At 60.6% G+C, this 43,651-nt stretch carries 45 protein-coding genes and 3 pseudogenes; 28 read left to right on the top strand and 20 right to left on the bottom strand.

All coding sequences use genetic code 11. The features are described 5' to 3' along the window. The 11 genes from AC19YR_RS21705 to AC19YR_RS21655 form a co-directional block, all read left to right on the top strand. The coding region (locus AC19YR_RS21705; RefSeq protein WP_169836660.1) for an IS3 family transposase at positions 1 to 100 on the top strand (100 nt) is incomplete at its 5' end. A gap of 70 nt (positions 101 to 170) precedes the next feature. Continuing rightward, positions 171 to 1,172 carry an AraC-like transcriptional regulator QhpR gene (gene qhpR / locus AC19YR_RS21700; RefSeq protein WP_037015371.1) on the top strand — a complete coding sequence of 334 codons (1,002 nt, stop codon included), beginning with the start codon at positions 171 to 173 and terminating at the stop codon, positions 1,170 to 1,172. A gap of 179 nt (positions 1,173 to 1,351) precedes the next feature. Next, complete coding sequence (locus tag AC19YR_RS21695) at positions 1,352 to 2,824, top strand: flavin monoamine oxidase family protein (RefSeq protein WP_234451941.1); 1,473 nt, start codon at positions 1,352 to 1,354, stop codon at positions 2,822 to 2,824. Continuing rightward, on the top strand, positions 2,821 to 3,192 hold the full coding sequence (locus tag AC19YR_RS21690) for a c-type cytochrome (RefSeq protein WP_023082850.1): 372 nt from the start codon (positions 2,821 to 2,823) through the stop codon (positions 3,190 to 3,192). Before AC19YR_RS21695 ends, AC19YR_RS21690 begins: the two co-directional genes overlap by 4 nt. Positions 3,193 to 3,194: 2 nt before the next feature. Further along, positions 3,195 to 3,590, top strand: a complete 396-nt coding sequence (locus AC19YR_RS21685; RefSeq protein ID WP_023082849.1) for a hypothetical protein — start codon at positions 3,195 to 3,197, stop codon at positions 3,588 to 3,590. A gap of 130 nt (positions 3,591 to 3,720) precedes the next feature. After that, positions 3,721 to 5,079, top strand: a complete 1,359-nt coding sequence (locus tag AC19YR_RS21680; RefSeq protein WP_500600072.1) for a DUF1329 domain-containing protein — start codon at positions 3,721 to 3,723, stop codon at positions 5,077 to 5,079. A 56-nt stretch (positions 5,080 to 5,135) separates the two neighbouring features. After that, positions 5,136 to 6,989 (top strand): DUF1302 domain-containing protein, encoded by a 1,854-nt coding sequence (locus AC19YR_RS21675; RefSeq protein ID WP_500600070.1) that lies wholly within the window; start codon positions 5,136 to 5,138, stop codon positions 6,987 to 6,989. Positions 6,990 to 7,044: 55 nt separating this feature from the next. Then, positions 7,045 to 9,405, top strand: a complete 2,361-nt coding sequence (locus AC19YR_RS21670; protein ID WP_487382935.1) for an efflux RND transporter permease subunit — start codon at positions 7,045 to 7,047, stop codon at positions 9,403 to 9,405. Positions 9,406 to 9,420: 15 nt separating this feature from the next. Further along, positions 9,421 to 10,389: a WD40/YVTN/BNR-like repeat-containing protein gene (locus AC19YR_RS21665; protein WP_487382934.1), complete on the top strand. Its 969-nt coding sequence runs from the start codon at positions 9,421 to 9,423 to the stop codon at positions 10,387 to 10,389. Positions 10,390 to 10,482: 93 nt separating this feature from the next. Further along, the gene (locus AC19YR_RS21660) at positions 10,483 to 11,238 is read left to right on the top strand and encodes a class II aldolase/adducin family protein (protein WP_487382933.1); all 756 of its coding nucleotides are present in this window, start codon (positions 10,483 to 10,485) and stop codon (positions 11,236 to 11,238) included. Between the two features lie 219 nt (positions 11,239 to 11,457). After that, on the top strand, positions 11,458 to 12,834 hold the full coding sequence (locus tag AC19YR_RS21655; protein ID WP_487382932.1) for an NAD-dependent succinate-semialdehyde dehydrogenase: 1,377 nt from the start codon (positions 11,458 to 11,460) through the stop codon (positions 12,832 to 12,834). A 147-nt stretch (positions 12,835 to 12,981) separates the two neighbouring features. Here AC19YR_RS21655 and AC19YR_RS21650 read toward each other — a convergent pair. Continuing rightward, a pseudogene (locus tag AC19YR_RS21650) lies at positions 12,982 to 13,335 on the bottom strand (outer membrane protein transport protein); the annotation flags it as partial. A gap of 134 nt (positions 13,336 to 13,469) precedes the next feature. Here AC19YR_RS21650 and AC19YR_RS21645 point away from each other — a divergent pair. Both AC19YR_RS21645 and AC19YR_RS21640 read left to right on the top strand, forming a co-directional pair. Continuing rightward, positions 13,470 to 14,003, top strand: coding sequence for a hypothetical protein (locus tag AC19YR_RS21645; protein WP_487382931.1), 534 nt, complete (start codon positions 13,470 to 13,472; stop codon positions 14,001 to 14,003). A gap of 108 nt (positions 14,004 to 14,111) precedes the next feature. Beyond that, a complete protein-coding gene (locus AC19YR_RS21640; protein WP_487382930.1) occupies positions 14,112 to 15,089 on the top strand; it encodes an AAA family ATPase in 978 nt (325 codons plus the stop codon). A 58-nt stretch (positions 15,090 to 15,147) separates the two neighbouring features. Here the strand turns inward: AC19YR_RS21640 and tnpC are convergent, their stop codons facing one another. From tnpC to AC19YR_RS21595, 9 genes are all read right to left on the bottom strand, one after another. Continuing rightward, positions 15,148 to 15,510, bottom strand: coding sequence for a Tn3 family transposase post-transcriptional regulator TnpC (gene tnpC / locus AC19YR_RS21635; RefSeq protein ID WP_487382929.1), 363 nt, complete (start codon positions 15,508 to 15,510; stop codon positions 15,148 to 15,150). Further along, positions 15,507 to 18,524, bottom strand: coding sequence for a Tn3 family transposase (locus AC19YR_RS21630; protein WP_487382928.1), 3,018 nt, complete (start codon positions 18,522 to 18,524; stop codon positions 15,507 to 15,509). Before AC19YR_RS21630 ends, tnpC begins: the two co-directional genes overlap by 4 nt. A 329-nt stretch (positions 18,525 to 18,853) precedes the next feature. Next, a complete protein-coding gene (locus tag AC19YR_RS21625; protein WP_004118524.1) occupies positions 18,854 to 19,411 on the bottom strand; it encodes a recombinase family protein in 558 nt (185 codons plus the stop codon). Then, a complete protein-coding gene (locus AC19YR_RS21620; RefSeq protein ID WP_003100853.1) occupies positions 19,405 to 19,776 on the bottom strand; it encodes a hypothetical protein in 372 nt (123 codons plus the stop codon). Before AC19YR_RS21620 ends, AC19YR_RS21625 begins: the two co-directional genes overlap by 7 nt. Continuing rightward, entirely contained in the window at positions 19,773 to 20,273 is a 501-nt protein-coding gene (locus tag AC19YR_RS21615; protein WP_003100856.1) for a hypothetical protein, read from the bottom strand. The genes AC19YR_RS21620 and AC19YR_RS21615 overlap by 4 nt, the downstream gene beginning before the upstream one ends. Then, positions 20,270 to 20,596, bottom strand: a complete 327-nt coding sequence (locus AC19YR_RS21610; protein ID WP_003100858.1) for a hypothetical protein — start codon at positions 20,594 to 20,596, stop codon at positions 20,270 to 20,272. The genes AC19YR_RS21615 and AC19YR_RS21610 overlap by 4 nt, the downstream gene beginning before the upstream one ends. 254 nt (positions 20,597 to 20,850) lie before the next feature. After that, on the bottom strand, positions 20,851 to 21,207 hold the full coding sequence (locus tag AC19YR_RS21605; protein WP_003465043.1) for a cupin domain-containing protein: 357 nt from the start codon (positions 21,205 to 21,207) through the stop codon (positions 20,851 to 20,853). A 236-nt stretch (positions 21,208 to 21,443) separates the two neighbouring features. After that, positions 21,444 to 21,830 carry a HepT-like ribonuclease domain-containing protein gene (locus tag AC19YR_RS21600; protein WP_003100872.1) on the bottom strand — a complete coding sequence of 129 codons (387 nt, stop codon included), beginning with the start codon at positions 21,828 to 21,830 and terminating at the stop codon, positions 21,444 to 21,446. Beyond that, positions 21,827 to 22,117, bottom strand: coding sequence for a nucleotidyltransferase family protein (locus tag AC19YR_RS21595; RefSeq protein WP_001247892.1), 291 nt, complete (start codon positions 22,115 to 22,117; stop codon positions 21,827 to 21,829). The genes AC19YR_RS21600 and AC19YR_RS21595 overlap by 4 nt, the downstream gene beginning before the upstream one ends. Positions 22,118 to 22,465: 348 nt before the next feature. Here AC19YR_RS21595 and AC19YR_RS21590 point away from each other — a divergent pair, with 348 nt between their 5' ends. Beyond that, a complete protein-coding gene (locus AC19YR_RS21590) occupies positions 22,466 to 22,942 on the top strand; it encodes a ProQ/FinO family protein (RefSeq protein WP_054572007.1) in 477 nt (158 codons plus the stop codon). A 63-nt stretch (positions 22,943 to 23,005) separates the two neighbouring features. On the opposite strand, the pseudogene AC19YR_RS21585 reads toward AC19YR_RS21590, so the two are convergent. Further along, positions 23,006 to 23,178 (bottom strand): annotated as a pseudogene (locus AC19YR_RS21585) (histidine ABC transporter substrate-binding protein); the annotation flags it as partial. Positions 23,179 to 23,792: 614 nt separating this feature from the next. On the opposite strand from AC19YR_RS21585, the gene AC19YR_RS21580 reads away from it, so the two are divergent. Continuing rightward, complete coding sequence (locus AC19YR_RS21580) at positions 23,793 to 25,346, top strand: amidase (RefSeq protein WP_055986243.1); 1,554 nt, start codon at positions 23,793 to 23,795, stop codon at positions 25,344 to 25,346. An 809-nt stretch (positions 25,347 to 26,155) separates the two neighbouring features. Here the strand turns inward: AC19YR_RS21580 and AC19YR_RS21575 are convergent. Continuing rightward, positions 26,156 to 26,332 (bottom strand): annotated as a pseudogene (locus tag AC19YR_RS21575) (transposase); the annotation flags it as partial. A 176-nt stretch (positions 26,333 to 26,508) separates the two neighbouring features. Here AC19YR_RS21575 and AC19YR_RS21570 point away from each other — a divergent pair. From AC19YR_RS21570 to AC19YR_RS21520, 11 genes are all read left to right on the top strand, one after another. Further along, positions 26,509 to 26,922, top strand: a complete 414-nt coding sequence (locus AC19YR_RS21570) for a hypothetical protein (RefSeq protein WP_498336076.1) — start codon at positions 26,509 to 26,511, stop codon at positions 26,920 to 26,922. Next, complete coding sequence (locus tag AC19YR_RS21565) at positions 26,922 to 27,995, top strand: IS3 family transposase (protein ID WP_128665393.1); 1,074 nt, start codon at positions 26,922 to 26,924, stop codon at positions 27,993 to 27,995. Before AC19YR_RS21570 ends, AC19YR_RS21565 begins: the two co-directional genes overlap by 1 nt. Before the next feature lie 541 nt (positions 27,996 to 28,536). Continuing rightward, positions 28,537 to 29,220: a nitrile hydratase subunit beta gene (gene nthB, locus AC19YR_RS21560; protein ID WP_054572005.1), complete on the top strand. Its 684-nt coding sequence runs from the start codon at positions 28,537 to 28,539 to the stop codon at positions 29,218 to 29,220. Between the two features lie 52 nt (positions 29,221 to 29,272). Then, complete coding sequence (gene nthA, locus AC19YR_RS21555) at positions 29,273 to 29,938, top strand: nitrile hydratase subunit alpha (RefSeq protein ID WP_052199004.1); 666 nt, start codon at positions 29,273 to 29,275, stop codon at positions 29,936 to 29,938. Between the two features lie 2 nt (positions 29,939 to 29,940). Next, positions 29,941 to 30,291: a nitrile hydratase accessory protein gene (locus tag AC19YR_RS21550; RefSeq protein WP_052199003.1), complete on the top strand. Its 351-nt coding sequence runs from the start codon at positions 29,941 to 29,943 to the stop codon at positions 30,289 to 30,291. 70 nt (positions 30,292 to 30,361) lie between these two features. Next, on the top strand, positions 30,362 to 30,556 hold the full coding sequence (locus tag AC19YR_RS21545) for a CbtB domain-containing protein (protein ID WP_034139340.1): 195 nt from the start codon (positions 30,362 to 30,364) through the stop codon (positions 30,554 to 30,556). Between the two features lie 13 nt (positions 30,557 to 30,569). Beyond that, complete coding sequence (locus tag AC19YR_RS21540; protein WP_054572004.1) at positions 30,570 to 31,286, top strand: CbtA family protein; 717 nt, start codon at positions 30,570 to 30,572, stop codon at positions 31,284 to 31,286. Next, positions 31,286 to 31,816 carry a DUF1097 domain-containing protein gene (locus AC19YR_RS21535; RefSeq protein WP_034139338.1) on the top strand — a complete coding sequence of 177 codons (531 nt, stop codon included), beginning with the start codon at positions 31,286 to 31,288 and terminating at the stop codon, positions 31,814 to 31,816. The genes AC19YR_RS21540 and AC19YR_RS21535 overlap by 1 nt, the downstream gene beginning before the upstream one ends. Before the next feature lie 9 nt (positions 31,817 to 31,825). Further along, on the top strand, positions 31,826 to 33,019 hold the full coding sequence (locus tag AC19YR_RS21530) for a transporter substrate-binding domain-containing protein (RefSeq protein ID WP_073665354.1): 1,194 nt from the start codon (positions 31,826 to 31,828) through the stop codon (positions 33,017 to 33,019). Beyond that, the gene (locus AC19YR_RS21525) at positions 33,016 to 33,630 is read left to right on the top strand and encodes an ANTAR domain-containing response regulator (RefSeq protein ID WP_052199002.1); all 615 of its coding nucleotides are present in this window, start codon (positions 33,016 to 33,018) and stop codon (positions 33,628 to 33,630) included. The genes AC19YR_RS21530 and AC19YR_RS21525 overlap by 4 nt, the downstream gene beginning before the upstream one ends. A gap of 119 nt (positions 33,631 to 33,749) precedes the next feature. Then, a complete protein-coding gene (locus AC19YR_RS21520; protein ID WP_034139337.1) occupies positions 33,750 to 34,733 on the top strand; it encodes an acetamidase/formamidase family protein in 984 nt (327 codons plus the stop codon). 215 nt (positions 34,734 to 34,948) lie between these two features. Here AC19YR_RS21520 and AC19YR_RS21515 read toward each other — a convergent pair whose 3' ends face one another. The 7 genes from AC19YR_RS21515 to AC19YR_RS21485 all read right to left on the bottom strand — a co-directional run bounded on the left by AC19YR_RS21515 (position 34,949) and on the right by AC19YR_RS21485 (position 40,944). Continuing rightward, on the bottom strand, positions 34,949 to 35,134 hold the full coding sequence (locus AC19YR_RS21515) for an IS3 family transposase (protein WP_079867808.1): 186 nt from the start codon (positions 35,132 to 35,134) through the stop codon (positions 34,949 to 34,951). After that, the gene (locus AC19YR_RS21510) at positions 35,110 to 35,814 is read right to left on the bottom strand and encodes an IS3 family transposase (RefSeq protein WP_123085909.1); all 705 of its coding nucleotides are present in this window, start codon (positions 35,812 to 35,814) and stop codon (positions 35,110 to 35,112) included. Before AC19YR_RS21510 ends, AC19YR_RS21515 begins: the two co-directional genes overlap by 25 nt. After that, complete coding sequence (locus AC19YR_RS21505; protein WP_054572002.1) at positions 35,811 to 36,104, bottom strand: IS3 family transposase; 294 nt, start codon at positions 36,102 to 36,104, stop codon at positions 35,811 to 35,813. Before AC19YR_RS21505 ends, AC19YR_RS21510 begins: the two co-directional genes overlap by 4 nt. Positions 36,105 to 36,730: 626 nt before the next feature. Further along, on the bottom strand, positions 36,731 to 37,345 hold the full coding sequence (locus tag AC19YR_RS21500; protein ID WP_054572000.1) for a recombinase family protein: 615 nt from the start codon (positions 37,343 to 37,345) through the stop codon (positions 36,731 to 36,733). Positions 37,346 to 37,406: 61 nt separating this feature from the next. Continuing rightward, on the bottom strand, positions 37,407 to 38,624 hold the full coding sequence (locus AC19YR_RS21495; protein WP_003465063.1) for a TniQ family protein: 1,218 nt from the start codon (positions 38,622 to 38,624) through the stop codon (positions 37,407 to 37,409). Continuing rightward, positions 38,621 to 39,529 (bottom strand): TniB family NTP-binding protein, encoded by a 909-nt coding sequence (locus AC19YR_RS21490; RefSeq protein WP_003465065.1) that lies wholly within the window; start codon positions 39,527 to 39,529, stop codon positions 38,621 to 38,623. Before AC19YR_RS21490 ends, AC19YR_RS21495 begins: the two co-directional genes overlap by 4 nt. Before the next feature lie 2 nt (positions 39,530 to 39,531). Next, positions 39,532 to 40,944 (bottom strand): TnsB C-terminal domain-containing protein, encoded by a 1,413-nt coding sequence (locus tag AC19YR_RS21485; RefSeq protein WP_016851621.1) that lies wholly within the window; start codon positions 40,942 to 40,944, stop codon positions 39,532 to 39,534. Between the two features lie 116 nt (positions 40,945 to 41,060). Between AC19YR_RS21485 and istA the strand changes: the two genes are divergently transcribed. Together istA and istB are read left to right on the top strand one after the other, a co-directional pair. Further along, positions 41,061 to 42,560, top strand: coding sequence for an IS21-like element ISPst3 family transposase (gene istA, locus AC19YR_RS21480; RefSeq protein ID WP_152889715.1), 1,500 nt, complete (start codon positions 41,061 to 41,063; stop codon positions 42,558 to 42,560). Continuing rightward, on the top strand, positions 42,553 to 43,356 hold the full coding sequence (gene istB / locus AC19YR_RS21475; RefSeq protein WP_003459721.1) for an IS21-like element ISPst3 family helper ATPase IstB: 804 nt from the start codon (positions 42,553 to 42,555) through the stop codon (positions 43,354 to 43,356). The genes istA and istB overlap by 8 nt, the downstream gene beginning before the upstream one ends. Positions 43,357 to 43,551: 195 nt before the next feature. Here the strand turns inward: istB and AC19YR_RS21470 are convergent. After that, a partial coding sequence (locus tag AC19YR_RS21470) for an IS3 family transposase (RefSeq protein WP_169836660.1) occupies positions 43,552 to 43,651 on the bottom strand: 100 nt, incomplete at its 5' end.

Below are 43,651 nucleotides of genomic sequence, written 5' to 3'. Positions count from 1 at the left end.
GGATTCATACATTCGCTGGTACAACGAAAAACGTATAAAGATTTCCCTCGGCGCGCTCAGTCCCATTGAGTATCGTGAAAGCCTGGGCTTAGCGGCATAACCAGTCCAAGTTTTTGTCCGCATCCCCGGTGGGTCAATTTTCCATCAGCACCAACATCCCAGGGCGTTCAATGCCGTCGTCTAGCTGCCATACCGTCCTTGCCGAAAGCTTCTTCCGTCGCAACGCAGAGTTGTTTCGCCCGCACCTCGCTGCTGTCGGACTGCGCGAGCAGATTCTCAGCGCACCGGAATCAGAAATTCCAGTGACAAAGTACGTCGCCCTCTGGGAGGTGCTTGGTAGCGAGGTTTCACCGACCATTGGCCTGGAGGTGGCCATGCGCACTGAGAGCAGTGAGTTCGGTGCCTATGGCCATGCCATACGCTGTGCCCCTTCCATGCAATTGGTACTGCGGAGCCTGAGCCGCTTCATGGTGGTGTTGACCCAGGCCACGCAACTGGACTTCGAGGACAACGGCAAGCGGATTAGCCTGGCCTATCGGGTCACCGACGCGTCCATCGTGCAGCGTCGCCAGGATGCGGAATTCACCATTTGCACCATCCTCAACCTGCTTCGTGAGGTGACCCGGAATCCGCAGCTGTCACCTGTTCGAGTGGATTTCGAGCATCGGGCCCCCAGCGACCTGGCCTCCCACCGCGAGGTATTTGGGTGTCCCATTCGCTTCGAGCAGCCGGACAATCGGCTGTACTTCTCACGCGAGTTGCTGGACATGCCAATCCGCACCGCCGATCAGCGCCTGTTCCAGGCCCTCGAGCCCTTCCTTGAACAGCAGCGGCAAAGCCGGGCGGCGTCGACAGACGTGCTCAGCCAGGTCGCCCACCACATTGCCAGCAGCCTGAGCAGTGGCTGTGCCAGCCTGGAGCAGGTGGCCAGCGACCTGAAGATTGGCGTTCGTACATTGCAGAGGCGTTTGGCCGAGCAGAACGTCGGGTTCAGCCAGTTGGTGGAGGATGTGCGCCGCTCCCTGGCCGAGAGCTATGTGATGCAATCCGACTACAGCCTGACGGAGATCGCACTGCTGCTCGGTTACTCCGAAGCCAGTTCCTTCTGCCGAGCCTTCCGCCGCTGGACCCAACTGACTCCCCAGCAGTTCCGCCAACGCGGCCGATCCTGAATCGAGCCGCCCACCTTCCGAGCGGATTGTCATCCGCTGCCAACGATTTTGTCATGAGCTGCCAAGCCTGCGCCTGGGGGCGTCGCATAGCTTATCCCCGCAGATGGGCGTGACTTCAGGCTGACGTACATCGCTCAGCTGGCAGCTTCTTGCGCCCTTCACTTCAAGAACAATGACAAATGAGGTGTGGGTCGATGGCCGATGAAAAAGACGACGCCAAGGGCGTCAGTCGTCGTGGTTTCCTGCGTGGCGCCGGGGCTGGCGCGGTTGTGGTGGCAGGCGCAGGGGTCATGGCAAATGCCATGGGCGCTGAACAGAAAGGCTGCAAGACCGCGGGTTGCGATTACGACGTGGTGGTGATCGGCGGCGGCTTCGCCGGTGTCACCGCCGCCCGTGACTGTCGCAAGAATGGCTACAAGACGCTGGTGCTGGAGGCGCGCAATCGCCTTGGCGGTCGCACCTTCAGCACCGAGTTCGCCGGCCACAAGGTGGAGCTGGGCGGAACCTGGATTCACTGGACCCAGCCCTTCGTCTGGGCCGAGACCCAGCGCTATGGCCTGAAGGTCATCGAATCCCCGGAACGCGCTGAATCGTCACTGGAAACCATGGTGATCCTGGCGGAAGGCAAGCGGACGCAACTTGCTGGCGAAGAGCTGCTGCCGGTGCTGCAAGCGTTCGATACCTACTTCGCGGACGCTCGCGACATCTGGGAACGTCCCTACGACTCCCGCTTCCGCTGGAACAAGCTCATGGCGCAGGACAGCCTGAGTGCCCGTGATCGCCTCGACCAGTTGAAGCTCAACCCTGTGCATCGCGCTGCCGTGGACTCGTATCTGGTGGGTATGTCCCATTGCCCCTCTGACCAGGTTTCCTACAACGAGATGGCACGTTGGTGGGCCCTGCCGGGTTACAACCTGTCGGTCCTCAACGACTCGCTCACTCGCTACACCTTCAAGGACGGCACCATCAGCTTGATCAACGCGATGATCGAAGACGGCAAGCCCGAAGTGCGGCTGTCTACGCCGGTGAAGAAGGTCGAGGACAAGGGCGACCACGTGGTCGTCACCACCCAGAAGGGTGAGCGCATTGTGGCGGGCAGCGTGGTCCTGGCGCTGCCGATGAACGTGCTGCCCAACATCGAGTTCTCTCCGGCGCTGGACCCCAAGCTGATCGAGGCCGCTCACGAACGGCACGCCGGCACCGGAGTCAAGGCGGTCATCAAGGTCAAGGGCAAGGTCGGTGGGGAAGGCAAGCTGTATGGTCTGGCCGACTCGGATCATCCCCTCAATGTGGTGTTCACCTACGCCAAGGCCGAGGACCACACGCTGTTCATCGGCTTTGGCGACGATCCCGCCAAGCTCGACGTCCTGGATCGGGACGCCGTGCAGCAGGTCATGCAGTCCTTCTTCCCGGAAATGGAAGTGGAAGACTGCTTCGGTTACGACTGGAACCTCGACCCCTACAGCCGGGGAACCTGGGCCAGCTACCGACCCGGCTGGTACGGCAAGTATGCCGATCACTTCGGCAAGGCTCCGGGTAGCCGCATGTTCTTCGCCCAGGGCGACCACGGCGAGGGTTGGCGCGGATTCATCGACGGCGCCATCGGCGGGGGCGGCAAGGCGGCCCTGCTCGTCAAGGAGCTGCTGGGATGAAGCAGCTTGGTTTCCTTCTCGCCCTTGGCCTCTGCGCCATCTCCGGCACGGCCGCGGCGGCTTGCGATGCCGCGGCCGGCCAAAAGCTGTTCGAGTCCAAGTGCACCGCCTGCCATTCGCTGGCGGAGCACAAGGTCGGTCCGCGTCTGCATGACGTGTATGGCCGCAAGGTCGGTACGGCGCAGGGCTTTGGCTACACGCCGACCCTGGAGCAGGCCGGCTTCACCTGGAACGCGGAAAAGCTCGATGCCTTCCTGAGCGGCCCGATGAATTTCCTGCCGGGTACCGCGATGGCGTTTGGCGGCCTGCGCAAGCAGGACGATCGGCAAAACATCATCTGCTTCCTCGAACAGCAGAACAGGAGCTAGTCATGAACATCACTCTCTTCACTCGCCCCAAGAGCGTGCTGACTGTCGGTCTGGCCCTGCTGCTGGCTTTCGACCCCAACCTGATCTTCCAGTGGACGGGATTGGTGCTGGGTGACGCCGGCACGTTGCTGGGCCGCATTCTGGGCCTGGTCTACCTGGGGATCGCCATCGAGCTGTGGTTCGTCCGCAGCAACTCAGACCTGCCGGCGCGCAACGCGCTGCTTCTGACCGCAGTCGACTGTTCCGTCGTGGCCTTGCTGGTCCAGGTGCAACTGGCCGGGCTGATGAATGTGCTCGGTTGGGGGCTGATTGCCGTGTACCTCGGCTCCGGCCTGGGATTCCTCTGGTGCGCCATGCAAGTCGCCAGGAATGGCGCCGTACGCGAAAGCCTTTCCTGATCCAAGCGATTTGCACTTTTTTGATATCACCGGATTCCAGCCCCTTCGTACCTTCTGCCCTGCTCGTCGCCACCGGCGCACGGGGCAGACTCATCCTCAGCACAACAAGAATCTCCTGTAGGAGAACGTAATGAACATCTTCAAGCTATCCCTGTTGAACTGTGCGGTATCCCTGGCGCTGCTATCCGCTGGGGCGCAGGCCGCCACTGTCGATGTGAGCAAGCTCGGCACCGAGCTGACTCCCTTCGGCGCCGAGAAGGCCGGCAATGCCGATGGCTCCATTCCGGCCTGGACGGGTGGCCTGACGAAGGCGCCGGAAGGCTGGGCGCCTGGTCATGGCGATCCCTACGCCGGCGACAAGCCGCTCTACAGCATCGATGCCGGCAATCTTGCCCAACATGAAGCCGAGCTGCCGCCAGGCCAGGTCCAGTTGATCAAGACCTATCCCGGCTACCGCATGGACGTCTACCCGACCCACCGTAGTTGCACCTTCCCGGACCAACTCGCCCAGCGTACCCGCGAGTTTGCCGGGCAGAGTCGGATCGCCGCCGATGGCTGGCAACTGGAGCAGGCGCCCGGCTTGGCGATCCCCTTCCCGATGCCGCAAAGCGGCGTCGAGGTGATGTGGAACTACAAGCTGCGCTACATGGGCAAGGGCCGCCGCGTGCAGGCATCGCTGCTGCTGAGGGAGAAGAGCGGGACGCTGTCGGAATTCAAGCAGTGGGACTATGAGTACTACCCCTACAACGACCCGGCAGTGAAATCGCCGGCGGATGCCGGGGGCTACGAGGCCAAGCTGCTCTATGACGTGCTGTCGCCGTCTTCCCGCGCCGGCGAGATGTATCTGGTGCACGGCTACCTGGATAAGCCGCAGGACTCCTGGATCTACTTCCCGGGTCAGCGTCGCGTGCGCCGCGCGCCGTCGTTCGCGTATGACAACCCGATCGCCGGGAGCGACAGCCTGTTCTTCGTCGATCAGATGAACATGTTCACCGGTGCCCTCGACCGATACGACTTCAAGTTGATCGGCAAGCGCGAGATGGTGGTGCCGTACAACTCCTACAAGCTGGTCGACAAGTCCAACAAGTACGCCGACCTGGTTGGGCCGGATTACCTCAACCGCGATGTGCAGCGCTACGAGAAGCACCGCGTCTGGGTGGTGGAAGGCACGGTCAAGGCCGATAAGCGTCACTCCTTCGCCAAGCGTGTGTTCTTCATCGACGAAGACAGCTGGGCACTGCTGCACGTGGACATGTACGACGCCAAGGGCAATCTCTGGCGCGTGCAGGAAGGCACGCTGTGGGCCGATCCGCAACTGCAGGCCTGTACCAACTTCGAGTACACCAGCTACGACCTGATCGCCCGGCGCTACATCGCTGACTACTTCACCCAGGAAGGCGAGGTGTTGGACCTGACCGCCGCGCAGGACGGGCGAGTCAGCGACAAGATGTTCAATCCCAACGAGTTGCGTCGCCGCGGCGAACGTTAAGAGTCCCTCCACGCTCGCGAGCGTGGAGCGGCTTTACGACTGTTAGAGGAATCTCCATGCATAACAACAATAAGGGCGCGGCCTTCGCCGCGCCGGGCTTCCCGCGCGCCAAAAACAGCCTCGCCCTGGCGGTGATGGCTGCATCCAGTCTGCTCTGGATGGAGCCCAGCCATGCGTTTCGTTTCGGCTCGGAGGAGGGCATCTCCGGCAGCTTCGACTCCACGCTGTCCTACGGTTTCGCCCAGCGGCTGGAGTCGCGCGACTGCCACATCCTTGGCGGCGATAGCGGCGGCTGTAACGAAGGCACCAACACGGAACTGGGGCAGTTCTACAACCTGGGCAGGGGCAACGGTTACGTCAACAAGGACAACAACTTCTCCAACGCTGACGACGGCGACCTCAACTACGACAAGCACGATGTCTTTTCCCATGTGATCAAGGGCACCCATGAGCTGAGCCTGAAGTTCGGCGATGGCTGGAGTGCCCTGGGGCGCTTTGCCTGGGCGAAAGACTTCAAGATGGACGACACCCGCCGCACCGAACTGGATGACCAGGCCGAGCGCGACGCCACCGAACGCCTGGACCTGCTGGACCTGTGGGTGGCCAAGAGCTTCGACATTGGCGACATGCCGGCCAAGGTGAAGGTGGGCAACCAGGTCATCAGCTGGGGTGAGGAAATCTTCGTCACCGGCGGCATCAACCAGATCAATGCCCTCAGCCTGCCCAAGAACCACACCCCTGGCACCCAGCTGAAAGAGGTGTTCATCCCCGCGCCGATGGCCTCGTTCAACGTGGGCCTGACCGACACCCTGAACCTCGAGGCCTACTACCAGTTCAAGTGGAACGCCTACGGACTCGATCCGGTGGGTACCTACTACTCCAACACCGACGTGGTGGGTGAGGGGAGGCAGCCGATCTTCTACTCCACGAGCTACATCGATGGTCTGCTGGGGGCAGGAACCTGCGCGGCCAGTACGCCCACCGGGCATTGCGGTGATCCGCTGATCAGCGGCCTGGACGAGGCAACGCTGGTGGCCGCAGGGCTGGCGGCGCCCTATGGCGGTGAACGCGCGGCGAAGAACAGCGGCCAGTACGGCATAGCGCTGCGCTGGACCGTCGAGGAAATCGAAACGGAGTTCGGCTTCTTCTACGAGCGCTATCACGACAAGCTGCCCTTCGTTGGCTACACCGCGCGCACAAATCCCGATGCGCTGGTGATCGACAACTTCTTCATCAACTACGGCGAAGACAAGGACCTCTTCGGCCTGTCCATGAACACCATGGTCGGTCCGGTCGCGGTCGCCGGAGAACTGTCCTATCGCCCCAACGACAGCGTCGGCATCGACCCGACCGTTGCGTTCGGCCGGGGCTTCACCGGCACGTTCAACAAGTTCAGCGTGTTCGATACTGGCGAGCACCCAGGCTTCGTCGAAGAGAAGAAATGGCAGGCAGACGTCAATGCCATCTACACCTTCTCCGCTAGCGACCCGCTTGGCTTCATTCCCAGCAGTCTCGGTGCGTCCGACGGCTTCCTGATGGCGGAGGCGGTGGTGGCCCACTATCCGGACCTTGATACCTCCGGCGAGACGCCGTACTTCCTGCCGGACTATTCGCTGCCGGACAAGACCTCCTGGGGCTATGTGACTGAGCTCGGTATCAACTACCCGAACCTGTTCGATAGCGGGATCACCGTCACGCCGCAGCTGGACTTCGCCCACGACGTCAATGGCACCACGCCCAACGCGCTGCCCTTCATCGAAGGTCGCAAGTCGCTCACCACATCCTTGCTGTTCAACTACCGCGGCCGCTGGAAGGGCGGTCTGCAGTGGGTACAGTACTGGGGCGGTGGGGACAACAACCTGATGACCGACCGCGACTTCCTCAGCGGCAACATCTCCTACTCGTTCTGAACCTGGGGCCCCTCCGCGAGAGGGGCCTGTCTCCGTTTTTCAGGAAGGCACTCTCATGCTCTCTTCGTTGGTGCTCGGGCTCGAGCGCATGTTGTTCCGCCATCGTCTGGCGACTCTCGCTGCGCTTGGGGTCGTTACCCTGTTCATGGCGTTGTTCGCCACGCGCCTGGAAATGTCTGCCGGTTTCGACAAGCAGTTGCCCCAGGAACACGCATTCATCAAGACCTTCAACCAGTACCGCGATGTGCTGTTTGGCGCCAACCGCATCATCGTGGTGCTGCACGCCAGGCACGGCGATATCTGGAATAAGGAAGCGCTGACCAAGCTCTACGACCTGACCCAGACCCTGTTCTTCATGCCTGGCGTTGACCGCCGCAGCGTGACCTCCTTGTGGACGCCGAATACCCGCGCGGTGCAGATCACCGAAGAGGGGATGAAGGCCGAAGACGTGGTAGGCGGCGATGTCACCGTTGGCAACCTCAATGAAGGGGCCATCTCGGGTATCCGTGAACGCACCATCATCGGCGGATTCGTCGGCAGCCTGGTGGCCAACGATCATGCCGGGGCGATGGTGGTCGCCGAGCTGGCCGATCCGGACCCCGCGACGGGACAGCGCCTGAACTACCTGGAGTTCAGCCAGCGACTCGAAGACGAGCTGCGCACCCGCTACAGCGATGCCGACTTCGATGTGCAGATCATCGGGTTCGCGAAGCAGATGGGCGACATCGGTGCCGGTGCGAAGAGCGTCGTGGCCTTCTTTGCGCTGGCATTCGTCCTGACCCTGCTCGCGGTCTACTGGTACACCCGCTCCTGGGTGCTGACCTTCCTGCCGTTGTTCTGCTCGCTGGTGTCAGTGGTCTGGCAGTTCGGCACCATCACCTTGCTCGGCTTCGGCCTCGATCCGCTGGCGATCCTGGTGCCGTTCCTGGTCTTCGCCATCGGGGTTTCCCACGGGGTGCAGCAGGTCAACTTCATTTCCAAGGAAGTCTGTGCCGGCGCCGACGCCATGACCGCCGCGCGGCGCAGCTTCGTTGGCTTGCTGATACCCGGCAGCCTGGCGCTGATCACTGCCTTCGTCGGCTTCGCCACGCTGGTACTGGTGCCCATTCCGATGATTCGCGAACTGGCCATCACCGCTTCGGTTGGCGTGCTCTACAAGATCGTCACCAACCTGATCATGCTGCCGGTACTGGCGAGCTACTTCCGTTTCGATGCCGCCTACGTCGCCCGCATCGAGCGACTGCGCGAGAAGCGGGACGCGGCCATGCAGCGGCTCGGTCGCATTGCCGAACCGCGCAACGCGGCAATAGGCGGTGTGTTGTGCCTGTGCCTGATGGCGCTCGCCGTGTGGCAGAGCCAGGGGCGTCATATCGGCCACGTACTGCCGGGGGCGCCGGAGTTGCATGCCGACTCCCGCTACAACCAGGACGTGGAAAGCATCGTCAGTCACTTCTCACTCGGGCTGGACTTGTTCACCGTGGCGGTGGAAACGCCCCAGGGTGGCTGCTACCAAAATCAGGTGATGAGGTACGTCGACCGCCTGACCTGGTACCTCGGCAACGTGCCGGGCGTGTTGTCGGCGCAGTCCCTCCCGGCGCTGACCAAGCTGTCGGCATCGGGCGTCAATGAGGGCAATCCCAAGTGGGCGGAGTTGCCGGCTGATGAGTCGTCCCTCGCCGAGGCGGTCCGTCAGGTGCCTGAGGCGCTGCGCCTGTACAACGCCGAGTGCACGTTGTTGCCGATCAACCTGTACCTGGCCGATCACAAGGCCAGCACCTTGAAGCAGGTGGTCGCGGCAATCGAGCAGTATCGGAGCGAGCATCCCCTGGAGGGCGTGACGGTACGCCTGGCAAGCGGCAATGCCGGGGTCCAGGCGGCCACCAATGAAGTGGTGGAAACCTCCGAGCTGCCGATGATGCTCTACGTCTACCTGACCATCGTGCTGCTGGTGTTCCTGGTCTATCGCGATTGGCGGGCGATGGTTGCCTGCTGCCTGCCGCTGACCCTGGCGACCTTCCTCGGTTACTGGTTCATGAAGGAGCTGGACATCGGCCTCACCGTTGCCACCTTGCCGGTGATGGTGCTCGCGGTCGGCATTGGCGTGGACTACGCGTTCTACATCTACAACCGCCTGCAGCTGCACCTGGCGGAGGGCATGGACATCGTCGGCGCCTTCCAGCTGGCCCTGCGGGAGGTTGGCGTCGCCACGGTGTTCACGGCGCTCACCCTGTCGGTCGGGGTCGCTACCTGGTCTTTCTCGGCGCTGAAGTTCCAGGCCGATATGGGCCTGCTGCTCACCTTCATGTTCATGATCAACATGCTGATGGCCATCACCCTGCTGCCGGCCATCGCGGTGTTGCTCGACCTGCGAATTCCGCGACGGAGCCCGGTACGGGCGCCCCTGATCGCCCACTGACAGAGGAAACTCCAGATGCCCAAGAATGAAACGAAGCGTCTGCTGGCGACCCTGTTGCTGGCGATGGCCGCCGGCACCAGTGTCGCCGCCGAATCGCCAGCCATGCGCCTGGACCGGCCGCAGGAAGCACCGCTGGTTGCCGTGGTCGCTGCTGGAAATCGATTGGTCGCCCTGGGCGACCATGGCGTGGTGGCGCTCTCCGACGATGGCCTGAATTGGACCCAGTCCGACAAGGTGCCGGTGGACACACTGCTCACCGCGCTGAGCTTTGCCGATGCACAGAACGGCTGGGCCGTCGGCCATGGCGGTGTACTGCTGAGAACCACGAACGGTGGCCAGACCTGGACACTTCAACAGCGGCTGGAGGATGCGCCGGTGCTGCTCTCGGTGTGGTTCGAGAACGCACAGCACGGGATCGTGGTGGGGGCCTATGGCTATGCCAGCGAAACCCGCGACGGCGGCACTACCTGGAATCGCCTGACGGTCAGCCCGGAAGGTGACGACTACCACCTCAACCAGATATTCCCAGGCGCGAACCACAGTCTGTTCATCGCGGCCGAGGGCGGAAACGCCTACCGCTCCCTTGATAACGGACAGACCTGGCAGGCAATGGACACGGGTGCGAGTGGTTCGCTCTGGTGCGGCACCGCCTTGCGTGATGGTCGAGTGTTGCTGGCGGGCATGAGTGGCCGCGTGCTGCTCAGCGACGACCTGGGCGACAGCTGGCGTGAAATCGACACCGGAAGCACCAACGCGATCACCGACATCCGTGCGCTGGCAGATGGACGAGTGGCGCTGGTGGGCAACGGTGGTCTGGTTGCGATCGCCGATAGCGACCTTGCCGGATTCACCACAGCCATGCGTCCGGATCGACAGAACCTGGCTGCCCTGGCACCGCTGCACAATGGCGAGCTGCTGATGCTGGGAGAGTCCGGCGTGATTCCCGAGTCAGCCACACAGGCGCCGGGGAAGTCAGCCCAGTAGTCCGGTAACCGTCCCCGCTGAAGAGCACCCACTATTTCGCCGCAGGGAGCCGTCACTTGGCCTCCCTGGGGCTACTCGTCAAAAGGAATACCCATGAACAAGCCTGAAATTATGAGTACCGTCGAATGGCAGGCTCGCTGCGACTTGGCCGCGCTGTATCGATTGATCGCGCACTTTCGCATGACCGACCTGATCGACACCCACCTGACCCTGCGCGTGCCGGGGCCAGAGCACCACTTTCTGATCAACCGTTATGGGGTGCTGTTCAACAGGATGAAGGCGTCCGATCTGGTCTTGATCGACCAGCACGGCAAGGTGGTCGATAGCAGGGGGACAGACCTTCGGGTCAACGCGGCCGGCTTTGTCATTCACTCGGCCGTGCACATGGCCAGGCCAGACCTGATGTGCGTGATCCATACGCACACAGCGGCCGGGATAGCCGTAGCTGCCCAGGAGCAGGGGCTGTTGCCGATCAGCCAGCATGCGCTGAAGTTCTACGGCAAGGTGGCCTATCACACCTATGAGGGCATCGCCTTTTCGTGTGATGAGCGCGAACGACTGATTGCCGATCTCGGGACGCACAAGGCCATGATCCTGCGCAACCACGGCCTGTTGGTGGGGGGCGGCAGCGTGGCCAAGGCGTTCCACGAAATCCATTTTCTGGAGCGTGCTTGCCAGGCGCAGATCCAGGCACTGGCCGGCAGTAGCAAGCTGGTCTACCCGACGAAGGAAGTGTGCGAACACACGGCGCGGCAGTTCGAAGGGGAGAATATCGACAGCATTATCGACATGGCCTGGGAAGCGGCCTTGACGCTGATTGAAGACCAGCGCGAGTCGTATTGTTCGTAAGGGAAAATCCTGACTACCGATGAATTGGTCAGTTCGATCAAGGCATCAGCAGCAGCCTCTGCAGTGTGAAGGCAATCCTTAATCAAGTTTGAGTCAGGTCTTGCAAAGGATTTGGAGGCAGCCCTTAGGGGAGGGGCTCATACAGAAGTAACGCCTTCGAATCTAACCGCCCTGAACGAAAACGGCCTAATTGAAATGCTATAAGAACGGAGTTTGACAATGATCTTCCAGACGCTTAATCCCGCAACCGGTGAACTCATCAAAACCTTTGATTTTCAGTCTGATTCGCAGGTCTCGGCGGCGCTGAACGTTGCCGATGAAACCTATCAGCAAGACTGGAAACTTCGGTCTGTTGCTGACCGGGCTCAAATCGTAAAGCGCGCAGCTGCCATCCTTCGCAAGAACGCCAAAGAGTACGCGGGCTACCTGACCCTGGAGATGGGGAAGCTGATCGCCGAAGCTGAGTATGAGGTAGAGTTGTCGGCGGCGATCCTCGACTATTACGCGGATAACGCTGAAGAGTTCCTGAAGCCGCAGCAGCTGCCAGGTGCATCCGAATCGCTAGTTGTCACTGAACCGATCGGTGTTCTGGTGGGGATTGAGCCCTGGAATTTCCCCTACTACCAGCTCGCTCGAGTTGCTGGCCCTCAACTGGTTGCAGGCAACGTCTTGCTCATGAAGCATGCTCCCAGCGTCCCTCAATGTGCATTGGCCTTTGCGCGTCTGTTCGAGGAAGCTGGCGCACCGGAAGGAGTGTACACGAACCTTTTCTGCACTGTTGATCAGATTGGTCATGTGATCGACGACTTTCGTGTTCGCGGCGTAATGTTGACTGGCAGTGAGCGTGCGGGGGCAGCAGTTGCGGAGCGTGCAGGGCGAGCACTCAAGAAGGTCATTCTCGAGCTCGGCGGCAGCGATCCAATGATCGTGCTGGAAGACTCTCCGCTCGATTCTGTCATCGCAGCGGCTGCTGGCAGCCGCCTGCTCAACATGGGCCAAGCCTGCGCGGCTACCAAGCGGCTCATCGTTGTAGGTCAGGAGCGTGGTGGGCAGGTTCTCGACGGCCTTGTAAAGGTCTTCAACAGCATGAAGGCAGGCGACCCCGCCGATCCGACTACCACCATCGGTCCGCTTTTCTCAGAAGCAGCCCTAGACAATCTGCTTCGACAAATTGACGGTGCCGTCAAAGCCGGAGCTACTCTCGTTACGGGCGGTAAACGCATTGATCGTCCAGGTTTCTACCTCGAGCCGACGATCATTACCGGTATCAGCAAAACGAACCCGCTCCACAAGGAGGAGGCATTCGGCCCGGTCCTGACTGTATACATCGTCGAGACCGAGGAAGAAGCCATTGCCGTAGCCAACGACACGCCATACGGGTTGGGATCTTCTGTAATGACAGCTGACCTAGAGCGTGCAAAACGCGTAGCAGCACGGATTGAAGCTGGCATGGTGTTCATCAACTCTGGTGTTTATACCGGACCGGAAACTCCATTTGGAGGCGTGAAAAACTCCGGCTTTGGCCGCGAACTGGGTGCGGCAGGTATTGCTGAGTTCGTCAATCGCAAGCTGATCCGAGTCGCCAGCGCAGGATAGTGGAGCGCTGAGTGCAAGTGACCCTCCATCAAGGGTCACTTGCACTTTATCCCCTTCGACTGAAGTCTCTTGAAGGCGGTCTGATAGCTCGTTGGTTCTTTGCCTGGGACTTCTAGAGACAGGTGCCTGTCAACGAGGAGCCTTAGATCAGAAGCGCCACGTCGCGCCGCCACCGATGATGTGCAGCGCAACGTTGTGGTAACTGCCGGAAAGGGTAGTGCCGAACCGGCTCTAGGTCTGTTCGTTGTCCATGTCACCGAGCCAGGCGAGGGTATAGGCCAAGTGCACGTCGAGGCCTTCTTCAAGCTGATAGTTGACCCCCGTGGCCAGGCGCCAGGTTTCGCCCATGGAGTTGTCCACGGTGCGGTCCTTGTCGTCGACCGCCGAGCTGTCATAGCACAGGCCCATGTTCCAGTGCAGCTGTGGATTAATCTGATACTGGGCGCCTACCGAGGCGTGCCAAGTGTCCTTGTATTGGCGGTCGACGGTACGGTGTCTACCAGTAAGGGACAAGCAGGCGCCTGCAAGTTGGCAGTGCCAGCGCTTGCGGTTGCTTTGTCTCGCTCAGCTGCATCACCTCAATCTCATGGTGCAGCTCAACCAGGAGAATAATCCAGTAATCCTGGGGGACAGCTATGTTGCTGGAGGGGACGGGCAACGCGCTGTGGCAAACGATGTATCGGGCGGCTGAAGCCTTTTCGCGGCAGGCCGCCTATCCCGCCCACCCGTTCCCGCACCTGGAGTCGGACGCACACTGTGTGCTTTGCCAGCAACCCTACGCAGCGGACGCGGCCGAGCGCATGCGTCGCTTCGCAGCCTTCGTGGCCGATAGCGCCACTGCGGACGCCCAAGCCGCCAACGTTGCGCGCCTGGAGGCGCTCGAGAAGGTAAAGGCGGTCGATCGCAGCGTTCTGGACGCGCCCACGCTGGCTGAGGTGGCTGAGCGTCTGCCTGATCTGCATGTCGCCATAACGGCAGCGGAGTCCGTCTGGGCCGCCCGGCACGCCAGGGTCACCCAAACCTTGGAAGCCGGGAAATGGCCCCGGAGTCAGCGCCGCTTCCGCCGGAAGCGAACCTGGATGGTGTCTTCGCCGCCAAGACCGCCTCGCTGCGCGCGGACGCCAAGACCCTGCGTGACTCCGCTGATCCCGCCGTACGGTTGGCCCTGACCCGGGAGCTGGCGGAGCTGGAGGCTCGACAACGCCTGTCCGGCCATCGCGCTGCAGTTGAGCGTTTTATCCAGGACAGCCAGGTGCATGACAACCTGAGCTGCTGTCATGGCGCGCTCAACCCACAGGCGGTGTCACGCAAAACTGACGGCCCTGGCCGCGACGCATGTGACCGAGGCCTTGGCCACCACCATGAATGCCGAGTTGAAGGCCCTGGGCTACAAGCGCCGGGTACAACCGGACCTGACCGGGCGTACCGATCTCGGCGTGACCAAGGTGACGCTGCGCCTGAAGGACATCAGCGCAAAAGCCTCCAAGGTGCTGTCGGAAGGTGAACAGCGCGCCTTGGGGTTGGCCATGTTCCTGGCTGAACTCGAATCGCTGCCGCACACGTCAACGGTGGTGTTCGACGATCCTTCCACCTCCTTGGACCATGTGTTTCGCCAGGCCATCGCCCGACGCTTAGTGACCTTGTCCGAAACACGGCAGGTACTAGTGCTCACCCATGACGCCGTGTTCCTGACCGAATTGGCCATGGCGCTTCAGCGTGCGGGAAGCTCGGCTAATTACAAGACCATCGGTTGGGATGACTCGCCAGGGTTGGTGAGCGAGGGGCTGACCTGGACCACGATGGACACTAAGGCCCGCCTGGCTGATCTGCGCGAGCGAGTGAAAGCCCTGAACACCATCGACGGCAGTTATCCGGATGATGAACTCGAACGGCAAATTGCGGCGGGCTACTCCAGCCTCAGAGGCCCCGTCGAACGGGCCATCCGCGAGATCTTCCTGAACAACACGGTCCAGCCGTTCAGCGACGTGGTCAGCGTGGAAGCGTTTGGCGCCGTGGTCGGCCATCCCGCGGAGGAGTGGGAACAGCTGCAGGATGTTTATTCCCGGGCATGTGAAGCTACGGAGGCCCATGACACTCCCGGCGAACGCCAACTGCCTCTACCCACGCGCGAGGAGATGCTCGGCGACATCGCCCTGGTCCTGGAGCTGGTCCAACGTGCTGCCACGCGCCGAACCGCCTACGAGAACCAGCGCCGGGAACGGACTGCGCAACGCAAGAAAGTCTTCGGCGGCTAGCCTGCCACGATCAGGCCAGGCCCAGCTCAAGGCTCGGCTAAATCGTGGCATGGCTGGGCTACTGCTCGTGGTCGGGCACAAGATTGACCAAGGGCGTAAGGCATGCCTGCGCCGAGCGAACCCATGCGGCCAGCGCCTCAAGGTCCAGTTGCACGGATTCTGCTTCGGCCCAGATACAGGCTCCCTCGGTGGGCACTGCCGGGGCGGCACCCTCGACCAGGGTCAGCGCCATCGCGTGGAGCCTCAGCAGTTCATCGCGCAGCGCGATGACGCCGCCCATGTCAGCGAGACAGGCATCCAGACCGTCCACCAGGCCCAGCAGCCGGGAGGTGTCGAAGCCATCCCGGACCTGTTCCAGTACGGTTGCATCCACCTCACCATAGGGCGTGACACGAAACGACGCGGGAGGGATGTCGATCATTGGGTTTCCTCCGCCGAAGCCTGGCTGGGGGTACCGCTCCGGAGCGAACCGGCCGCCTGCTGGAAGACGGAGTCCTTGATCCAAGGCTCCGGCGGGCGGTTCAGCTTGAGGTTGAACTCACCGAAACGCTTGACGTTGCTGGTCAGGTAGGGACTGAGGAAGGACACGTCCTCATCACTGAACTGCCAGCCCTCGCGTGCCAGTTTCTGCAGGATACGCATCATGTCCACGGTGTTCTGCAGGATCACCGACGAGGCCACCATGTCGTTGTAGCGCAACCGCTTCTGCTGCTCGTCCGGGTCGTTCTCGGCGATCACGTCGCCGCCGAATGACAACCACTTGGAGAATCCGTTGTAGGACTCGATCTTGTTGGTGTTAGCGGTGACTTCCTGGCGTAGCTCGCGGCTGCCGATCCAGTTGAGCAGGAAGATCGTCCGAATTACGCTGCCAAGCGCCTGCGCCGCGTGGTAAAGCTTGTTGCGCCGGCTGTAGGAACCGAGTTTACGCAGTAGCATTGGCGAGGAAATCTTGCCGGCCTGGATCGACAGCGCCACCTGCATCAGATCCTGCCAATGGGTTTCAATCAGCTGCCAGTCGGCGGTGTCGGTGAACAGGCGATTGATGTGCTTATAGGAGACGCCGCGATCTGGTCGGCACATGATCAGGTCGCGCCAGTTACGGATACGCGGCATCAGGTTGATGCCGAGCAGGTGGGTAAAGGCGAATACCGTGGCTGACTGTCCCTGGGTGTCGGAATACACAGTGTCGGCTTCCACGGTGAGGTCGGCCTTAAGCAGACCCTCAATTACGTAGATCGCCTCCCAGATCCCCGGCGGGATGAAGTGCTGGAACACCGCGATGTAGTTATTGGCCACGTGCCGATAGGCCACCGCCCCCATCTTGCGATAGCGGAAGTGGTAGCCGGCCAGCAGGTTGTCGTCGTAGAAGTCGAATTGGGTGCCGTCCGCCGCCACCGCCTTGCCGTCGCCCCACACCTTGGGTAGATCGAGTTGCAGGTAGAGCTCCACCAGCTCCCGGTTGGCCTTGTCCAGTTTCTCCAGCGAAAGATGGCGGCGATTGGTGTAGGAGAGCATGTGCGGCGTGACATTCCCCGCGAGGTGCCGGGCCGCCTGGTTGGGCCCCAAGTTGCAGCCCATGGCGAAGATGGTCATCAAATAGCGCTCGGCAGGCTCTTTGAGTTTCGGGTCACCACCGGACACCGGCCCGAAGTGCCGCGTGAACTGAATCCAATGCTCGATGTTGGCCATGATGTCGAGCACGTGCCGGGCAGGCATGCGTTGAACGATCGCCGTTTGCAAGGAGATGGCGGACGGAGGGATATCCCGGGCCATCACCCGTCGCAAGACCGGTTCACCGGTATCATTGATCGAGACATCCCCACGGCAGGAGGGGAACTTGTCGTCCAGATGCTGGGCGGTTTCTTCCAGCTTCGCTTTCAACGTCGAGACAAACTCCTTGGCATTGCTTGGCAACCCCATCTGGTCACAATAGGCCGGCAGTCGCTTGAGACAGTCCTCCCACGAAAGCAGTTGCTGGCGGTAATCGGCAAAGGACTCTGACCCCAGCACGCAGAGATCACCCGAGCGTAGTTCGCTGGCCAGATAAGAAAAGACGCAGACTTCCAGGTAACGTCGATTGGTCGGTGGGCCTTCGCTGGCCGCACGCCCCACGACCTTGCCCCAACGCTCCGAGGCAAATGACAGATCGACATACTCATCGATCCACTCCCGATGCAGATTCTCATTGTCCTGGATGAGCTGGAGGGCCTGGATCAGTGAACGGTCCTGGGTGGTCGGCTCCAGCTGCAGAAGATGGCTCAAGCGAAACAGCAGTGAGCGATGAGATTTGAAGTGCTTCCAGATCAGGGGGAAGTAGTTATTGCCGCCGGTGGCCTGTACTTCGGCACAGGATTCCCGCAGCCGATCGAGATTGCCGTCGGGGCAGAGGTACTCCCGAATCAGACTGCCTGCCTCTTCGTCATTCGGCTCCTGGATCAGAATTTGCAGCACCCCGTCGAGGGTGGCCACCAACTGTTCCAGCCTCTGACGTTGTCGAGCCTGGATTTGCTCCAGCTCCTCCTTGGCGCGCTTATGGATGGTCGAAATCCGCCGGATGAACATCTCGGCAATATGATCCCGTGCCCGCACCCGCATCCGATAGATCAATGCCAACATCAGTGTGTATCGCTTCGGTAACGAACACTCCTTCAACTCCGCGACATCCGCCGCGGCGGCCTGCGCGGCAAAATGTCGGATCTTGGTATCGACAATGCCCTCAAAGATCATATCCAAGTCACCGAACGCCTCCAGCCAGGAGAGGTGTTCAATCAACACCTCAAGGTGTTTGCGGGACGGCTTCTTGGGTGACTGCTTCAGCGCATTGTAGTCACTCTGCCGCCGGCCAAATTCCGTATCCAAAAGATCCTTTAACTGATGGATGACATCAATCGGCGTCCGGGTTACGACAAGGTTGAAGAGCCGCTCCTGAATAGCAACCTGGGCATCTTCTGCGGCGTCATTCAGCGTGGAATAGGCTGGAAGTTCGTAACCGCGCTGCAGCAACTCACCGATAAGCAGGTTGATGATATCCACGCGCTGATCGAGGACTTCGGCAGCGTCCTGCGCTACTCGGAGAGTGATGCCTAGCGCCTCACTCCCATAGAAGGCCTTGACCTGTAGAAACTCTCGAATTGCAGCTTGATGCCGATATAGTGTTCGTGGATTCGCGTACCGCGGGATGATACGAGGGCCAAAACCGAGCGCTTCTCTAATATGGCCGGTAATTTCTGAAGGAATTTCCTCGAGGGACGGAAAGTAATGGAGCTCCTGGAAAACCTTTAAGTGAACTGCCAGGCCAAGGGAAAGAGCAGAGCTCCGGGCCATCTTCGCGATCCACTCAAGCTCCACCTGGGAAAGCGAGTAGCTGCGATGTAAGTCCTTGCCCCTGAGGTTGGTTGGTAGCCGTGGATATGCGGTCCGTTCCAAAGCAGCCATCGATCGGTCCCCCAATCATGCAAAGCTACAAGCGTAGACGCCGGGGGGAGGCGTGCCCGGGTTGATTTTGACCAAAAAATAATCCTATCTATATCAAAGCTTTACGTTCCCTATGTCCTAATTTTCCTTTATCTCGGCATGGCCCCTGAACCGTCCCCGATCATGACACTTGAGGGATTTCACAGAATGAGGCTTTGCCTGTTGACACTTTGCAGATAGTCACGCGGCGCGGTGTTCTTGGATGGCCACCCATCACGCCGCCGACACTCCCCTGGCGTAAAACCTTGGGCATATCAGGGGTCGTCTCAGAAAACGGAAAATAAAGCACGCTAAGCGTGCGTGGAGGCTGGCACCCAGCGGTACAGCGTCGGAATGGACACGCCGAGGTTCTTGGCCACGTCCTTGGGCGGCACCCCGCTGGCCAGCAGCTTCTTGGCCGACTCGATCTTGCTGTCGGTCATCTTCGGCTTGCGGCCGCCTTTGCGGCCGAGCTGCTTGGCGACTTCCAGCCCGGCGCGGGTGCGCTCGACGGTCAGCTCGCGCTCCATTTCGGCAAGGCTCGCCATGACGTGGAAGAAGAACCGCCCGGATGGTGTGCCGGTGTCGATGGAGTCGGTGAGGCTCCTGAACTGGACACCGTGCTTGTGCAGCTCGCCGACCAGATCGACCAGTTGCTTGACCGACCGGCCCAGCCGGTCGAGCTTCCAGACGACCAAAGTATCGCCTTCGCGCAGCATTTCGAGCGTCTTGGCCAAGCCAGGCCGGTCTGCCCGCGTGCCACTCACCTTGTCCTCGAAGACCTTTTTACATCCGGCCTTGCTCAAGGCTTCGCGTTGCAGCTCCAGGTTCTGATCCTGCGTCGAGACGCGCGCATAGCCAATCAACATGGCTTGTCTCGCGCCCGGTCGATGCGTTCCTGCATCGCCTGCATCACTTCTTCGTGGGTGTACGATCTGGCGTTGGCGTCGGTGGCTTGCCGCAGGGCTTCCTCAACCTCGCGCGTCATCCGCTCGTAATCCTCCGGCCACAGCGCTTGCTCCATGCGCAGCGACGCCTGACCCAGCAGGTGCAGCAGGCTGAACAGCCGCATGTCGTTGGTGGCGACGATGCGCTCCCGAATCTGCTCCTGAATAGCTTCGCTAGCCCGATGCGCTTGTGGTGTGGCAGTCCCCTCGTAGTCAGCGGGGAATTCCGCTTCCTCGGCAATCCTTGCCCAGGCGCTGGCCAGCGCCTCGATGGTTGACGTGCTCATTTCCGCCGCTCCTGTGCTCTTTGGCGAATCAACCGGCCAAGGGGCCTCGACGCGAAAACCAGCAGCATCACGCCTATCGGATACCAGGTCGAGAAGACCACCAAGGCATCGAAGGCTGGCCGTCCGGTGTTGGTAGGCAGTACGGCGGTCACAGCCATCAACCCGCCGACCGTCCAGATGATGCGCCACACGTAGGGCATCACGCGGGGCACGTAGCCGTCATCGAAAGCGGTCTGGTAGTAGCGGCGCAGGCCGCGCTCGGCAAGCGCCTGGCGCTGCCGCTCCGACAGCGCATCCGTCCGGCCATACCAGCGCCGGAATGGTGGACAGCGCAGCAGCAAAGGGGTGAAGAGGATCATCACCGCCACGATCGCGACACCCCACGCCATGACGGCGCCGGCATCGGGCCGCTTGGCGTTCTCGATCACGGGCGCGAAGACGCCCGGAGCACCGATCATCCAGAACAGCGCAATGTGCTGATGGAAGGAGAGCTTCATTTGCTCATCCACTTGCGCAGCAGGCGCTTTTTCAGGGAGGCGCGTTCTTGCGGGTTGCGTCCCTTGTGATTGGCGATGCGATCCGCCGTGGCGGCCTGGCGCTTGACGGGCCAGTAGGAGCGGCCATCCTTGCCCATCGACCAGACGCTGCTGGCCTGGTTTTCCAGCAGGGGCAGATGGGCGCTCAGGGCTTCGGGCGACGCGCTGGTCAGCGCCGTGCGCTCACGGGTGCGCCAGCGCTGATGCCAGAGCTTCTTGTCCTCGCGCTCGCTGCCGCAGGTCGTGTGCCCGACGATGGGTGTTTTGCGGCGGCTGCGGCTCATAACGTAGTGGTCTCCAAGAACATTCAGGACTGATCCCAGGCGTCGATGGTCAAGACCTGATCGGCAGGACAGGCGGCTACGCGGTCGGGAACTGGATGGTGTTCAGTCTCATGCCGACCCCATTCGATTGATCGCGTCGCTTGCGGCACGCTGCGACGCAAGGAGGTTTGCGACCTGGTTTAGCAGCCGTGTCCGCTGCATGTCTGTTACCTATCTCCCCGACCGCTCATTGGACCAACTCCAGAGATTGGGCTCTATCGCTCAGCCAATACGAAACCGGCATTGGCTGATGCCACAACCGAGACGAACACAAATGGCTCGGTACCTGTATTTCGCGCCCCGTGCACTTGGCCCGGTCTTGCCACGGCTATCTCACCTTCCCTGAGGGCACGAACAATCCCATTGCCCTGAAAGTAATCAGCCATTCCCGACAAAACAGTCCACGTGTCTTGGCCGTGAGGATGAATGTGAGCCGCAATTTCCTGCCCGGGATGGACATGCCAAACCACGATAATTGAGTCTCGGGTTTCAAGCACAACGGAACGAATAGGCTCGCCTTCGGACGGCTGAACATACTCGGCTACAGAAAATATTCTCGATTCAACAGTCATCGGAGATCCCTCTTTCACAGTGCCCCCAGACAGGCTGGATATGAGTTCTAACTCGAATTTGAACGGGAGGCTGGTCGTGCGGTCGTGCAGTTGCCGATGAGCGTGTCGGCTGCTGCCTCCTTGCCCACCAGCGAACTCACGTCCGTTGCGGCCATCCAGAAGGTCTTGCCCGAGCGCGGCTCATAGGTCGCGGGATCGAACACGCCAGAGGGGCCGAACATCGGCGGCTTGATTGGTCATGGCTCCATGCCTTTGTCGTTACGGTCTTCATCGTCGGCATCCTGACGCACGGCGGGCAATTGCTGGAGCAACGCCGGCAGCCATTCCTGTACCGTCTCCCACACCACATCGAGGTTGATGTCGAAATAGCCGTGAGCCATGCGATTACGCATATTGCGCATGCTGCGCCACGGCACGTCGGCATGCGCCTGGGTGAACTCGACGTAGCCATCCATCACCTTTGTGGCCGCCTCGCCGATGACGATCAGGCTCATGATGACGGCCTGCTGGGTGCGCTTGTCGGCCAAGAAGTCGTCCTTGGCCATCCCTTCCACGAAGCTGCGCGCATCGGTTGCGGCCTGCTGAATGTGGTCGAGGTAATCGGGCAGGCGGTTCTCGCTCATATCGGTTGCGCCTCCGCGAGCACCTTGGCCCGGAACTTCGGCGGCAGGTCGCCGGGAGTCAGCAGATCGACGTCAACGCCGAGCAGCGATTTCAGTTCTTCTTCCAAATCGCCCAAGTCCAACAACGTGGCACCGGGCAGCGCATCGACCAACAGGTCGAGGTCGCTGCCATCCCGGTCGGTGCCATGCAGCACCGAGCCGAAGACGCGCGGGTTCGCGGCGCGAAAGCGGCCTACCGCTTCACGCACTGCGCTTCGCTTCATGTCAAGCACAACAGACGGTCGCATGGGCATCCTTTCTTATCGAAACTCGTTGAGATGATATGCAATCAAGAATAGAATTTCAAGAACTATTTTCGAGAATCGCAATGCCTTGATTCCCGTGCCGCGCCTGTCATTTTCAGAAGACGACTGCACCATTTATCAGGAGTCGCCTGCACTTCAGAAGAGACTCTACAGTAGGCAGAAACAGAGCAGAGGAAGTCAGGTCCGGTAGGTAACGACGGGCCGTTGCCGGCCATGAGCTGCCATCTGGTATCGACGAAGCCAGTGACGATATTCCAGTCACAGCTGCTAAAGCGCGCCGCATCGAATATCCTAGCTCCACGCAACCACCTCGAAGCAGTGTATTGAACGATGGGTTTTGAACAACTAGCGGAGCTACGTGACCGTCTGCGGGCTGAAAAAGAGCCAGCAAAGGCCGTCATCCAGACAGACCTCAAGTGCAAATCCTCCCCCCAGGCCAAGCCTCTCAGCCAGGATCCTGCGTTAGAAGCGATCTGGCCATTGCAGAAGCATTTTCCATTGGCTTTCCCAGTCAATCCGTCCCCCAAGGTTCCGCTCAAGGAAGGCATTCTCAAAGATGCTGAGCAACACTTGGAACTACTCGGACTAACCCGCGAACAGCTCAAGTTAGGAATTTCTACTTGGTGCCGAGGAACTCGGTACTGGGCAAGCCTGGTAGAGAATGCGCCACGCTTGGACTTGGGCGGTCAAGCAGTTGGCACTGTGACCGCCACTCAGGCGAAGCAGCAAGCTTCGCGGCAACGCGTCCAAGACCGAAAAAATCGGGCGAAGTTGAAAACGCATGTCCCGGCACCAGTCGAAAGCTGACAGGGTTTGCGGGCCCCTTACGCGAAATGCGACGCCCAGCGTCGCATCTGCAATGTGATTCGATTACAACGAAGCCTGGATTCTTTGTGCGGCCGCATCGCTCACCCATCCGTGCCAGATTTCCAGATGCTCCCTGAAGAATATCTTCGCCAGCTTCGCGAGTCGATGTGCTCCTTGGTCATCAGCGCCAGGTTCTGGTTGAGTAGATCGATAGGAAGATTGACCTTCTCCAGCACTAACGGGCAGTTCACCCTCGCGCGCAGTCTAGGATCTCGTGAAGCGCAGCCCACGGGTATTCTTTTTTTCCATGGCTAGCCTCGCATGTACCGGCATGCAGAAACGGTCTCTCACAATCTTCCAGCGCTTGGCTCTCCAGGCAGCCAGTGCATACCACTCGCCCGGCAACGATCATCCATAGATCGTTCCATTTCTCAATTCTTCGCTCGATTTCCATATCCTGACTCCTTTCATGTGGGTCCATGGATCGAACGATACATCGGGGGCCCCCTCCAGGACAATGTCAACGACCTGTGAGGCAACTCGGCATCCAGGCCTCGGGCGTGCACTCATTCCGGTCACATCACGCATCGACCTGATCAGTCGGAGTCGCTCATTTCATACGCAACATGGCTCATCGATGGCGTACGTCAAGGCCCCACGCCCGTATTCATCGCCGTAGCTCACATCGAAGTCGACATCAGGTCGAGCCGCCACGACTGAGCGAACGCAAACTCTGCAACGCGACAGGCCCCGCTGGCACCAGACTTGCTTGCCTCATCCGATCGATCGCCGATCGCTCGGGCTCGTCCATCGGCAATTCCCCAGCGCTCCCTACCAGATAAGGACCACCATGCGACACTTCATTCCGTACACGATTCCTGCCCCGCTTTTAAGCAGTGCTGCCGCCATTGACGTGGAAGAACTGTCGATATCGGACGTCGGTGAAGCATTCACGCAGCGAACCTTCCTCCCGAGCGAACTCGCGGCAGCATGCCTGATGCGCATCAATCACTTGGAGCCGTATCTCAATGCCTTCATTTGGCTGAATCCCGACGTTCTCGATGACGCACGACGCGCGGATGCTGAGATCGTCGAGGGGAAGCAGCGAGGTCCACTGCACGGTGTCCCGCTCGTACTGAAGGACAACATGGACATCGCTGGCGTTAGAACTACGGCCGGCTACGCAGGGTTCGCCTCTGAGGACCGAGTCGTTGACTCTCAGCTGGGAGCGTTCAACGGTCTTGATCTGATGCCCGGGCATGACGCTGAGTTGGTGAGCCGGCTGAAGGCGGCAGGCGCCATCATTTTGGGCAAAAGCAACCTACCGGACTTCGGGCTTGATGGCCTGCGTGCCGATTCGAGTCATGCGGGAGATACCCTCAACCCTTACGACCGCCGTTACGCTCCGGGCGCATCGAGTTCCGGCAGTGCGGCTGCGGTCGCAACCGGCATGGGCATGGTCGGCATCGGGACCGATACAGCCGGGTCGATACTCTTCCCCGCTTCTGCGCAAAGCCTAGTGGGCCTGAAGCCGTCTTTCAATCTGGTGCCGACGGCAGGCATCTTTCCCGGTCTTGCCAATCACGACGTCGCGGGGCCTATTGCTCGTACTGTGACCGACGCGGCAATCACGCTGGATGTGATAGCGAATGAATCGACGGACGTGTCCGCGTTGAGGTATGCCGACTCGCTTCGTCGCGGGTCGTTTAAGGGCAAGCGCATAGGCCTGTTCGAAGCCGGGATATGGGCTGGCGCCTTGCACCCTGAAGTTCAGTCGCACTACTCGAAAATGATTCGAATCATCGAGGACCTTGGCGCGGAGACGGTCCCGGTGGTCTTTGGTGATACCGATTGGAAGTCTCGCTGGTCGTCGCGCAAGAGCTTCGTAGACACGAACTGTTATCTCGCTGGGGTAGACGCCTACCTCGCTGCCCTGGGTGGAGACAACCCGAACTCACGCCTCGCTTTCAGGGCTCGAACCGGATTCGACATTGGCCTCGGGACCACTGCGCCTTTGCACGGGTTGCTGGCCAACACCGGAATCAACGTGGCAATTTCCGGTGCAGAGATGGATCGGGTGATCGAGATAGCCAAGAGCCTTCTCCGGCACTATCAAACAATCTTGAAGGACAAGCGTATCGACGCCCTTTTCATGCCTCGCTCGATAAATCCTCTGCCAGACCTCGACGGTGACACACCGAAATACTTGGGCGACCAGTCGGTCGCTACAGAAGTCAACGAACTGGGGCTTCCTGCAATCACAGTTCCCGCCGGATACCTCGACGACGGCCGACCAATCGCCGTCGACATCGTTGGGACAAGCTTAGGAAGCGATCGCGAGATTCTCTCCTTGGCCTTCGATTTCGAGCAGCACACACGATTGCGGAGGCGGCCAGCGATCTGAGTCGGACTGCCACTTCGCACGACAACAAAGACGAAATTTGCCAGGCGTTCTGAGTGCTGAGAAGCGTGCGCAAAGGAAAGTCGGCACGCCAACGCCTTGCGCCGATCCCCTGCAATGCCACGCGCCCATTTTGCGAAATCCACTTGAGTGTGCGTCGTGGGCCCGAGGGCACTTGGAACGGACACCGGGGATCCCAGCAGAGCGCGTTAAGCACCACCCCACAACCGGATCAGATACCTACCGGCTGATCATTGGCAACGTATCAGAAGCAGATACGAGGTTTTGCACATCGAGCGGGACCGCGTACCTGCCATCCCAATTTGGCTGGACCCTTTGCCACTGGGAAGCGCAAGTATTTCTATTTATGGCGGACGGAGCCCATTGCAGTTCAAAGCCGACCAAGGACGGCGCCCTACTTCGTATTGACCTCACGTTTCCGCATGAATGCTCGTATTGTCAAATCAGGTGGACGGTCTGAGATTCAGAAGGTCGAGCAGCGTCTACTTCTCTCCAGAAAAGTGGCAAGATCGAGCGCCGGAAGGGAGACAGACGCATCCGATGCACGGACCCACATCTGAACTGTTTTCAGAATCAACTTGACTTGGGCGGTTCTTTAGCAGCCCGTTGAAATACCTGGAGACCGAGCCGTGCCCAGGGCGCAGACGACGAATCTCATGAGCAGGCGCCGTTGCCGACTTCGAGGTCGACCCGGGACGGTTGCCCCGTCTGGAAGTGCCGTTCGGTCGTCGATGTGGTCTCAACGAGGCTGCCTGCGCACCGGATCGTCGACGCCGCTTGCCCTGCCATGCCTGCAACCCGCTCAGGTTACGCAACCGGGTGAGGTTGTATGCGGTCATCGTCAGCGCGAAGGCGTGGTCGACCTTGGTCAGCCCACGCAACATCACCTGCCGCATCGGCCCGACAGTCTTGGCCCAGCCGAAGCACTGCTCGATGCATTTGCGCTTGCGTTGGCTGATGTCGTAGCCGACGTCCCCCCGTGTCAGCATAGATGTCGCCTCCACTTTTCAGCGGATGATCCGCACCGGAGCGACCAAAATCAATGCAAAGAACACAATACACAGCCGAATTCAAAGAGCAGGCGCTGAGCAAAGCCAGACAACGCGGCACGCGCACTCTCAACGAGGTAGCAGCTGAGCTGAATATGTCTGTAGGCACCTTGAAGAATTGGCTCAAGATGCGCAGCAATAGCGCGCCTCAAAGCGTGATGCCCAGCAGCCTTCCCCAAAGTCTGCCGGCGCGCCAGTGGAGCGCCGGCCAGCGCTTTCTGGCCCTACAGGAGAGTCATGGCCTCAGTGGAGAAGCCCTGCATGCCTGGTGCCGCGAGAAAGGGCTGTTTGAGCACCAGCTGACCGCCTGGCGCGAAGCCTTTTGCTCCAGCCCTGAGCCCGAGACTGCCCAGGAGAAGCAGCAATCCAAGGCCGAGCTCAAAGTTCTGCAACGTCAGCACGAACTGCTGCAGCGCGAACTGCTCCGTAAGGAACGCGCCCTGGCCGAGGTCGCAGCGCTGCTGGTGCTGCAAAAAAAGTTCCAGGCGCTGTTGGGGGGCGAGGACTGATGACCACGCCCCAACAGCGCCAGACCCTGCTCAGACTGATAAAAGAAGCTTGTACGACCGGTGCCAGGCTGCAGCGTGCCTGCGCCCAGATAGGCCTGTCAGAGCGCACCGTACAGCGCTGGCAGCGTCCTGAGGCGCACGGCGGTGACCGCCGTGCGCCAGGCCTGCACGCGCGTGCCGATCCGGCTAATAAACTCAGCGAGATCGAGCACCAAGCCGCCATGGCGGTGCTCAATGACCAAGAGTTCAAGAACCTGCCGCCTAGCCAGATCGTGCCCCGCCTGGCCGACCAGAGCCGCTACATCGCCAGCGAATCCACGCTGTATCGGCTGCTGCGCCGTGCGGGCCAAATGGCTCACAGAAGGCTTGAGCGTGCGCCACAAAAGCGCTACAAGCCGCGTGCCTTGACGGCGACCGAGCCCGATCAAATCTACTGCTGGGACATTAGCTATTTGCCAAGCCAAGTGCGCGGCAATTACTTCTATCTTTACTTGTTTGTCGATCTGTTCAGCCGCAAGATCGTGGGCTGGCAGGTGTTCGACTGCGAGAGCGCCGAGCTGGCCAGCCAGCTCTTGCAGGACATCTGCGCCAAGCAAGGCATACCACCCGGGCGACTCGTGGTGCACTCGGACAATGGCTCCCCGATGAAGGGCGAAACCATGCTCGCCACCATGCAGCGCCTGGGCGTTGCGCCCAGCCGCAGCCGCCCGTCGGTGAGCAACGACAACCCCTACTCAGAGTCACTGTTTCGCACCTTGAAGTATCGGCCCGAGTTGCCCGTCAAACCGTTTGAAAATTTGCTGCAAGCGCGCCGCTGGGCCATCGAGTTGGTGCACTGGTACAACGACGAACACCGCCATAGCGCCATCCGCTTCGTGACGCCCAGCCAGCGCCATGCCGGGCAAGACAAGGTGCTGCTAAAAAACCGTGCCTCAGTCTACGAATTGGCCCGTCAGGCAAATCCACTGCGTTGGTCTAAACAGGCCCGCGATTGGCGCTATATCGAGCATGTGCACCTCAATCCCGAAACACCAAAAACCAAGGACCTTGCGCCCCTCAAAAAAGCTGCCTAAATCACCCCTTCAACGCGACAACTAGCTTGACAACCACCGGGGGGCAGCCGCTTTGATACGCTCGAAAACATCCCCCATTTTGAGGGAAATAATGCTGCACTGATATTCGGGGCATCGGGTGAAAGCTGTGTTTGTCATCGTCGGCTGGTTGCCTCACACCAACAGGAAAATTCTAACTTTGCTCTAAAAGTCTAGGATGGCAGCATCCAAACTAGAGGTATTTTTCAGTATCAAAAATTTCACAGCTGCCCAGCGTTTGTGCACTGGTTCCAACGTAGTGCAGCTCTGAAAGGTGGCCGAGCCCTCCCCATCCGTTACCAAATCCTGCTAACTATCTGTTTTTAATAGCTTTCAACTTCCCCCTTCTCTTTCTGTAAAATTTGGCACGAGTCCTGCTTTACCCAACTGCGGTCATCACGTGCGTCATCGACGCCGGCCGAAAATACATACCTGTCAGCTATTCGCTGACAGATCGGCAAATAAGCCCTTCAAGCCTTCACGGCTCGGAGGGTTTTTTTTGGTTTTTTTAAGGAGCACGCGCATGAAGCTTCAGCAGTTTTTGGGAGGAATCGAAGGATTGGGCCCGGTCGCGGTGGAGAAGCGGGTATTCGTACAGCCGTGGGAGGCCCGTCTATTTGGGGTGCACGCGACGATGATGGGCACCAGCATTTGGGCGTGGCCAGACCTGCGGGTTAAAGCCGAGGGCATGAACCCGCTCGACTATTTCAAGTACCGCTATTACATCAAGTGGCAAGGCGCGATGGCCGAATTCCTCGTGGAACGTGGGTATATCGAGGCTGCTGAACTCGACGCACTGACCCAGCGTTTTCTCGACAACCCGGACACGCCACTGCCCGAAAAAGGCAATCCGCAGATCACCGAACGCGTGATCGATTACCTCTGGACCGGCGACAACCCGTATCGAAACATCGCCACCCAGCCCAAATTCAAAGTCGGCGACACCGTCTGCGTCAAAGATGTACCACTTGGCATCCATACCCGGCTACCCGGCTACCTACGCAACAAAGTGGGCGTTGTGGAAGTGGTGTACGACGGCGCCTACCTGTACTGGGACAAAGGGCCGACCGATGGGCTCGGCACACCCCAACCGGTTTACAACGTGCGCTTCAAGACCACCGACATCTGGCCAGAGATCCCTGACCACGGCGACGTTTTGTACAACGACTTTTTTGAAGTTTACCTGGACAGCGTTCAGCAGCAATGACGCGCCAAGCGCACGCGGCCTCGCCCCTTTTACGAACCAAGGAATTGCACCGATGAGCACACACGATCACGACCACGACCATCAACATGCGTCCGGCGAGCACCATCACCACGATGAAGAACGCGGCCCGGAAAGCTATTACGCGGCCCGCACCAAAGCACTGGAATCGCTGTTTCGTGAAAAAGGCCTGATCGGCACCGACACCGTTGATCGCGTCATCCACTTCTTCGACCACGAAATGGGGCCGTTCAACGGCGCCCGGGTCGTAGCCAAAGCCTGGACAGATGAGGCTTTCAGAGCGCGTCTGCTGGCCGACGCAAACCAAGCCATTAAAGAGCTGGGCTTGCGTGAAGGCATCGAAGGCGAAAACCTCAAGGTCGTCGAAAACACCCCAAGCACCCACAACGTCGTCTGTTGCACGCTGTGCTCATGCTGGCCGTGGCCGCTGTTGGGCCTGCCACCCTACTGGTTCAAGGATCCGGTGTTCCGCGCACGCGTGGTGCGAGAGCCCCGCGCGGTGCTGAAGGATTTCGGTGTCGAACTGGACAGCTCCAAGAAAGTCGCGATCTGGGACAGCAGCGCCCAAGTGCGCTTCTTCGTGATTCCTCAGCGCCCTGAGGGCACCGACCACTTCTCCGAGGAGCAGTTGGCCGCATTAGTGTCCACCGAAGCGATGCAGGGATTGGGTCTGGTTAGCACGGCGCAGCAAGGAGCCTGATCATGAGCACGCTGAAAAACCGAGTGGATCAACTGTGCGGCGACCGCAGCGCCCTGCCGAAAAACCAGGAACGTTTGGTGTTTGATGAGCCGTGGCAAGGGCGAGCGTTCGGCCTAGCCCTGGCGCTCGCCGAACAAGGCGCTTACCAGTGGGATGAGTTCCGCGCTTCGCTGATCTCGAACATCGGGGCCTGGGACAAGACTCACACTCCCGACGACCCTGACTGGCATTACTACCAGCACTGGCTGGCCTCGCTGGAAAAACTGGCGATGGACAAAGCACTCGTCACTCCCGAATCCCTCAACGCTCGTACGCAAGAGTTCCTTGAGCGTCGTCGGGACGAAGTCATCTGAAGCCGTCTGAAGTTATGTGAAGCCGTTGGCTTCAACACCCTCATCACAGCGCGAACACGAGGTACACATCATGTCTACTCTTCAATCCGTTTCAAGCATCACTACCACCGTATCGTCCGCTCGAAGCGCCCGGCGCGTGCTCAACGCCTGCTGCGTGATGTCCCTGGGCGCGGTGCTGCTGTACTTCGCCGGTTTTTCCAGCCTGCCGGCTTTGCACAACGCCGCGCACGATACCCGTCATACCGCTGCATTTCCTTGCCACTGAGAGGGCCTGAGCCATGATCAAGCGCATGCTGCAAACGGCGGGTTTCGCCGGGATGGGGGCCGCTCTAGTGTTGACGCTCATCCAAGCAATCTGGGTGTCCCCGCTAATCCTTCAGGCCGAAACCTATGAGCAGGCGGCCAGTGCCGGCCATTCCGATCCCCATGAGGCAGGCGAACATCATCACGAAGATGCCGGTTGGGCCCCAGAGGACGGCTGGCAGCGGGTGACGTCCACCGCCGCTGCCAACTTGGTGGTCGGCGTGGCGTTCGGGCTGGTGCTTGCGGGGGCGATCAGCCTACGGCCGCCGCGCAAGCTCTCAACGGGGGTGCTGTGGGGGCTGGCCGGGTACGCGGTGTTTGTACTGGCGCCCTCGGCGGGTCTGCCACCGGAACTGCCCGGCACGCAAGCGGCTGATCTGCACGCCAGGCAACTCTGGTGGGTGGGTACAGCGATTGCTACGGCCATTGGACTGGTGCTCATCGCCTTCGCGCCAAAGGCCTGGTTGAAGGTGGCTGGCGTCGTGCTGTTGGCGGTGCCTCACCTGATCGGCTCGCCGCAGTTAGCGTCGCCGGAGATGCTGGCGCCCGCCGCGCTGCATCACGAGTTCGTGATCGCGACGTTGATGGCGGACGCCTCGTTCTGGGTCACGCTGGGGCTGCTCTGCACCGTATTTTCCCGTCGTGCCGCAACTTCCGGGCTGTTCAAATCCCCACAGCAGGAGTACGCGTAATGTCTGAATTGACCAGCCTTGCGATCAGTGTTGCCCTGCTGGGCGGCGTGTGTACCTGGTTCACGCTCTCAGTGGGGGTGCTGCTCATTTGGGCGGCCTTCGCCGCCTGGGCCTGTTTTTTCCACTCAGGTGGAGACGTGCGCGCCCTGCGCACCACGATCGTCTCCAATTGTTTTGGCGTGTTCACCGCATGGCTGACGGCGGTAGTGATCGTCTCGGTGCCGGGGGCGACGGTGTTGGGCGAGACGATCTGGGCCAGCGTCGTGGTCTGCATCAGCATCGCCTGCTACATCTCGGCGGCCAGGGTTGGCCTGTTCTCCTCGATCCCGGCGGTGACCTACGGCTATGCGTGCACGTTTGCATTTCTGCTGCAAACGCCCGGAAAGTTCAGCACTGAAAACCTCACCAGCCTGAGCTTCTCCAACGCATTGATCATCGTGCCCGCGTCAATGGTCGTGGGCGCGGTATTTGCCTTTGCGTCGGCCCGCTTCGCTGCACGCCTGCAACGTCGCGCTGCATTAGCTTCGTAGGAACTGATGATGGCAAACCTTTCTCACAAGACGTGCGTGCGGATCGGCCTGATGTGCTCCACCACTGGCTCGTACCAGAGCATCGGCCAGGCGATGCTCTGTGGGGCGCTGCTGGCCATTGAGCGCGTGGCGCGCGACCCGCGCTTCACCTTCTGTTTTGAGCCTGAAGTAGTCAATCCGGGCGGGGACTTGACCCAGTACTACGCGCAAACCCAGGCACTGCTGGACAGCGGAATTCGGCACGTCGTGGGGTGTTACACCTCGTCGAGTCGCAAGGAAGTTTTACCGCTGTTCGAGCGGCGCGACGGCTTGCTCTGGTATCCCTCGCACTATGAAGGGTTCGAGTGCAGCGACAACGTGATATACGTAGGTGCCTCGCCCAACCAGCACATCGTGCCGCTAATCAGCTACCTGATGAACACCGTGGGCAAGCGCGCCTATTGCGTGGGCTCCAACTACGTGTGGCCTTGGGAAAGCAATCGGGTGATGCGCGAAATACTGGAAGCCAACGACGGCGATGTCGTCTGCGAGCGTTATCTCCCGATTGGCTCCACCGATGTCGAGCAGATCATCGATGAGGTCCAACGCCTCAAGCCGGATTTCGTGTTCAGCTCGTTGATCGGGGAATCCGGCCAAGCCTTCGTGGCCGCCTATGGGCAGGCCGTAAATACACAGCGGATTTCTGCGTCCACTCCGCTGGCCAGTTGCACGTTGTCGGAGGAGGAACTGAAAGCCGTGGATGCCAGCGTGCGCGCCGGGCATATCTGTTCATCGGTGTACTTCCAGAGCATCGGCACCCAGGCCAACGCGGAGTTCGTTCGTGACATTAAGCAGCGGTACGGCGTGCAACAGGTGACGTCCGCCGATGCTGAAGCCTCGTTCATCGCGGTGCTGTTGTTGGCCGAAGCCATTCACCTGGCAGACACCGACGACGTGCAGCAGGTCAGAAGCGCCGCCGTTCAAAGCCGGTTGAACGCCCCTCAAGGGCCAGTGTGGATCGACCCGGAAAACCACCACTGCTACCTGACGCCGCGCTTGGGCATCTCCAACGCCAACGGGGATTTCGAGATCCTGGCGAGCGCGAAGGAGCCGCGCAAACCAGACCCGTACCTCACATGGTTGGACATGGGCAAAGTCGGCGATGGCGCCGTGATGGAAGACCATGGCGATCGCCTTAAACCGGAGTTGAGGATCGTCAGATGAAAAGGCCTCAGCTTCCCAACCTGCGTGACCATCGCGTGCTGATCCTGCACAAGAAGGACCATGACTATCAGGTCTTGAGCGGGCAACTGGTGAGGCTGGGATTGAAAATCATCGAGCCGGTCGAGGGCCAAGCCTTGCCTTGGTCGGAGGTGGACGTGTGTTTTTTCGATGCCAATCAGGCCCACAAAAATACCTTCCCTTGGCCGGATGGGGAACCGCGAGTGCCGTTGATTGCCATGTTCAGTGCCGAAACCCCTGAGAGGATTCACTGGTCATTGACGCAAAGGGTGTGCGCGTTTCTGGTCAAACCGGTGCGCTCAAGCGGGACATTCCTGGCCCTGCAACAGGCGATTTTTGAATTCGGATCGCGGTCCCGGGCCGACGCTGAAATTACCCAATTGCAAGAGCGTGTGAAGGCCCGGCGGGTAGTGCTCAAAGCCGTAGTCAAGCTGATGGAGTTGGCCAACATCGACGATGACCAAGCCTATGAACAGCTGAGGGAATCGAGCATGACCAATCAGATGTGCATGGAGGAAATGTGTCTGCGGTTTTTGCAAAGCGGCTGTGAGAAAAGCGCGCTGAACATGCTGCGTCACCAGCGAAGGCCCTGACTCGGCCAGACACAAACGCTCGCGGCCCAAGCCGCAGTTTATCGATATCACCCCCCTCAATGGCGCACCGCTGGTGGTCCGCCAAAGGGAGCTTTTTGCCAAAAAAATGGAGTCAACGTATGAACTGGCTGGAAAAATCGATCATGTTTACCCGGGGCGTGGCCCAGGGCAAAGAAGGTGAAACCCACGAGCTGACCACAGATCGTCAGGGAAAATTTCACTACACCATGGGCCCCTACTCGGACCCGGTTCTGCACATTCGCCCAGGGGACAGGGTTATCGTCGAAACCGCCGATGCCTTCGAAGGCAAAGTCAAACATGAGCACGATCGCCCCAGCGAACTGCTGCGCATGCCGTTTCTCAACCCTCAGAGCGGCCCCATCATGATTGCAGGCGCCGAGAAGGGAGACGTGGTGGCCGTCCGCATCGAGTCGATCCTGCCACGGGGTGAAAACCCTCGGGGTACGTGCTGCATGATCCCCCGTTTCGGCGCCCTGACCGGCACCGACCTGACCGCGATGCTGACCGACCCATTGCCCGAGATCACCCGCAAAATCCATGTCGACGAGCAGCATGTCCATTGGAGTGATCGCGTGACCCTGCCCTATCAGCCGCACATCGGCACGCTAAGCCTTTCGCCTGAAATCGACTCGATCAACTCCCTTACGCCCGACAACCACGGCGGCAATATGGACTTGCCTGACATGGGCCCAGGGAGCATCACGTACTTGCCGGTGCGCTCGCCAGGTGGGCGTTTGTTCATCGGCGATGCGCATGCGTGTCAGGGCGATGGTGAGGTGTGCGGCACGGCCGTGGAGTTCGAGAGCACGACGACCATCCATGTCGAGCTGATCAAGAACTGGAACATCGACTGGCCGCGCCTTGAAACCGAATCCATGCTGATGGCCATCGGCAGTGCACGCCCCTTGGAAGACGCGACGCGCATTGCGTACTGCGAATTAATTCTTTGGCTGGAAAAGGAGTACGGCTTCGATCGCTGGGACGCCTACATGATGCTGAGCCAGTGCGGCAAGGTGAGACTGGGCAATTTCGTCGACCCAAAATATTCAGTCGGTGCAGCAATCGACAAGCGATACCTCTGAGCAGCAAGGCCACCCACCCTGTTGTTGACGAGCCAAAGTCCTCCAAAAAACATTCAGTGCACAGTCACGTTTGATCGCCAGCCATGCTCCCGCAAACGGGGCGAGGCTGGCACCCAGCATGAGACGACTCTAGACGAGAAGGGCGAGCCATTGAGCAAATGGGGTAGGGACTTATAACAGATGGTTGGTCTGTCCCGGAACTGGTGGACAGGTAGTTAAGAGCTACTGCTCGCGTTTCGCCGCTCAAACTCCATCGGACTGAGATAGCCCAACGTCGAGTGGCGACGGCGGTGATTGTAAAAGCGGATGTAGTCGAACAGGTCGGTTTTCGCCTCTTGGTAGCTGGCGTAATGCGTCAGGTACACCCGCTCGGTCTTCAGCGAACGGAAGAAGCTCTCCATCGCAGAGTGTCCCAGCAGTTCCCCGGACGTGAATGGCTGGGCACAACCCGATGGCGCCGCAGCAAGGCCTGGTAGTCGTAGGCGCAGTATTGGCTGCCACGATCCGAGTGCAGCAGTACCTCTGCCTGTGGTTGGCGGCGTGCCACAGCCATCTCCAGCGCAGCATGCACTAGGGCTTGCTGCATGCGATGGTGCATCGCCCAACCGACGACGGCGCGTGAATAGAGATCGAGCACCACGGCCAGATACAGCCAGCCTTGGGCCGTCCGCACGTAGGTCATGTCCGAGACCCAGTGCCGGTTGGCGCGATCCGAGGAGAACTGGCGATCCAGGTGATTCGGCGCAATCGGCAGAGCGTGACGACTGCTGGAAACCAGCCGCCAGCGCTTGCGCGAGCGAACGCGCAAACCAGCTTCGCGCATCAGTCGGGCAACCCGGTGCCGACCACACGCATGCCCCATGGCCGCCAGTTCGGCCTTGATTCGGCGATGGCCATAGATCCCATTCACCTCATGGTGGATGGAGCGGATCTCCTTGCTCAGGCGTCGGTACGCCATCTCTCTCGCCGAAGGAGGCCGCTGCTGCCAGGCATAGAAACCGCTGCGCGATACTCGCAGCAGCCGGCACATTGGCGCTACGGGGTAGCGACCGGCCAACGCCTCGATGGCGCGGAACCTCACTTCGTGGGCTGCGAGAAGATGGCGAGCGCCTTTTTTAAAACATCGCGCTCCATGGTGACCTGGGCCAGTTGCTGGCGTAGCCGACGCAGTTCCGCGTTCTCGCCACGCTGCTTGCCATTGCCTGGAAAGGCATCGTCACCTTGCTGTTCGTACTGGCGCTTCCATTTGCCCAGCAGGCTTTCAGCAATGCCCAGCGTCTCGGCTACATGCCGAAGCGGCGTGCCGGCAAGCACCTGGCCTACCGCCTCGCGTTTGAAGGATTCAGGAAAACGTCGTCTGGTCTGGGTCATGAACACTCCTTGCGGCGGACATTATCCACCTTAAGTCAGTGTCCACTCAACCCGGGACAGACCAGTTGGAATTTGTTTTGACTCAATGATAGTAATGCTCTGAGGCTCTTGCTTACACCAGATCACAAAGACGGTGGTCAGAAAGCAAGCTAGGCAGCAGAGTGCAAATCCAATCGAAAGGCCAGAGTTGTTGAATGGGAGCTCGCACTCCGACGACATCTGCCGAAGCGTTGAGCAAAAAGGCCTACTGAAGAGGTCGACCTTCAAGTCCTGAACCAACAGGATGATGCTGAGAGGAAGGTAGGAGCCCAAGAAGATTGCTGCGGCGAATACTAGCCTGAGTTCCATTGTGCGTCCCTGCTAGAGCGGGGCGAACTCATTCGTCCCGTGGTGCGAAAATTATGGAACTCAGGATAGCGGCGATCACTAGCTGCTGCTAGTGGCCTTCTGCCCCAGCAAGCTAGAGAGCCTAGGTTGTTGCCGCTGATGCGATTTTGACCCAGGCTGCTAATTTAGCTTGGCCCACATGCGGCATTCGAACTCACCCCAATGAATAGCCCTAGTTTTCCCAAACACGTCGAAGGTCTGCTTCTGGCCGTAGTGAGCCATTCGCCTCCAGGTCAAGATCAGCCCAGTGAAAGCAACTTCAGGCCATCTGGACGCAACTCGCCCTTTGGCGAGACGTGCCGGTACAACGTCTGTCGAGTGACGCCGAGTTCCTCACACAGATCGCCAACCACGGTTTCCGGCTGCCCCATCGCCGCCATGGCCAATCGCAGTTTCGCTGCGGTCATCTTGAACGGCCGCCCGCCGTTCCTGCCGCGTGCTCGTGCCGATGCCAATCCTGCCATCGTGCGCTCGGAAATCAACTCCCGCTCGAACTCGGCCAGCGCAGCAAAAATACCGAACACAAGCTTGCCTGCGGCAGTCGTCGTGTCGACCGCAGCACCGTGACCGGTCAGGACTTTCAATCCCACGCTACGCGCAGTCAGGTCGTGCACGGTGTTGATCAGATGGCGTAGATCACGGCCGAGCCGATCGAGCTTCCACACGAGCAGCGTGTCGCCTTCACGGAGCGCCTTCAGGCAAGCAGCCAACCCCGGTCGATCATCGCGTCGGCCTGAAGCCAGATCCTCGTAGAGATGTGAAGGACTCACCCCGGCGCCGATCAGTGCATCGCGCTGCAGATCGGTGGATTGGGAACCGTCCGCTTTCGACACCCGCATATAGCCGATCAACATCTCTTCACCTGTCACATATACGTTCGATTATGTGACAGTGTGAGCCAGAAAGTTCTCGCCGTCAAAAACTGTCACTTAACCCGTCATTTAGTCTAAGACCTGCAAACGGCCATTCAGGCTCGTAATGTGACAAAAACTCCGGCGGGATGCCCTCCTTGGTGAACGTGGCGCGCAAACGTTCCAGGGATTCGGGGTCGCGTCGCCCGTAGGACGCCAGTGTGAACAGCAAGCGGGCCGTCTCCGGGTTGTGTCGCGCTTCAATGATGGCCTCATCGATGGCCTGGGCTGCTCGTTGCCAGTGGTTGATGGGTTCCGGCTTCGGCACCTTCGCCGGCAGGCCGTTGGTGAAACCAGTGTGCGGCTCCGTCTGAAACAGCGCGGCCTGTTCCCCGCGCGGGATCAGCGCCTTTGACTCGATCAGCGTGATGGCGGTGGCCGCCGCCTCCAGCATCTGCCACTGCACCGCCGGGGCCAGAATCTCGTAGGGACGCCACAGACTCTGCCCGGCGCGCAGCGGATGGCCGCAGCGCTCCCAGACATGGCGGATGCTCGCCGAGCAACTGCCGCAGTGCGAGAGCGGCGTGTTCAGCTCATCAAGCAGGGTGCGCAGCAGCCGGAACCACAAGCCGGCGTGGACACGCCGACGCGGCAGCTCCACAAAACCCGTCGTCAGCGCCTGCCAGGTGCGCCGGTCCATGCAGGCGATTGCGTCATCGGCAGGGCGCGGCGCAGCATCGGCGATTTCCCACTGAAGATACCGGCCGGGCATGCCCCAGTAGGACTCCAGCCAGCAGCCATGCTGCGGGCAGCTCAGCATCAAGGGGAGCTGCCAGACGAGTAGCACAGCTTGATTCGTTGGATCGTTCAGACACTGCGGACACGCCCGGCGAATCGTCTGGCTCGGTAGCCAGGCACGCCAGCGAGTGATGGACCGCACCTTGCGGGTGCGCTTGGGCAGGAGCACCGCGCATTGGAATGTATAGGTTTCCAAGGCTGCTGGTACCGAATCGTCGAGACTGTCGAGCAGCCACGGCACCCAGCCTGCAAGACTCATGCTGCGCAACCGCTCCAGCTCGACGCCACTGCGCTGGCAGAGCGCCGTCAGCAACGACAAGGATGGTGCGGTATCCAGGTCATCAAGTTGGCTGTGACCAAGATCGTGGGCCAGCAGCTCGTGCACGTCCATCTGGTAGCAGGCGGCGACCCGGTTGAGCCATGAGGACAGGGCTTCGCCTTCCTTGGGTGCCGGATGCAGCGGCCAGCGCGGCGCGGACTTCACATCAGTTCCCGCTCGAACTGTCGCCGCCGCTCACTGGGGCCGATGTAGTCGGCCATGCTGAGCGTGCGGTGGTTGATCGCTTCCTCGCCACTCTCCACGGCGGCGACGGCCGCCGCCACCAGCAGATGTGCAAGCTCGCCGATGGTGCCTTCGCTCCGGGTGAGCAGGTAGCGGGCCATGTCCAGCGTGGCAATCGGGGATGGCCGCCGTAGCGGGAGTGACGCCGCGAAGCTGGCCAGCAGCGAGCAGCAGTCCTCATTGGCCTCCCACGGCGGCAGCAGCATCGGCTCGAAGCGGTTTTCCAACTGATCGTCCGAACGGATGGCCAGGTACGCCTCGCGCGTGCCGACCCCGACCAGGGGGATACGCAGCTCGTTGCCGAGGAAGCGCAGCAGGTTGAGGAACTCGCGCCGGTTAACGCTGTTGCCAGCCAGTACATTGTGCAGTTCGTCGATCACCAGCATGCGCACGCCGACCTTGCGCAGCAGGGCCAGCGCCAGTTGCTCCATTTCCGGCAGCCGTGGGCGCGGGCGCAGCGGCGCGCCCATCGCAGCCAGCAGCGCGACATAGAAGCGGATCACCGATGGCTCTGACGGCATCTGCACGACCAGCACCGGGATATGTTCTTGGTCAGCGTCGGTGCCGACCGGGTGCGCCCGCCGGAATTTCTCGACGATCATCGACTTGCCGTTGTTGGTGGGGCCGACCAGCAGCAGGTTTGGCATGCGTTGCTTGTTCGGCCACGCATACAGAGTTTCCAGCCGGTTCAGCGCCTCGACCGCGCGCGGGTAGCCGATCCAGCGGTCGGCGCGAATGCGCTGGATGCGCTCGTCTGCCGGCAGCCTGGCCAAACCCTGTGCCGCTGGCAGCAGGTGGGACAGGTCAATGACGGGATATTCGTCCACGGCTACCACTCCTCGATCTGATCGAACGGTTTGGCCGGCGGCAGGTTGTCTGCCTGCGGGTCAGCCATGTCCACATCCGGCGGTATGGGCTTGGCCGGTGGCTCCGACGTCTTGAGGTGCTGGCGGCGATCAGCGTCGCGCCGCGCCTTGCGCGTGGCCTTCTGGGCGGTGGTCACGATCTCGCGCATCTGCCCGATCATGCGGAACAGCGCCGACTCGTCCACCTGCTCGCGCCCGAGCTGACGCAATTTGGCCAGCGCCTGGCGTTGTTCCCAGAGGGTGACGGCCGGATGGGACAAGGTGCGGTAGTGGATCTCCAGATAGTGCTGACCTTCCGGTTCCAGTACCCAGATGCGGCTGATGTCGCGCGGATCGCGCCGGATCAGGAAGGCGGGCAAGCGCTCGCGCCGGGCAATCCACGGCTTGAGGGCGTCGGCGTAGTAGTGGATGTGGTCGATGACAAAGCCGGTGCGGGTCAGGGTGCGGCGGATCACCGGCAGGAAATCGACCAAAAACGCGGTGGGGCGGGTAACGACGGCCGGGACGCCAACGCGCTCCACGGCCTCGGCCCAGCGCGCGGCCGGCGGCTGGAGCAGGCCGTTGTGCACGGAGCCGTGATAGGTGCCTACCGCCAACGCGAGCCAGCGCTCCAGCTCGCGCAGCGTCAGGGTGGCCATCTTCTCGGAATCGTACTCGCCGCGCTGGCCGGGATTGGAGAAGGTCGTCCCCGGTAATTCGTCGTGGATCATCTGCATCGCCGTGCCGATGATCCGTTCCACGATGCCGCCGTAGTGCGGCTGGCCTGGTGGGCGATAGTCCAGCCGGATGCCATGCTGTTCGCAGCCACGGCGCAGCGCTTCGCTTTTGAACTCGGCCGCGTTGTCCAGATAGAGCAGCCTGGGCTTGCCGCTCATCGGCCAGTCCATTTCCACATTCAGCCCTTCCAGCCAGGGCCGCTTGTCGCAGGCGGCATGCGCGAGGCATAGGCCGACCGAGACGGCGGACGGCGCTTCCAGCGTGACCACCATGCCGAGTACGCAGCGCGTGAACACGTCGATGGCGAGGGTCAAATATGGGCGGCCAATCGGTTGCCGGTCGCGCTCGTCGACCACGATCAGGTCGATGACGGTGTGGTCGATCTGCACCTGTTCCAGCGGCATGGTGACTTCGGGCGGAATGCCACCCGCGCCTTGCAAGGGACGGGCAGCGTCCTGCCCGCCCCGGCTGCGGGCTATTTTCGCCGGGTGTAGTCCGGCAATCCGCTGGGCCACGGTGTTGCGCGCCGGCACCGGCAGCTTCTGGGTTTTGCACGCCTGCGCGACTTCGCGGTGGAACGCCGCCAGGCTGCGTTTCTGCTTGGTCAGGAAGCGCTTTTGCAGCAGCTCGCGGATGATGCGCTCGACCGGTTCCGGCAAGTGTTGCCGCTGACCGAAAACTGACCCAGTAGAGGCTGTTCTGCCGACTGAAAACTGACCCAGGTGTTCAACTGCTTCTGCTCAATTTTTGAGCAGGAGAACACAGGGTGATCAGTATGGAAATGATGGGCAAAATTCGCCGGATGTATTTCCGCGACAAGCTGTCGCTGCATGAGATAGCCAAGCGCACCGGGTTGGCGCGCAACACGATTCGCAAGTGGGTCAGAGCACCTGAGGCCAAGCCGCCGGTCTACCAACGCCGCGCGATCTTCAACAAACTCAGCCCTTTTCACGCCACGCTGGAGCAGGCGCTAAAAGCCGATTCGCTGCGGCCCAAGCAACAGCGGCGCAGTGCCAAGGCGCTGTTGGCGCAAATCAAAGCCGAAGGTTATGACGGTGGCTACAGCCAGCTCACCGCGTTTATCCGTGCCTGGCGAGGGGGACAGGGCAAGGCGTCGCAGGCCTTTGTGCCGCTGACCTTTGCTCTTGGCGAGGCGTTTCAGTTTGACTGGAGCGAGGAAGGCTTGCTGGTCGGCGGCATTTACCGGCGTATGCAGGTGGCACATCTGAAGCTGTGTGCCAGCCGTGCGTTCTGGCTTGTGGCGTATCCGAGCCAGGGCCATGAGATGTTATTTGACGCCCATACACGCTCGTTCGGCTCCTTGGGCGGCGTGCCGCGCCGGGGCATCTACGACAACATGAAGACCGCCGTCGACAAGGTCAATAAGGGCAAAGGCCGGGCGGTGAATGCGCGCTTTGCGGTGATGTGCGCGCATTACCTGTTCGATCCGGACTTCTGCAACGTCGCCGCTGGTTGGGAAAAGGGCATCGTTGAAAAGAACGTGCAAGACAGCCGCAGGCGTATCTGGCTAGACGCCCAGGACTGCCAGTTTCACTCCTTCGAGGAACTCAATGCCTGGCTGGGCCAGCGCTGCCGCGCGCTTTGGAACGAGCTGACGCACCCTCAATACAGCGGGCTGAGTGTGGCCGAAGTGCTGGAGTTGGAGCGCGCTGAACTGATGCCTGTGCCAGCGCCATTCGACGGTTACGTCGAGCGGCCTGCGCGGGTCTCCAGCACCTGCCTGGTCAGCGTCGGGCGCAACCGCTACTCGGTGCCGTGTGAGTATGCGGGTAAGTGGGTCAGCAGCCGTTTGTATCCGACGCGAATCGAGGTGGTGGCTGACGACGCGCTGATCGCCAGCCATGTCCGCTTGCTGGATCGCGACCAGGTCAGCTATGACTGGCAGCACTACCTCCCGCTGATCGAACGCAAGCCCGGTGCGCTGCGCAACGGCGCGCCCTTTGCTGATCTGCCGGCGCCGCTGCGTCAGCTTAAGCACGGTCTGGGGCGTCATGCCGGCGGTGACCGGATCATGGCGCAAGTTCTGGCTGCCGTACCGGTCGCCGGGCTCGATGCGGTGCTGGTGGCTGTTGAGCTGGTACTGGAAAGCGGCAGCCTGAGCGCCGAACACATCCTCAATGTCGTGGCGCGCCTGGCCGCGACCGAACCACCACCCAGCGTCGAAACCCACTTGTCGCTCAAGGAAGCCCCCGTCGCTAACACGGCGCGCTACGACCGCCTGCGTGGCCAGGCCGAGGAGGTCGGTCATGCGTGATTTGATGGCGGAACTCAAGGAGCTGCGCCTGCACGGCATGGCCACGGCCTGGGCGGAGTTAACTGCACAGGGTGAGTCGAACACAGCCTCGTCCAAGTGGCTGCTCGAACACCTGCTGGAACAAGAGCACACAGATCGCGCCATGCGCTCGGTGAGCCACCAGATGAACATGGCCAAGCTGCCGATGCACCGCGATCTGGCCGGCTTCGACTTCAGCGCCTCCAGCGCCGACGCTCGCTTGATCAGCGAGCTGGCCAACCTGAGCTTTACCGACACCGCGCAGAACGTGGTGCTGATCGGTGGCCCAGGCACCGGCAAAACCCACCTAGCCACCGCGCTGGCCGTGTCCGGCATCACCCGGCACGGTAAGCGCGTGCGCTTCTACTCCACGGTCGATCTGGTCAATCTGCTGGAGCGCGAAAAACACGACGGCAAAGCCGGGCGGATCGCCCAGGCACTGCTGCGCATGGATCTGGTCATCCTCGACGAACTGGGTTATCTGCCCTTCAGCCAGGCCGGCGGTGCGTTGCTGTTTCACCTGCTATCCAAGCTGTACGAACACACCAGCGTGGTGATCACCACCAACCTGAGCTTCGCCGAATGGTCGAGCGTGTTCGGCGACGCCAAGATGACCACCGCCCTGCTGGATCGGCTGACCCACCACTGCCACATCGTCGAAACCGGTAACGAGTCCTATCGCCTGCAACACAGTAGCTTGGCGGCCCAGGCCAAGATCAAATCACGGGAGCGAAAGCGTAAGGGCGGCCAGGAACCGGAGGACGATGAGCCGTTCTGATTTCATGGCGACGACGGCCTGCTACATGGCTGCGTGTGGCAGGTCTTAAACAACTGAACTGGGCTAGCGAAGGAGTGGGGGCAACAGCAGCTGCGCTGGTAGACTTATCCACAGTTGCTGGTAACAAAATCAGCAATCCGCCCTGGGTCAAATTTCAATCGGCAGGGTGGGGATGCGGACAAAAACTTGGACTGGTTATGCCGCTAAGCCCAGGCTTTCACGATACTCAATGGGACTGAGCGCGCCGAGGGAAATCTTTATACGTTTTTCGTTGTACCAGCGAATGTATGAATCC

The organism is Pseudomonas sp. MF08817 (genome assembly GCF_059862705.1).
Note: the sequence above shows the minus strand (reverse complement) of the source record. Positions and strands in the feature narration are given on the sequence as shown.

What these genes read in the sequence shown, in the direction of transcription:
- istA (WP_152889715.1), top strand. Translation starts at nt 41,061, where the DNA reads ATGGAAATGATGGGCAAAATTCGCCGGATGTATTTCCGCGACAAGCTG.
- qhpR (WP_037015371.1), top strand. Translation starts at nt 171, where the DNA reads ATGCCGTCGTCTAGCTGCCATACCGTCCTTGCCGAAAGCTTCTTCCGT.
- AC19YR_RS21545 (WP_034139340.1), top strand. Translation starts at nt 30,362, where the DNA reads ATGTCTACTCTTCAATCCGTTTCAAGCATCACTACCACCGTATCGTCC.
- AC19YR_RS21605 (WP_003465043.1), bottom strand. Translation starts at nt 21,207, where the DNA reads ATGACTGTTGAATCGAGAATATTTTCTGTAGCCGAGTATGTTCAGCCG.
- AC19YR_RS21520 (WP_034139337.1), top strand. Translation starts at nt 33,750, where the DNA reads ATGAACTGGCTGGAAAAATCGATCATGTTTACCCGGGGCGTGGCCCAG.
- AC19YR_RS21690 (WP_023082850.1), top strand. Translation starts at nt 2,821, where the DNA reads ATGAAGCAGCTTGGTTTCCTTCTCGCCCTTGGCCTCTGCGCCATCTCC.
- tnpC (WP_487382929.1), bottom strand. Translation starts at nt 15,510, where the DNA reads ATGATCGACATCCCTCCCGCGTCGTTTCGTGTCACGCCCTATGGTGAG.
- AC19YR_RS21565 (WP_128665393.1), top strand. Translation starts at nt 26,922, where the DNA reads ATGACCACGCCCCAACAGCGCCAGACCCTGCTCAGACTGATAAAAGAA.
- AC19YR_RS21685 (WP_023082849.1), top strand. Translation starts at nt 3,195, where the DNA reads ATGAACATCACTCTCTTCACTCGCCCCAAGAGCGTGCTGACTGTCGGT.
- AC19YR_RS21665 (WP_487382934.1), top strand. Translation starts at nt 9,421, where the DNA reads ATGCCCAAGAATGAAACGAAGCGTCTGCTGGCGACCCTGTTGCTGGCG.
- AC19YR_RS21625 (WP_004118524.1), bottom strand. Translation starts at nt 19,411, where the DNA reads ATGTTGATTGGCTATGCGCGCGTCTCGACGCAGGATCAGAACCTGGAG.
- AC19YR_RS21615 (WP_003100856.1), bottom strand. Translation starts at nt 20,273, where the DNA reads ATGAAGCTCTCCTTCCATCAGCACATTGCGCTGTTCTGGATGATCGGT.
- AC19YR_RS21540 (WP_054572004.1), top strand. Translation starts at nt 30,570, where the DNA reads ATGATCAAGCGCATGCTGCAAACGGCGGGTTTCGCCGGGATGGGGGCC.
- AC19YR_RS21595 (WP_001247892.1), bottom strand. Translation starts at nt 22,117, where the DNA reads ATGCGACCGTCTGTTGTGCTTGACATGAAGCGAAGCGCAGTGCGTGAA.
- nthB (WP_054572005.1), top strand. Translation starts at nt 28,537, where the DNA reads ATGAAGCTTCAGCAGTTTTTGGGAGGAATCGAAGGATTGGGCCCGGTC.
- AC19YR_RS21580 (WP_055986243.1), top strand. Translation starts at nt 23,793, where the DNA reads ATGCGACACTTCATTCCGTACACGATTCCTGCCCCGCTTTTAAGCAGT.
- AC19YR_RS21500 (WP_054572000.1), bottom strand. Translation starts at nt 37,345, where the DNA reads ATGTTGATCGGCTATATGCGGGTGTCGAAAGCGGACGGTTCCCAATCC.
- AC19YR_RS21570 (WP_498336076.1), top strand. Translation starts at nt 26,509, where the DNA reads ATGTCTGTAGGCACCTTGAAGAATTGGCTCAAGATGCGCAGCAATAGC.
- AC19YR_RS21640 (WP_487382930.1), top strand. Translation starts at nt 14,112, where the DNA reads ATGGCGCGCTCAACCCACAGGCGGTGTCACGCAAAACTGACGGCCCTG.
- AC19YR_RS21530 (WP_073665354.1), top strand. Translation starts at nt 31,826, where the DNA reads ATGGCAAACCTTTCTCACAAGACGTGCGTGCGGATCGGCCTGATGTGC.
- AC19YR_RS21515 (WP_079867808.1), bottom strand. Translation starts at nt 35,134, where the DNA reads ATGGAGAGCTTCTTCCGTTCGCTGAAGACCGAGCGGGTGTACCTGACG.
- AC19YR_RS21660 (WP_487382933.1), top strand. Translation starts at nt 10,483, where the DNA reads ATGAACAAGCCTGAAATTATGAGTACCGTCGAATGGCAGGCTCGCTGC.
- AC19YR_RS21535 (WP_034139338.1), top strand. Translation starts at nt 31,286, where the DNA reads ATGTCTGAATTGACCAGCCTTGCGATCAGTGTTGCCCTGCTGGGCGGC.
- AC19YR_RS21670 (WP_487382935.1), top strand. Translation starts at nt 7,045, where the DNA reads ATGCTCTCTTCGTTGGTGCTCGGGCTCGAGCGCATGTTGTTCCGCCAT.
- istB (WP_003459721.1), top strand. Translation starts at nt 42,553, where the DNA reads ATGCGTGATTTGATGGCGGAACTCAAGGAGCTGCGCCTGCACGGCATG.
- AC19YR_RS21630 (WP_487382928.1), bottom strand. Translation starts at nt 18,524, where the DNA reads ATGGCTGCTTTGGAACGGACCGCATATCCACGGCTACCAACCAACCTC.
- AC19YR_RS21680 (WP_500600072.1), top strand. Translation starts at nt 3,721, where the DNA reads ATGAACATCTTCAAGCTATCCCTGTTGAACTGTGCGGTATCCCTGGCG.
- AC19YR_RS21590 (WP_054572007.1), top strand. Translation starts at nt 22,466, where the DNA reads ATGGGTTTTGAACAACTAGCGGAGCTACGTGACCGTCTGCGGGCTGAA.
- AC19YR_RS21610 (WP_003100858.1), bottom strand. Translation starts at nt 20,596, where the DNA reads ATGAGCCGCAGCCGCCGCAAAACACCCATCGTCGGGCACACGACCTGC.
- AC19YR_RS21600 (WP_003100872.1), bottom strand. Translation starts at nt 21,830, where the DNA reads ATGAGCGAGAACCGCCTGCCCGATTACCTCGACCACATTCAGCAGGCC.
- AC19YR_RS21550 (WP_052199003.1), top strand. Translation starts at nt 29,941, where the DNA reads ATGAGCACGCTGAAAAACCGAGTGGATCAACTGTGCGGCGACCGCAGC.
- nthA (WP_052199004.1), top strand. Translation starts at nt 29,273, where the DNA reads ATGAGCACACACGATCACGACCACGACCATCAACATGCGTCCGGCGAG.
- AC19YR_RS21675 (WP_500600070.1), top strand. Translation starts at nt 5,136, where the DNA reads ATGCATAACAACAATAAGGGCGCGGCCTTCGCCGCGCCGGGCTTCCCG.
- AC19YR_RS21655 (WP_487382932.1), top strand. Translation starts at nt 11,458, where the DNA reads ATGATCTTCCAGACGCTTAATCCCGCAACCGGTGAACTCATCAAAACC.
- AC19YR_RS21645 (WP_487382931.1), top strand. Translation starts at nt 13,470, where the DNA reads ATGTTGCTGGAGGGGACGGGCAACGCGCTGTGGCAAACGATGTATCGG.
- AC19YR_RS21525 (WP_052199002.1), top strand. Translation starts at nt 33,016, where the DNA reads ATGAAAAGGCCTCAGCTTCCCAACCTGCGTGACCATCGCGTGCTGATC.
- AC19YR_RS21695 (WP_234451941.1), top strand. Translation starts at nt 1,352, where the DNA reads ATGAGGTGTGGGTCGATGGCCGATGAAAAAGACGACGCCAAGGGCGTC.
- AC19YR_RS21620 (WP_003100853.1), bottom strand. Translation starts at nt 19,776, where the DNA reads ATGAGCACGTCAACCATCGAGGCGCTGGCCAGCGCCTGGGCAAGGATT.
- AC19YR_RS21505 (WP_054572002.1), bottom strand. Translation starts at nt 36,104, where the DNA reads ATGACCCAGACCAGACGACGTTTTCCTGAATCCTTCAAACGCGAGGCG.